The sequence below is a fragment of the Halobacteriovorax sp. RT-2-4 genome, assembly GCF_047085445.1.
Taxonomy (GTDB): Bacteria; Bdellovibrionota; Bacteriovoracia; order Bacteriovoracales; family Bacteriovoracaceae; genus Halobacteriovorax_A.
Genome location: NZ_JBKIXY010000001.1, coordinates 1277108 through 1334778, shown reverse-complemented (window position 1 = coordinate 1334778; position 57671 = coordinate 1277108). Strand labels below are relative to the sequence as shown.

Annotated in this window: 57 protein-coding genes (2 of these 57 running past the window's edge); 41 read left to right on the top strand and 16 right to left on the bottom strand. The window is 36.7% G+C overall.

The window, feature by feature from the left end:
* Nucleotides 1-594, top strand: the end of a protein-coding gene (locus ACMAYL_RS06335; RefSeq protein WP_103216371.1) for an HD domain-containing protein. Its footprint begins 837 nt before the window's first position; 594 of the gene's 1431 nt are visible here — the last part of the coding sequence; its start codon lies off the left edge, out of view; the stop codon is at nucleotides 592-594.
* On the opposite strand, the gene ACMAYL_RS06330 is transcribed toward ACMAYL_RS06335, so the two are convergent.
* The gene (locus ACMAYL_RS06330) at nucleotides 572-1396 is read right to left on the bottom strand and encodes a hypothetical protein (protein ID WP_412469893.1); all 825 of its coding nucleotides are present in this window, start codon (nucleotides 1394-1396) and stop codon (nucleotides 572-574) included. The two genes, ACMAYL_RS06335 and ACMAYL_RS06330, sit on opposite strands and share 23 nt — an antisense overlap.
* 152 nt (nucleotides 1397-1548) lie before the next feature.
* On the opposite strand from ACMAYL_RS06330, the gene ACMAYL_RS06325 reads away from it, so the two are divergent.
* From ACMAYL_RS06325 to ACMAYL_RS06300, 6 genes are all read left to right on the top strand, one after another.
* Complete coding sequence (locus ACMAYL_RS06325; protein WP_146037737.1) at nucleotides 1549-2322, top strand: cell division ATP-binding protein FtsE; 774 nt, start codon at nucleotides 1549-1551, stop codon at nucleotides 2320-2322.
* The gene (locus tag ACMAYL_RS06320) at nucleotides 2310-3107 is read left to right on the top strand and encodes a hypothetical protein (protein WP_103216374.1); all 798 of its coding nucleotides are present in this window, start codon (nucleotides 2310-2312) and stop codon (nucleotides 3105-3107) included. Before ACMAYL_RS06325 ends, ACMAYL_RS06320 begins: the two co-directional genes overlap by 13 nt.
* Nucleotides 3092-4144 (top strand): murein hydrolase activator EnvC family protein, encoded by a 1053-nt coding sequence (locus tag ACMAYL_RS06315; protein ID WP_392990925.1) that lies wholly within the window; start codon nucleotides 3092-3094, stop codon nucleotides 4142-4144. Before ACMAYL_RS06320 ends, ACMAYL_RS06315 begins: the two co-directional genes overlap by 16 nt.
* Nucleotides 4145-4158: 14 nt before the next feature.
* Nucleotides 4159-5505 carry a S41 family peptidase gene (locus ACMAYL_RS06310; protein WP_103216376.1) on the top strand — a complete coding sequence of 449 codons (1347 nt, stop codon included), beginning with the start codon at nucleotides 4159-4161 and terminating at the stop codon, nucleotides 5503-5505.
* Nucleotides 5506-5571: 66 nt separating this feature from the next.
* Nucleotides 5572-6870 carry an exodeoxyribonuclease VII large subunit gene (gene xseA / locus ACMAYL_RS06305; protein ID WP_392990927.1) on the top strand — a complete coding sequence of 433 codons (1299 nt, stop codon included), beginning with the start codon at nucleotides 5572-5574 and terminating at the stop codon, nucleotides 6868-6870.
* The gene (locus tag ACMAYL_RS06300; RefSeq protein WP_412470882.1) at nucleotides 6870-8306 is read left to right on the top strand and encodes a histidine kinase dimerization/phospho-acceptor domain-containing protein; all 1437 of its coding nucleotides are present in this window, start codon (nucleotides 6870-6872) and stop codon (nucleotides 8304-8306) included. Before xseA ends, ACMAYL_RS06300 begins: the two co-directional genes overlap by 1 nt.
* On the opposite strand, the gene ACMAYL_RS06295 is transcribed toward ACMAYL_RS06300, so the two are convergent.
* The 3 genes from ACMAYL_RS06295 to ACMAYL_RS06285 form a co-directional block, all read right to left on the bottom strand.
* Nucleotides 8307-9635 carry a PolC-type DNA polymerase III gene (locus tag ACMAYL_RS06295; protein ID WP_412470881.1) on the bottom strand — a complete coding sequence of 443 codons (1329 nt, stop codon included), beginning with the start codon at nucleotides 9633-9635 and terminating at the stop codon, nucleotides 8307-8309.
* A gap of 97 nt (nucleotides 9636-9732) precedes the next feature.
* Entirely contained in the window at nucleotides 9733-10557 is an 825-nt protein-coding gene (locus ACMAYL_RS06290; RefSeq protein WP_103216380.1) for a purine-nucleoside phosphorylase, read from the bottom strand.
* 8 nt (nucleotides 10558-10565) lie between these two features.
* Nucleotides 10566-11885, bottom strand: a complete 1320-nt coding sequence (locus ACMAYL_RS06285; RefSeq protein ID WP_412470880.1) for a thymidine phosphorylase — start codon at nucleotides 11883-11885, stop codon at nucleotides 10566-10568.
* A 161-nt stretch (nucleotides 11886-12046) separates the two neighbouring features.
* On the opposite strand from ACMAYL_RS06285, the gene ACMAYL_RS06280 reads away from it, so the two are divergent.
* The 13 genes from ACMAYL_RS06280 (at nucleotide 12047) to ACMAYL_RS06220 (ending at nucleotide 24504) form a co-directional block, all read left to right on the top strand.
* Nucleotides 12047-12442 carry a hypothetical protein gene (locus ACMAYL_RS06280; RefSeq protein WP_103216382.1) on the top strand — a complete coding sequence of 132 codons (396 nt, stop codon included), beginning with the start codon at nucleotides 12047-12049 and terminating at the stop codon, nucleotides 12440-12442.
* An 86-nt stretch (nucleotides 12443-12528) separates the two neighbouring features.
* Nucleotides 12529-13743, top strand: a complete 1215-nt coding sequence (locus tag ACMAYL_RS06275; RefSeq protein ID WP_103216383.1) for a NupC/NupG family nucleoside CNT transporter — start codon at nucleotides 12529-12531, stop codon at nucleotides 13741-13743.
* A 182-nt stretch (nucleotides 13744-13925) separates the two neighbouring features.
* Nucleotides 13926-15497: an Rne/Rng family ribonuclease gene (locus ACMAYL_RS06270; RefSeq protein ID WP_103216384.1), complete on the top strand. Its 1572-nt coding sequence runs from the start codon at nucleotides 13926-13928 to the stop codon at nucleotides 15495-15497.
* Nucleotides 15498-15546: 49 nt separating this feature from the next.
* On the top strand, nucleotides 15547-16158 hold the full coding sequence (locus ACMAYL_RS06265) for an LON peptidase substrate-binding domain-containing protein (protein WP_103216385.1): 612 nt from the start codon (nucleotides 15547-15549) through the stop codon (nucleotides 16156-16158).
* 323 nt (nucleotides 16159-16481) lie between these two features.
* Nucleotides 16482-17099, top strand: a complete 618-nt coding sequence (gene rpsR / locus ACMAYL_RS06260; protein WP_103216386.1) for a 30S ribosomal protein S18 — start codon at nucleotides 16482-16484, stop codon at nucleotides 17097-17099.
* Between the two features lie 41 nt (nucleotides 17100-17140).
* Nucleotides 17141-18151 (top strand): DUF2232 domain-containing protein, encoded by a 1011-nt coding sequence (locus tag ACMAYL_RS06255; RefSeq protein ID WP_103216387.1) that lies wholly within the window; start codon nucleotides 17141-17143, stop codon nucleotides 18149-18151.
* Nucleotide 18152: 1 nt separating this feature from the next.
* A complete protein-coding gene (rplI, locus tag ACMAYL_RS06250) occupies nucleotides 18153-18767 on the top strand; it encodes a 50S ribosomal protein L9 (RefSeq protein ID WP_103216388.1) in 615 nt (204 codons plus the stop codon).
* Between the two features lie 71 nt (nucleotides 18768-18838).
* On the top strand, nucleotides 18839-20200 hold the full coding sequence (gene dnaB / locus ACMAYL_RS06245) for a replicative DNA helicase (protein ID WP_233189671.1): 1362 nt from the start codon (nucleotides 18839-18841) through the stop codon (nucleotides 20198-20200).
* Nucleotides 20187-21335: a chorismate-binding protein gene (locus tag ACMAYL_RS06240; protein ID WP_412470879.1), complete on the top strand. Its 1149-nt coding sequence runs from the start codon at nucleotides 20187-20189 to the stop codon at nucleotides 21333-21335. The genes dnaB and ACMAYL_RS06240 overlap by 14 nt, the downstream gene beginning before the upstream one ends.
* A gap of 132 nt (nucleotides 21336-21467) precedes the next feature.
* Nucleotides 21468-21701 (top strand): hypothetical protein, encoded by a 234-nt coding sequence (locus ACMAYL_RS06235; RefSeq protein ID WP_021266251.1) that lies wholly within the window; start codon nucleotides 21468-21470, stop codon nucleotides 21699-21701.
* Between the two features lie 235 nt (nucleotides 21702-21936).
* The gene (locus ACMAYL_RS06230; RefSeq protein WP_103216391.1) at nucleotides 21937-22704 is read left to right on the top strand and encodes a motility protein A; all 768 of its coding nucleotides are present in this window, start codon (nucleotides 21937-21939) and stop codon (nucleotides 22702-22704) included.
* A 65-nt stretch (nucleotides 22705-22769) separates the two neighbouring features.
* The gene (locus ACMAYL_RS06225) at nucleotides 22770-23615 is read left to right on the top strand and encodes a flagellar motor protein MotB (protein ID WP_103216392.1); all 846 of its coding nucleotides are present in this window, start codon (nucleotides 22770-22772) and stop codon (nucleotides 23613-23615) included.
* Complete coding sequence (locus ACMAYL_RS06220; protein ID WP_103216393.1) at nucleotides 23590-24504, top strand: pseudouridine synthase; 915 nt, start codon at nucleotides 23590-23592, stop codon at nucleotides 24502-24504. The genes ACMAYL_RS06225 and ACMAYL_RS06220 overlap by 26 nt, the downstream gene beginning before the upstream one ends.
* Here ACMAYL_RS06220 and ACMAYL_RS06215 read toward each other — a convergent pair.
* A complete protein-coding gene (locus tag ACMAYL_RS06215) occupies nucleotides 24454-24951 on the bottom strand; it encodes a hypothetical protein (RefSeq protein ID WP_146037738.1) in 498 nt (165 codons plus the stop codon). The genes ACMAYL_RS06220 and ACMAYL_RS06215 overlap by 51 nt on opposite strands.
* 90 nt (nucleotides 24952-25041) lie before the next feature.
* On the opposite strand from ACMAYL_RS06215, the gene ACMAYL_RS06210 reads away from it, so the two are divergent.
* The 5 genes from ACMAYL_RS06210 to ACMAYL_RS06190 all read left to right on the top strand — a co-directional run bounded on the left by ACMAYL_RS06210 (nucleotide 25042) and on the right by ACMAYL_RS06190 (nucleotide 30324).
* Entirely contained in the window at nucleotides 25042-25827 is a 786-nt protein-coding gene (locus ACMAYL_RS06210) for a WYL domain-containing protein (protein WP_412470878.1), read from the top strand.
* A gap of 11 nt (nucleotides 25828-25838) precedes the next feature.
* Nucleotides 25839-26450 carry a septation protein IspZ gene (locus tag ACMAYL_RS06205; RefSeq protein ID WP_103216396.1) on the top strand — a complete coding sequence of 204 codons (612 nt, stop codon included), beginning with the start codon at nucleotides 25839-25841 and terminating at the stop codon, nucleotides 26448-26450.
* Entirely contained in the window at nucleotides 26443-27189 is a 747-nt protein-coding gene (locus tag ACMAYL_RS06200; RefSeq protein ID WP_412469883.1) for a protein kinase domain-containing protein, read from the top strand. Before ACMAYL_RS06205 ends, ACMAYL_RS06200 begins: the two co-directional genes overlap by 8 nt.
* The gene (locus ACMAYL_RS06195) at nucleotides 27179-27952 is read left to right on the top strand and encodes a PP2C family protein-serine/threonine phosphatase (protein WP_103216398.1); all 774 of its coding nucleotides are present in this window, start codon (nucleotides 27179-27181) and stop codon (nucleotides 27950-27952) included. The genes ACMAYL_RS06200 and ACMAYL_RS06195 overlap by 11 nt, the downstream gene beginning before the upstream one ends.
* 188 nt (nucleotides 27953-28140) lie before the next feature.
* Nucleotides 28141-30324 (top strand): P-loop NTPase fold protein, encoded by a 2184-nt coding sequence (locus tag ACMAYL_RS06190; protein WP_412470877.1) that lies wholly within the window; start codon nucleotides 28141-28143, stop codon nucleotides 30322-30324.
* Here ACMAYL_RS06190 and pheA read toward each other — a convergent pair.
* The 6 genes from pheA to ACMAYL_RS06160 all read right to left on the bottom strand — a co-directional run bounded on the left by pheA (nucleotide 30287) and on the right by ACMAYL_RS06160 (nucleotide 35323).
* Nucleotides 30287-31108 carry a prephenate dehydratase gene (gene pheA, locus ACMAYL_RS06185; RefSeq protein WP_412470876.1) on the bottom strand — a complete coding sequence of 274 codons (822 nt, stop codon included), beginning with the start codon at nucleotides 31106-31108 and terminating at the stop codon, nucleotides 30287-30289. The two genes, ACMAYL_RS06190 and pheA, sit on opposite strands and share 38 nt — an antisense overlap.
* Before the next feature lie 8 nt (nucleotides 31109-31116).
* Entirely contained in the window at nucleotides 31117-31848 is a 732-nt protein-coding gene (locus ACMAYL_RS06180) for a prephenate dehydrogenase/arogenate dehydrogenase family protein (RefSeq protein ID WP_392990944.1), read from the bottom strand.
* Nucleotides 31848-33005 (bottom strand): pyridoxal phosphate-dependent aminotransferase, encoded by a 1158-nt coding sequence (locus ACMAYL_RS06175; protein ID WP_412462944.1) that lies wholly within the window; start codon nucleotides 33003-33005, stop codon nucleotides 31848-31850. Before ACMAYL_RS06175 ends, ACMAYL_RS06180 begins: the two co-directional genes overlap by 1 nt.
* Before the next feature lie 19 nt (nucleotides 33006-33024).
* Nucleotides 33025-34116, bottom strand: coding sequence for a chorismate mutase (locus ACMAYL_RS06170; RefSeq protein ID WP_103216402.1), 1092 nt, complete (start codon nucleotides 34114-34116; stop codon nucleotides 33025-33027).
* A gap of 204 nt (nucleotides 34117-34320) precedes the next feature.
* Nucleotides 34321-34758 (bottom strand): 6-carboxytetrahydropterin synthase, encoded by a 438-nt coding sequence (locus ACMAYL_RS06165; RefSeq protein ID WP_103216403.1) that lies wholly within the window; start codon nucleotides 34756-34758, stop codon nucleotides 34321-34323.
* 76 nt (nucleotides 34759-34834) lie between these two features.
* On the bottom strand, nucleotides 34835-35323 hold the full coding sequence (locus ACMAYL_RS06160) for a hypothetical protein (RefSeq protein ID WP_412469881.1): 489 nt from the start codon (nucleotides 35321-35323) through the stop codon (nucleotides 34835-34837).
* Nucleotides 35324-35425: 102 nt separating this feature from the next.
* Between ACMAYL_RS06160 and ACMAYL_RS06155 the strand changes: the two genes are divergently transcribed.
* The 5 genes from ACMAYL_RS06155 (at nucleotide 35426) to ACMAYL_RS06135 (ending at nucleotide 40314) form a co-directional block, all read left to right on the top strand.
* Nucleotides 35426-37765 (top strand): DNA polymerase II, encoded by a 2340-nt coding sequence (locus ACMAYL_RS06155; protein ID WP_412470875.1) that lies wholly within the window; start codon nucleotides 35426-35428, stop codon nucleotides 37763-37765.
* Nucleotides 37762-38055 (top strand): hypothetical protein, encoded by a 294-nt coding sequence (locus tag ACMAYL_RS06150; RefSeq protein WP_103216406.1) that lies wholly within the window; start codon nucleotides 37762-37764, stop codon nucleotides 38053-38055. Before ACMAYL_RS06155 ends, ACMAYL_RS06150 begins: the two co-directional genes overlap by 4 nt.
* An 81-nt stretch (nucleotides 38056-38136) precedes the next feature.
* A complete protein-coding gene (locus ACMAYL_RS06145; RefSeq protein WP_021266446.1) occupies nucleotides 38137-38361 on the top strand; it encodes a YggT family protein in 225 nt (74 codons plus the stop codon).
* An 82-nt stretch (nucleotides 38362-38443) separates the two neighbouring features.
* Complete coding sequence (locus tag ACMAYL_RS06140; RefSeq protein WP_103216408.1) at nucleotides 38444-39280, top strand: hypothetical protein; 837 nt, start codon at nucleotides 38444-38446, stop codon at nucleotides 39278-39280.
* A 155-nt stretch (nucleotides 39281-39435) separates the two neighbouring features.
* On the top strand, nucleotides 39436-40314 hold the full coding sequence (locus ACMAYL_RS06135) for a septum formation initiator family protein (RefSeq protein ID WP_412470874.1): 879 nt from the start codon (nucleotides 39436-39438) through the stop codon (nucleotides 40312-40314).
* On the opposite strand, the gene ACMAYL_RS06130 is transcribed toward ACMAYL_RS06135, so the two are convergent.
* Nucleotides 40259-40783, bottom strand: a complete 525-nt coding sequence (locus tag ACMAYL_RS06130; protein WP_412462941.1) for a DUF192 domain-containing protein — start codon at nucleotides 40781-40783, stop codon at nucleotides 40259-40261. The genes ACMAYL_RS06135 and ACMAYL_RS06130 overlap by 56 nt on opposite strands.
* A gap of 30 nt (nucleotides 40784-40813) precedes the next feature.
* On the opposite strand from ACMAYL_RS06130, the gene aspS reads away from it, so the two are divergent.
* From aspS to ACMAYL_RS06110, 4 genes are all read left to right on the top strand, one after another.
* Complete coding sequence (gene aspS / locus ACMAYL_RS06125; protein WP_392990956.1) at nucleotides 40814-42604, top strand: aspartate--tRNA ligase; 1791 nt, start codon at nucleotides 40814-40816, stop codon at nucleotides 42602-42604.
* 50 nt (nucleotides 42605-42654) lie between these two features.
* Nucleotides 42655-44115, top strand: coding sequence for an SLC13 family permease (locus tag ACMAYL_RS06120; protein ID WP_412470873.1), 1461 nt, complete (start codon nucleotides 42655-42657; stop codon nucleotides 44113-44115).
* A gap of 77 nt (nucleotides 44116-44192) precedes the next feature.
* A complete protein-coding gene (locus ACMAYL_RS06115) occupies nucleotides 44193-45683 on the top strand; it encodes a hypothetical protein (RefSeq protein WP_392990960.1) in 1491 nt (496 codons plus the stop codon).
* Nucleotides 45684-45728: 45 nt separating this feature from the next.
* A complete protein-coding gene (locus tag ACMAYL_RS06110) occupies nucleotides 45729-46103 on the top strand; it encodes a hypothetical protein (RefSeq protein ID WP_103216413.1) in 375 nt (124 codons plus the stop codon).
* A gap of 189 nt (nucleotides 46104-46292) precedes the next feature.
* On the opposite strand, the gene ACMAYL_RS06105 is transcribed toward ACMAYL_RS06110, so the two are convergent.
* Entirely contained in the window at nucleotides 46293-46886 is a 594-nt protein-coding gene (locus tag ACMAYL_RS06105; RefSeq protein ID WP_103216414.1) for an RDD family protein, read from the bottom strand.
* Between the two features lie 72 nt (nucleotides 46887-46958).
* Nucleotides 46959-49652 (bottom strand): DNA mismatch repair protein MutS, encoded by a 2694-nt coding sequence (gene mutS / locus ACMAYL_RS06100; RefSeq protein WP_103216415.1) that lies wholly within the window; start codon nucleotides 49650-49652, stop codon nucleotides 46959-46961.
* Nucleotides 49653-49818: 166 nt separating this feature from the next.
* Between mutS and ACMAYL_RS06095 the strand changes: the two genes are divergently transcribed.
* From ACMAYL_RS06095 to ACMAYL_RS06075, 5 genes are all read left to right on the top strand, one after another.
* A complete protein-coding gene (locus ACMAYL_RS06095; protein WP_392990962.1) occupies nucleotides 49819-50754 on the top strand; it encodes an LptA/OstA family protein in 936 nt (311 codons plus the stop codon).
* A gap of 7 nt (nucleotides 50755-50761) precedes the next feature.
* A complete protein-coding gene (gene lptB / locus ACMAYL_RS06090) occupies nucleotides 50762-51496 on the top strand; it encodes an LPS export ABC transporter ATP-binding protein (RefSeq protein ID WP_103216417.1) in 735 nt (244 codons plus the stop codon).
* A 49-nt stretch (nucleotides 51497-51545) separates the two neighbouring features.
* Nucleotides 51546-52997 (top strand): RNA polymerase factor sigma-54, encoded by a 1452-nt coding sequence (gene rpoN, locus ACMAYL_RS06085; RefSeq protein ID WP_103216418.1) that lies wholly within the window; start codon nucleotides 51546-51548, stop codon nucleotides 52995-52997.
* Between the two features lie 69 nt (nucleotides 52998-53066).
* Complete coding sequence (gene hpf, locus ACMAYL_RS06080; RefSeq protein ID WP_103216419.1) at nucleotides 53067-53432, top strand: ribosome hibernation-promoting factor, HPF/YfiA family; 366 nt, start codon at nucleotides 53067-53069, stop codon at nucleotides 53430-53432.
* A gap of 114 nt (nucleotides 53433-53546) precedes the next feature.
* Nucleotides 53547-54347: a DUF2608 domain-containing protein gene (locus tag ACMAYL_RS06075; protein WP_158246755.1), complete on the top strand. Its 801-nt coding sequence runs from the start codon at nucleotides 53547-53549 to the stop codon at nucleotides 54345-54347.
* A gap of 33 nt (nucleotides 54348-54380) precedes the next feature.
* Here the strand turns inward: ACMAYL_RS06075 and ACMAYL_RS06070 are convergent, their stop codons facing one another.
* Nucleotides 54381-54935, bottom strand: coding sequence for a hypothetical protein (locus ACMAYL_RS06070; protein WP_412470872.1), 555 nt, complete (start codon nucleotides 54933-54935; stop codon nucleotides 54381-54383).
* 80 nt (nucleotides 54936-55015) lie between these two features.
* Entirely contained in the window at nucleotides 55016-55843 is an 828-nt protein-coding gene (locus ACMAYL_RS06065; protein WP_103216422.1) for a mechanosensitive ion channel domain-containing protein, read from the bottom strand.
* Between the two features lie 166 nt (nucleotides 55844-56009).
* Between ACMAYL_RS06065 and ACMAYL_RS06060 the strand changes: the two genes are divergently transcribed.
* Together ACMAYL_RS06060 and ACMAYL_RS06055 are read left to right on the top strand one after the other, a co-directional pair.
* Nucleotides 56010-57626, top strand: a complete 1617-nt coding sequence (locus ACMAYL_RS06060) for an ABC-F family ATP-binding cassette domain-containing protein (RefSeq protein WP_103216423.1) — start codon at nucleotides 56010-56012, stop codon at nucleotides 57624-57626.
* A protein-coding gene (locus ACMAYL_RS06055; RefSeq protein ID WP_412469873.1) for a cation:proton antiporter crosses the window boundary here: on the top strand, nucleotides 57626-57671 show its 5' portion. It continues 1097 nt past the right edge of the window; 46 of the gene's 1143 nt are visible here — the first part of the coding sequence; it begins with the start codon at nucleotides 57626-57628; its stop codon lies beyond the right edge, outside the window. The genes ACMAYL_RS06060 and ACMAYL_RS06055 overlap by 1 nt, the downstream gene beginning before the upstream one ends.

Genomic DNA, 57671 nt, shown 5'->3' with positions numbered 1-57671 from the left:
CACATGCTAGAAAAAGGTCATATTTATCGCTACAGTGATCTTCTCGATATTATCAGTAACGATCCTATGCGTTTTTACGGATTCAATGATTCATACTTTATGAATACAATTCATAAGCTTCTTGTAGATGGACAATTTGATAAGTATGCAGATATTAAAGATATGGCACGTATCCTTCTTCTAAGACATGGCGCTAAGAATATCGATACAAGTGACTTTTCACAAAGCTTGCTTGAACAAGATAATATTGGATTCAATGATAAACTCTTTAAGAAGACTGGTAATAAGGCCACTGATATCGTTAACTTCGTAAAAGAAAATGGAAGTGATGCTGATTGGGTTATTCCAGATATTCCTAAAAAGAAGATTATCTTTGTTAAGAGTCCAAGAGAGCTCGCAAAGAAGACAACATTAACAAACTTATTACTAGAGCGTGATCCAGTTAAAATAAGATTGGATGATGGCCAGGTTAAGCTACTTGCTGATGTTGAAAACTCAATAATCTCAAAGCTTTCAAATACTATGAGCTATACACCGAATTGCTTCTGCTCAGACGGTGCGTATAAATTACTTAAAGAACAAGGTGTGATTTAAGTTTTTTTGCCCTTTCGATTAGGGGTAAGTAGATACCTTCAAGACTTGCCCCATCGTATTCAATTTTTGATAGCTTCCCAGTTAGTAGCTCAAGATTCGAGTTCACAAAAAGTACTTCAGTATAGCCTTCAAAAGTTGGGTAATCCCTTACAAAGGCTTTTTCTTCAATAGAATTCTCTAAATTTAAAAGTAAGCAAATGATATTAGCACTTCCTTTTCTTTGTGGAATACGAGGAATGATAAAACTTAAATTCTCAATGAGATTATTTAGATATTCTTCTCTCTGTTCTTGCCCAAAAGTGACCATCGTCTTATTTGTGATTGAAAAGAAAGTTGCCTCAACACCCATAAAGCGATGAGATTCATTATCAATTGATAACAGAGAAATTGTTTCATCACGAGGCGAGAGAATGTATTGGCAAGTTAGCTTGTCGTAGGGTGGAACAAAGATAAACTCTTCGAATCGGCCAGATAAATTTGGGTTAAGAGCGATGACCTCAATAAAATTAGATTCAACTTCTGCACATAACATTCCAACAGTGATTGCACGTATTCGACTGTTTTGATCAAGATATTCATTGCAAAGTGTTTTATCTGTAAAGGCCAGGGTCACATTAATCCCGACCTCATCAATTCGCTTCGTTCTAAATCGCGGGCCAATATCAACAGCTGTGTCGATGACATAGATGATGTCATAAAATGAAAGATTTCGAATTTCATAATCTCCATCAACACTACTGTCTTGTAAGAGGGAAGACAGTAGATGGGCATCGACTTGCTTTCCATTAATTTTTTCAAGCACTTTGACCTCGCTTTAACTGATTTGCACCTGATTCTACGTATAAAATTTGTTTCCTTCAACAGGTGAAAGATAAAGATTTACTTATTTGACGCGCGTGGTCGGTCTTTTTATCTACCTTTGCTTAAAATTTGATTTTGTTATAAAATTATAGAGTGGCAAAGAGGATTTTTGCCCAATTCAAGTTAGGAAGATTTGAATATTTAAATGAAGGACTCATATCAATGATCTCAAGCAGTTACGCGAATCAAGCAAGTAATTTATTTGGAAACCAGAATTTAAATACGAATATGTATTTTACGCTGGAGAATGTCACTGTTGATTTCGACGGAATCAAGGCCATTTCCAATATCAATTTGCAAATTAGAAAAGGTGAAATTGTCTTTGTTACCGGGGCTTCTGGAGCAGGGAAAACAACACTTCTAAATGTTCTTGCAGGAAACGTTTCACCGACGAGCGGAACGATTAAAATTGATGATCGAGTTTTTACAACACAAGTTTTTCAAGATTTAAGACTGATTGAAAATATGAGTCTAATCGATAATTTACAATTTGCATTTGATCCAAGTGTGTATCGTTCTCGCAAAGAATTTGAGAGCGACTTAAACGAGCTAATTAAAATTCTAGGAATTAAAAATCGCGTAAAACTTAAGGCCAAGGATGCTAATGGGGGACTAAGACAAAAAGTTGCCATCATTCGCGCGCTACTTGCAAAGCCTGACGTATTTATTGCGGATGAGCCATCAAGTTCACTAGACTTTGATAATACAAAAAGACTTTTTGATTTATTAAATATCTATAATGCGAAAAGAGGGACAACTATTATTTGGGCCTCTCATAATCGCGAATTAGTACAACGTTTCACGGGACGAATTATCCACCTAGATAACTCTCGTCTAATCCACTCGGGGCATGCATGTTTTATTTAAAAGAATTAGCTCGTTTCACAAAAAATAATCTTTTTGGGCAAGCGCTTTTTTCTCTTTTAACAATCTCTCTTGTTATTTCTGTTTCTAACTATGACAGTTTTAAAAAGAAGATTTCAAATGCGCTTCCTGCAATTCAAAATGAGTATTACTTTAATGCTCTCGTTGATGGGGATTTAAACACATCAAGTATTTCTAGAAAGATTAAGGGACTACCTGGAGTAAAGGGTGTTGAAGCGATCAGTGCAACAAAGAGCATGGCCGTAACAAACCAACTTAAAGATGTTCTAGAACTTGGAAAAGATGAAATTACTTCAATTATCTCAATGAAGGGTTTAAAAATTATTTTAGATGAGAAAGTTTCGGAGAGTTCGACTAACCTTATTAGAGAATACTTAGTTCGTTTAACAGGTAAGGACAATGTTGTTCTAGGAAGTGTGAGAAAGAAAATTTCAAATTCACAATCTTGGAAAAATGTAATGAATGAACTAAAGAGAAGACCGCTTCAAGTTTTAATCACTGTTCTAGCTCTTTTTTGGGTTGTTGCTTTTATGACTATTAAGCGCAACTTAAAGCAGGTTTCTTACCTTATTGAAAAGTTTCAAAGAAAGAAGAATGTAGCTTTCAAAATGTACACAGTTAATATTATCGCATCAACTCTTATTGGTTGCGCTCTATCATTTGCCTTCTTCTCTCCGGATGAAGTTTTTACATTAATAGTAAGTGCAGCATTATTAACAACTTCTGCGTGGTACACGATCGGGAAACTTGAATGGCAAAAAGCTTAGTTCTTTTCACAGTTCTATTAATTACTTCAGCTTCAATGAGGGCCGAGGCGGCACCAAACTTGAATGCGATTAAAGGGCAGGTAACTGATTCTCGCAGCAAGATCGACAATTACAAAAAGTCGATTCAATCAATCGAAACTCAATTACAGACAAAGAATGAAGACTATCTTCAGGCCATGAAATCAAGACAAGATCTTGATTATCAAATTTTTGAATTAGAAAAAAATCTTAATCAATCTTTATTTGACCTGGAATCAGATAAAGTTCGTGTAAAAAAGACGATTCGTCATGTTGCCTTAAGTTACATGGAAAACTCGACGCACGAAGACCTTGTGAAAAGTCAGCTTCTTTTAAAGTCTCTAAAGAATGAAAAGAAAGAGATTCAATCAAAAATTGATTATTGTACAGACCTAAAAAAGAAGACATTTGAACTTAGAACTCGTTTGAGTGAAACAGTAAAAATAGAAAGAGAGCTTTATACTCTTTTACAAGAGCTTGAAACTCGTAAAAGCTCAACTGTTCAAGAATTCTTAACTGAAAAAGAAAATCACGAAAAGTTAAAATCAGAATATAGTAAGTTAAGAAAATCACAACAACTTGCTAAAAAGAAAGCTCAAGCAAAACTAAAAGTAAGTAAAAACAAAGCAAGTAGCTCTTCGACTAAGTTAGTTGCTAATTTTGCTGTTCCTGTTAAAAAATTTATTTCGACAGAAAATGGCAAGAAAGGAATTACTTATACTGTTAAGAGTGGACAAGAAATTTTTGCAACCAAAGCTGGAAAAGTTGAATATGTAGGTTCACTGGCCAACGTAGGTAATGTGATTATGGTGGATCATGGAAATGATATTCGTAGTATCTATCTTGGTGACTTCGCAGCAAGCGTAAAAAAGGGACAAGCTGTTGATCTTGGCTCATCTGTTGCAAAAACAAGATTCTCAATTAAGAAGGGGAATCTAAGTAAAGTTTATTTTGAAATTAGAAAGAAAAATACAGCACAAAATACAGCACAACTAATTAATAATAAAATTAATATTTAAAATTAGGAATAATAATGAAAAAGCTATTTGTTGCTCTTATGCTTACGGCATTTGTAGCACCTGCTCAGGCAAAGCAAACTGAGAGGTCGCGTTTTGAAAAGCTCGAACTCTTCAATAAAGTTATTCATATCATCGAAACAAATTATTACCGAAAGGTAGATATTGATAAGCTCATTGATGGAGCACTAAAGGGAATGTTTCAAACATTAGACCCTCACTCTGCATTTTTAGATGAAGAAGTATTCAAGAAGATGCAAGAAGACACAAGTGGCGAGTATGGTGGACTTGGAATAGAAGTTACGCAAAAAGATGGTGTTCTTGTCATTACAACTCCAATCGAGGATTCTCCTGCTGAAAAAGCGGGCCTTCTGCCAGGAGATAAAATTGTTGAAATTAATAATGAGTCAACAATTGGTATCACTCTTGATGAAGCCGTTGATCGTATGAAAGGTGAGCTTGGAACTGTTATTAACCTAGGAATCCTAAGAGCTGGTGAAAAAGATATTCGTAACTTCAAGGTAAAGCGCCAAAAGATCAAGACTAAGCCAGTTAAGTCATTTGCAGTAAATAACTATGCTGTTATTCGTTTAAGCCAATTTCAAAAAGATGCAGCTGAATATGTAGTAAAGGCGCTTAAAAAAGAAAAAAAGAAACTTGGAAAGAATTTTAGAGGAGTTGTTCTAGATCTTCGCTCGAACCCAGGTGGACTTTTAAATGAAGCAGTAAATCTTGCTTCAATCTTTTTAAATGATGGAGTAGTTGTTTCGACTGAAGGTCGTGATCCAAAGAATAAAGAAATTCGTTATGTTAAAAAGAGTGGCCATAAAGAACTAGAGATACCTGTTGCTGTATTAATTAACGGCTCAAGTGCTTCTGCTTCTGAAATTGTGGCAGGTGCTCTCCAAGATCACAAGCGTGCTCTAATTGTTGGGACAAATTCTTTTGGAAAAGGAAGTGTACAAACCGTTTCTCAAGTTTCAGAAGAGCAGGGGATTAAACTTACAATTGCCCAGTATATGACTCCTAAGGGAAGAAAAATTCAGGCCCTTGGTATTAAGCCTGATGTTCAAGTTTCACAAGTCGAAGGTGAATTTGTTGAAGAGCATATGTATGATGATGGTGGAGTAAGAGAAGTCGATCTTAGAAATCACTTAACGGCCACTGTTGAAACTGAAGAAGAAAAGGAAGCTCGTCTTAAGCGTGAAAAAGCAGCACGTCTAAAAAGAATTGAAAGAGCAAAAGAAATCAATCAAAAGAAAGATGAATCATCGGTAGCTAGAAAGTATTCGGCCGACAAAGACTACCAAGTTCTTCAGGCAATTAAATTTTTAAACGCAGTCAATAAATTTCAAAATATCTAGTTGAAATCACAGTGGGATGACGCTCTTTGTCTTCCCACTTTGTGCCTTTTTTAACATCATTAAGGGATGAATAATAAAGTCCCATCAGTCTCACAACTCGTAAATCACATTAAGAAAAATCTCGAGTCTAATTATCAAAATATTAGTGTAACAGGAGAGGTTTCAAACCTTAGCTCCTCTGGTGCAGGACATTGGTATTTCTCTCTTGGTGATGGTAGTGCCCTCATGCAAATGGCGCTCTTTAAGATGGATGCCATGAGAAATCCAGTCATTAAAAATATTCGTGCAGGAGATAAAGTTATTGTCTCTGGTTCTGTTTCTGTTTATCCGAGTCGTGGAACTTTTCAGTTAATTGTTAAGCGTATTGTGCCGGCGGGTAAGGGTGATCTTCAGGAACAATTTGAATTATTAAAAAAGAAACTTCAAGCAGAAGGTCTTTTTGATATGAGTTCAAAGCAGCCGATACCGACGATGCCAAAACGCATCGGTGTAATTACGGCAAAGGGAGCCGCGGCCCTGCAAGACTTTTTAAATGTATCTCAAAGAAGATCTGAGTATCATCAGGTTCTTCTTTCACCGGCCCTGGTTCAAGGAGTAAATGCTCCTGCCTCAATTCGTAAGGCCCTTGAAAAACTCATTGCTTATCATTTAAAGGCAAAAGAAGAGGGGCGTACTAAAGATATGTTAGATGTCATCGTTCTCACTCGTGGTGGTGGGTCGATGGAAGACCTCTGGGCGTTTAATGACGAAGCACTTGCTTGGGATATTTATAATTGCCCAATCCCAACGATTAGTGCCGTTGGTCACCAAGTGGACTTTACCATCTCTGATTATGTGGCCGATCTTAGGATGGAGACGCCTTCAGCTGCTGCAGAAGTTCTGACACAAAAATTTATGGCCTTAGATTCTGATATGAATCGCATTCGTAAGGATTTAAAAGGTGCCATGAATATGGAGCTTCGTCGTCGCTATGATGTTCTTTCTGAAACGTCACCGAAGAGTTTCCTCATTGCTCTTAAATCGAAAATTTCAGATTATAAGCATGAGCTTGAGAAGCTAAATCTTATTAAGAGAAAAGAACAGATCCTATCTCTTTATGAATATACTTTTGAGCTTGATCGCCTTAGTCGTCAGCTCGTAAAAGCAATCCAAAATAAAATTGTGAATTATAAAAATAAGAATATGGAATTTGAAAAAATTCTCGGTGCCTTAAATCCTAAAAATGTTCTAACTCGTGGATATGCCTATACTCAAATTGGCGATAAAGTTATCAGTAGTGCCAAAGACATGGCAAAGCTTGAAAATGTCGATGTGGATATTCACTACGCTGACGGTAAGGTGACTCTTCATAAAGGAGTTAACTAGTGAGTGCATCTCTTGGCTTTCAAGATAGTGAAGTTAATTCGCCTAAACAAAATTTTTACTACCACTCAAATATAGAGATTGATGAAGAGCTGGAGCGCAATCTAAACTATTCTGGATTTAGCTCTAGTGATTATGAATTTGATTTTTCAATTGAATCTAGTATCCCTCTAATTGTTAAGTTAGAAGACCACATTATTGAGATTGAAACCATCGAGAATCTTAAAGAGCTTCTTCATTTCAAAAGAGAGCTTGCAAGAGTCTTTAAATTAAACTCTAGTATGGCCAGTGCCAATTTAGATGAAATGGAAATCGCAGGTCTTTATCTTGAAAAGGTATATCAAGATAATGATGAGAATTTTATAGCTGAACTTTTTAAGATTTCTGAAGTCAAAAATGAATTTAATATTAAGGTAATCGATAAGATCGATTCACATCTTTACCCTGTTAAAGAAGACTATTGCTTTGAAGATAGTACTTCTTATTATCTACTTACTGTTAAAGGGGATAGGGAAGAAGCTTTTTTGGCCGCACAAGCGATCGCCAATGTTATTCAATTAATTAATGTTAACCAAGAAGAGCTTTCAAGTGAGCAGTTAGGTGTTACAGACCTAATTAACAAATTGTCATATCCTGTTGTTATTTTGAGTGATGATGGTATCGTTCACTATCATAATGATCACTTTCTAAAGCTTGGTATCACACCAAATAATCTTATTAAGAATATTGATTCAGGATGGTTAGATATTGGTGATCAAAAGTATAAAATTCTTTCAAGTACAACTTCTAATTTAAAAACAATTTGTCTTGTTAAACAGGAATTCAATTATACAAAGTCTCACTCTGAACTTGGTATTATTACAAGCTCGATTGCCCACGAACTCAATAACCCGCTAGCGGGAATTCTTGCTGCCATTAATATGTTAGAACTTGAAGAGTGGGAAGAAGACGATTTAACAATCCTAAATGAAATGAAGGCATCAGCAAATCGTTGTAAAAATTTGATCAATACCTTCCTCGGTTTCGCCAAGGTTAACGATCAGCTAAGTCGCCAAAGTACTTTCTCTAGCATTCTTCAACAGGCGATCTCGCTACTAAGCAATCGAAAAATAGAATCGGGAATATCGATTCATACAAATATTTCAAATGATCTCAAAGAATATGCCATCAGTGGTGCGAGTCTTCCAATCATTCTCTACTTAATCCTAAGTGAGATGATGACGCTTAAAAATCACGAACTCTTAATTGATGCTAGCTCTAACTCAATCGATTGTAACTTCTATCGTAGTGAACACGATATCATTCTTACGGTTAAGAATCTCAATATCGAAGGACAAAAGAGTAAGATCTTAAACCGCTTAATCATCCACTTACTTGCACTTGAAAATTCACGGGTTGAAATTCATGGGCAGGATATTGTGATTTATAATTTGGTCTGATTAAATAAACGCTTCCGGATAATTATACTTATTCGGATTCACTTCAATGAACTTATCAAGTTGAGTAAAGAAGAAGTCCTTATTCTTAAGGGCAAATGAATCCTTAAAGATCATAAGCTCGCGTTCTTGGCGCAGGTTCTTTGCCATATAAAGATTAACAAGTTCCTGCAGCATTTCAGGGAAGTGAATTTCTTTAAGCTTCTGCGCTTTCTTGCGATTAGACTTTGAGTTGATATATTGAATTAGCTTCTTGTCGTGACCAGGGTAGCGAAAGATTAAACCTTGTCTAATCCCTAGGGCGCCAAGAGGGTAGATTGTATATTGTTCCGGCACAAGGTGATTCATAAGAACGAAGTCAGCTTGCTTGATTTTTTGAAGCTCTTCTTTGTACTCGGCCTTTAGTTCTTCTTTCGTACCGTCTCCAATCAAATTTTGACGAAGCATTGTGATGGCCTCTTCTTGATCGGCTTCATCCATTTTATTAAATGAATGATTAAAGCGAATAAGGGCCTCTAGAATTGGTCCACTAAGTTTAATGGAAATAGTTTGCCATTCGAGATCTTTAATACGCTCACTAATGAATTGAATCTCATTATCTTTGTTCGTACATGGGAAAGAGAAGAGGATCACTCCGTTTTGTCCTTTTACTGTAATAACAAAAGGAGCAAAAATCTTTTTCATCTTTGCTACGATCTCTTCGTGCTCACTTGTATCTTTTTTAAAGTTACAAAGATCAAGCTCGTAGCGATTCTTAGGGTAGTAAAGATGATTGATCTTCTTAATGTCTTTTTCAATAAAGATATTGAGATAGTTTAAGAAGAGTTGCGCCGTCGCGATAGCATCATCAAGGGCACGGTGTGCCTTTTGGTGAGAAATATTAAAAATACGCGACATATAGTTTAGATTCGAGTTCATGAGAGTTGGAATAAGATACTTCGTCATAAGGTTTGTACACAAACCCTTATTCTCAAGTTGCTTTCTTCCAAGCCTTTCTAAAACTGAATTTAAAAATGGAATATCAAATGAAGAGTTGTGAGCGATAAGAACTCGGTCACCAATAAACTCTAGAACTTCATCAATAACGGCATCAATTATTGGTGCGCCCTCAACTTCATCTTGTGTGATGGAAGTTAGCTTTTGAATGAAGTCTGGGATTTTTCTTTCTGGATTGATAAGAAAGCTTTTTTGAGCTCCTACTTCCAGGTTATCGATTTGGACAAGTCCAATTTCAATGATTTTATCTTTTTTCTGGTTTCCACCAGTCGTTTCTAAATCGAAGACGCAGAAGCTCATGTCTGCTAGCATTTTCTTTGAAGAATGTGTTTCCATCAATAATCCATGAAAGCCGAGTATTCACTCGTGGTTAGGTATTGAATAGATTATAGCAAAGTTCTCCCCACCGAGGTAGGGAGAAATTATGATTTTTTTATTTGATATTTGAGATAACTTCTTCAAGAAGCTCTAGAAATTTCTTCATTACACGAGCGGCCTCGTGCTTAATATCATCGTGATTTAGTTTAGTATTCTCAATCCCTGCTGCCATATTTGTCACACAAGAGATACCAAGAACATCAAGTCCCATGTGGTTAGCAGCAATACACTCTTGTACTGTCGACATTCCAACAAGGTCTCCACCAAAATTACGATACATACGAATTTCCGCAGGTGTTTCATAAGTTGGTCCCATTACACCAACATAAACACCCTCTTTAAGATCATATGAAATATTCTTTGCCGAAGCATGTGCAATTTCTTTAAGAGCAGGTGACCATGCATAAGTCATATCTGGAAAACGAGTTCCTAGCTCTTCAATATTTTCTCCCACAAGACAGTTTTCACCAGTTAAGTTTAAGTGATCTGTAATTAGAACAAGTGAACCAGAGCTGTAATCTAAATTAATTCCACCAGCAGCATTTGTGATGATTAGATTCTTAATACCAAGTGTTTTTAAAACGCGAACAGGAAAAACAACTTCATCAAGAGAGTGGCCTTCATAGCGGTGAATACGTCCTTGCATAACAGCTACAACTTTTCCACCTAGCTCACCCATAACAAGTTGACCTTTGTGGCCCTTAACTTTTGTCTTTTTAAAACCTGGGATTTCTTCGTAGCTGATTTCAACTTTGTTTTCTAAAAGGTTAGCAAATTCACCAAGTCCTGAACCTAGGATAACTCCAATATCAGGTGCCTTGTCATATTTGCTTTGGATATAACTTTTTGTCTCTTCTAGTCTTTTAAAAATTGCGTGCATACGTACCTCTAGATTTCCTTCACTTCAAAGATTAACTTACTTGCTTTAGGCTTAGCAGTTGTAACTTTAATATCTTTCTTTAAGTCTGCAAGGATAGTTTCAACTTGTTTCTTCTGATCTTTGTTATGGTAGATCTCAACAAGTGCTTCACCTTTAGAAACCTTGTCACCAACTTTCTTATTAAGAATAAAACCAACTCCAAAGTCGATCTTATCAGTTGCTTTTGCACGTCCACCACCAAGGCTTACACAGTGTAGGCCCATGTTCTTGCAAGCAATCGCAGAAACGTAACCATTCTTAGTTGCGCTAAATACAGTCTTCTCTTTTGCTAGAGGTAGGCGAGAGTAGTCGTCACAAACTTTTTCGTCTCCACCTTGAACCTTAATAAGGTTTTTGAAAACTTTAAGTGCTTTTCCATTATCAATTACTGCTTGCGCTTTCTTTTCACCTTCTTTAAGTGAATCAGCTTTTCCTGCAATATAGATCATTGCACCTGCAAGCTTAACACTGATATCAGTTAAGTCTTTTGGACCGTTACCTTTTAGTGTCTCAATTGATTCGATGATCTCTAGAGAGTTACCAATATACTGACCTAGTGGTTGATTCATATCTGTAATCATTGTGATCATACGCTTATCAAAGCGCTTTGCTGTATCACGAAGACTTTTTGCAAGTGCTTTTGCATCCTTGATATTATCCATGAATGCACCGTCACCAACTTTAATATCCATCACGATACCATTAGCACCTTCTGCTAATTTCTTACTCATGATTGATGCTGTAATTAATGGGATTGATTCAACTGTTCCCGTTACATCTCTTAGACCGTAGATGATTTTGTCAGCAGGAGCGATATCCTTTGTTTGACCAATAAGAACGATCTTCTCTTTATTAAGTTGCTTTTTGAATTGTTCAAGAGTTAGTTCAGTTTTGAATCCTTTAATCGATTCAACTTTATCAACTGTTCCACCTGTATGGCCTAAACCACGTCCGGCCATCATTGGAACCTTAACTCCGCATGCCGTAGCGATTGGGCCAAGAATGAACGATGCCTTGTCTCCAACACCACCAGTTGAGTGTTTGTCGATCACGTTCACTCCTGAGAACTTTAGCGTCTTTCCAGAGTAAAGCATGGCATCTGTAAGAGCGGCAGTTTCTTTTACGCTCATACCATTTAAGTAAATGGCCATTAGTAGTGCAGACATTTGATAGTCAGCAACATCACCATTTGTAATCCCATTTATGAACCACTTAATTTCTTCATCTGTTAATTTTTTACCATCTCTTTTTTTTGAGATGATCTGATATGCGCTAAAATTTTCCGACATAGTATTCCTTTTAAAAATTTAATTCCCTAATAATTCCTGTGCATTTATTGCATCAAATTACTTATGCGTATAGAATAGTAAAAGGGTCATTATAGACACGGCCATTAGAGGTGGCAATGATGAAACTTAATGCGTAGCGCAGGGATTTTAAGGTTTTAGAAATGTTCAAAAAAATTATCATTATATGTTTAGCTCTTACATTTTCATTCTCTTCATTTGCACAAACAAATTTTAAGGAAGAAGGATTACGTGACTTAACAACTGTTGCTGGTCTTGGCCTTGGTGGAGCTATTCTTGGTCTGTCGACATTATCTTTTGTTGAGGAGCCTAAGGATCACCTTAAAAATATTCTCGTTGGTGCTGCTGTAGGGATTGTTGTTGGTGTTGGTGTTGTGGCCTACAATCAAGCTGCAAAGTCGCAGGCGACAATTCGTCAAACGGGCTACCGTGACTTTGATACGACTAGTCGTCTTAATTGGCATGCGTCAAATACGGCACAAGATATCAAAGAGTTTAATGCTGTAAATCCAAAAGTTGGTTGGTCGTTTAACTTCTAATTATTCTTTTTTATTGTCCATTTATGCTCAAACCTATACTCTAAGGCTAATTTTAGAATTAATTTAATTTAGTTATAGGGTATTCCATGGAAAGAGTTATTTCGGCATTTGGTTTGATCGTTATGGTTGGTGTTGCTTTTGCATTATCAAATAACCGTAAGAAAATTAATTGGCGTCTCGTTCTTTCTGGCTTAGCTCTTCAGATCTTCTTTGGTCTCATCATTCTAAAAACTGATGTAGGGCAAAACTTCTTTGAAGGTGCACGTGGTTTTTTCACTGCAATTCTAAATTATACTAACGAAGGTTCAGGCTTTATCTTTGGTCCACTTTCAAATGTTCCAAAATTCGGCTTTATTTTCTTTGTCATGGTTCTTCCGACAATTATTTTTATGTCTTCATTAATGAGTGTATTTTATCACTTAGGTATCATGCAGGTTGTTATTAAGGCTTTTGCTAAAGTCATGTCAGTTGTGATGGGGACATCGGGAGCTGAGTCTCTAGCGGCCGCTGCCAATATCTTTGCTGGGCAAACTGAGGCACCACTTGTGGTAAAGCCACTGGTTTCAAAAATGACACAATCGGAACTTATGGCGCTAATGACTGGTGGAATGGCCACTGTTGCAGGTGGGGTTCTTGCTTCATATGTTGGTTTTGGAATTGATGCTGCACACTTACTTTCGGCATCAGTTATGTCGGCTCCAGCGGCACTTGTTTGTGCCAAGCTTATGGTGCCAGAGACACAAGAGTCTCTAACTCAAGGTGACTTAAAATTAGATTTAAAAGATAACAGTGTAAATTTAATCGATGCTGCGGCCAATGGTGCAAGTGAAGGTGTAAAGCTTGCCATTAATGTTGGTGCAATGTTGATTGCAATCATTGCTCTTGTAGCAATGTTCAACGGTGCTCTTGGCCTAATCACAGGTTGGTTTGGTTTTGAAGGAATTACTCTTGAGCTAATCATGGGTAAATTATTTGCTCCATTTGCTTGGTTATTAGGTGTTGAGTGGAAGGATGCGGAAATCGTGGGAATGCTTCTTGGTAAGAAGTTAGTACTAAATGAGTTCGTGGCCTACTTAGACCTTAAGGCGAATATGGGTAACCTATCGGAGCGCTCAATTACTATTGCAACGTATGCCCTTTGTGGTTTTGCCAATTTCTCATCAATTGGGATTCAAATTGGTGGAATCGGTGGGATCGCTGAAAACCGTAAGCAAGACCTTGCAAAGCTAGGTGTGAAGTCTCTAATTGCAGGGACACTTGCATGTTTCATGACGGCCTGTATCGCTGGTATCTTCATTTAATTCTAATTTATTTTAATGATTGATTAGTTGAGTAGGGTAACGCGGAATATTATATCTTCTAGCGCAAAACCTTGCCCAGACGTACAATTATTAGTAGGTTAAAGTCTTTGGCTTGAGCTATGCTCGCCGACTTGCCTCGTGTTTTTATTGCATATTTCGATTTGAGTTTAAAAGGAATATATATGTCTAAAGATTTAATTATTAACAAAACAGTTAACGAGTGGCGTGCTGTTTTGATGGAGAATGGTGAAATTCTCGACTTCCTAATGGAGAGAACTAAGCCAACGACAACGCCGCATCCACGCCTTGGGAATATCTACCGAGGAAAAGTATTAAGAGTTTTACCAGGAATGCAGTCTGCATTCGTTGACATCGGCTATTCAAAAGCAGCTTTCCTCTACGTTGATGATGCTTATCTTCCGACTCTTGATGAGCAAAGAGAGATGGCAAAGAAGGCCGAGGAAATTAAGAAAGAGAAGAAAGAAAATGGTCTTGTGATTCCTGATGAGTTAGCAACTCTTTCAGAGTCGATGGATATGAAAATGCGTCCAGAGTCTGCAACGATTGAATCATTCTTAAAAGAAGGGGATGAGATCATTGTTCAAGTTGCAAAAGAGCCTATTTCAACTAAAGGTCCACGTGTTACTCGTCATGTAACAATCCCTGGGCGCTATGTTGTTTATATGCCTTTTATTGAGCACACTGGTGTTTCTCGCCGTATTGAAAATGAGGAAGAGCGTGATCGTCTAAAAGAGATGCTTGAGACAATTCGTCCAGAAGGTAAGGGTGTTATTGCTCGTACTGTTGCGGAAGGAAGCTCATATAAAACTCTTAAGTCTGACTACGATATGCTGACAAAAATTTGGAAAGAGGTGCAAAAGAAATCTGAAAAAGAAAAAGCACCTGCGCTTTGTTATGAAGACTTAACTTTTATTCAACGAGTTTTAAGAGATATTACAGATGAAGATGTTGATAATATTATTATCGACGATAAAGACGGTGTGAAAGAAGTTGAAAAATTTGCAACAAAGTATCTTCCACAAATTAAGGGGAAGGCAAAATTCTTTGATGAAACAAATCCGATCTTTGAAAAATTTGGTGTTGATATTGAAATTGAAAGGGGACTAAGCAATAAGGTTTACCTTCGTTCAGGTGGTTCACTAAATATCGACCAAACAGAGGCCCTTGTTTCAATCGATGTTAACACGGGTAAATTTGTCGGACGAAAAACATTAGAAGAAACAATTCTTCGCACTAATCTTGAAGCAGTTAAAGAGATCGCTTATCAGCTAAGACTTAGAAACTGTGGTGGGATTATTATTATCGACTTTATCGATATGGAAAAAGTTGAAAACCGCGAAGCTGTTTATAACTCACTAGTAGACGCTCTTAAGAAAGATCGTTCAAAAACAAAAGTCCTTCCTATTTCCGAACTAGGGCTTGTTGAGATGACTCGAAAGAGAACTCGTGACACTCTTACACGTATCATGTGTGAGCCTTGTCCATACTGTGAAGGAAATGGAATTGTAAAAACAGTAAATACGATTTGCTATGAGATTGTTCGTGAACTTGGAAAGAAAATTCGCAACAATCCAGAGTCAAAGAAGATATCAATTTATGCTCACCCAGAAGTGACGGCATCTCTTTGTGGCGAAGAGCTTGATATTATCGAAACGATGGAAGAGGTATTCAGCGTTAATCTTCAGATTCGCTCGGAGAACTCTTATCACGTTGAACAATACGAAATATTCTAGCTGCATGGGTGCCTAAGGCACCCTTACTTGCTTTTAAGGTTTTACTGATATGAGAGCACTTCTATTCCCATTACATAAAGTTTCATATCAGGCGATCTTAAAAAAGCCCCTCAATATTTTTGAACCACGCTACATACATATGATTCATGAAGCAGAGAAAACTAATACACCTGTCGCTTTGGCCTATGCGACTTTGCAAGATGCTGATGAAGAAGCTGATACCATTGGAATTGACCATGAAAAGTATCATGCGGTAAAGAGAGTTGTGGGGCTTGGCCGCGTACAAATTCTTCAAAAATCAAAAGATGGAACAATGCTTGTTGTTCTTGAGCCTCTTTTTAAAGGTCTCATCATGGACGTCTATAATGAAGAGCTTCCATTTAATACAATTGAAGTCGACCCGATTACAGAGTTTTTAACAGTGATGCCTGAGCACATGATTTCACTGCAAAGGCTTGGTCTCGTTTTTCGTCATTGGGCAAAATCATTTTTTAAAAATCAAGTTGAGTACGATGCCCTCATGGAAGCAACAAAAGATCCTGTTGTTTTAATCGGGGCCATTACTGAATTTGTGGTTACTTCGCCAGATCTAAAGCAGGGAATTCTTGAAATCGATGATATCAACGCTAAGATCGACGTCCTTCTTGAATGGCTCGACTAAAGTAGTACGCGCCACCTTTTCGAGAATTCAGTAGTTTAGGTTGTTCTCTTTTGAATAAATTGAAAAAAATTCGCATATTTAGGCTATTTTACGCTCATTCGAGGGATATTATTACCGTCGCTATCATCTAAGTGTCTGAAACTACATACCTCTGCCCCTCCTTGTATTGTCCAACGTATTGTAATCACGTAAAGGTGGCGCGTACCCGAAGTCGCTTTACACAAAGCGCTGTTGCTGATAGATTAGCACCACATTTGACCGTTAATTTACTCGCTTCCCTGTGGTAGGGAGGCCAATAATAACTATTGTCCAGGAGATAAAGTATGATTTATGAGTTAGCATTAGTAGCTCACGCGGGCGCAACTGAAGAGCAACAAACTAGCCTTAAAAACCTAGTAGCAGAAGTTGTAAAAAATTACGAAGGTGAAGTCCTTTTAACTGATGATTGGGGAATGAGAACATTTGCTCAAACTGCCAAGAACGGTGCTAAAACAGGTAACTACATCTATTTCATCGTTTCAGGTAACAAAGACCTAAACACAGAACTTCAAAGACGTTTCAAAATCAACGAAGACGTTCACAAGTATCTAATCATTAAACTAGCAGACAACAACGCAGACGCAGAAGCTGTTGTTAAAGCTTACAAAACTCCATTCTCAAAAGCTCACCCAGGTTCACAAACTGATGAACTAGAAAAAGGTGCAGAAAAAGATAAGAGAAGATTTGCTAAGAGAAAGAACTGTTGGTTCAAAGCAAACAGCATCACTGCAGACTGGAAAGATCCAAAAACTTACAACTGGCTTATCAACGAGTTTGGTAAAATTCAACCAGCAAGAGTTACAGGTGTTTCTACTAAGCACCACAGATGGGCACAATCTGCAATTAAGAGAGCAAGAAATATTGGTCTAGTATCTCACGTTAGAGGTGACTTCGCTCACTAAGAGCGTTGAGAACTTAGTCTTAAGGGAATTAGAAAAAGATAATGAACGATAAGAAACCAAACACATTTACACTTATCTCAAAAGATAACTTCACAATTGGGAAGTTACTTTTCTTATGTGTAGTGAGTTTGATCTTAAGTGTTGCTTATCCACTAGGTGTATTTTCACCACTTCCAGTGGCATTCGCTTTCTTAATCTATGGAAACTTAAAGACGCTTGTGACTTTCGGTGTAATGATCGTTCTTTGCTTTATTGCTGCACAATCGAACGACTCTTTTTTAATCCTTGCTAACTCGGCGTACGTTTTATTCTACGCTGTTATCATTGGTTACTTGAGTGCCGCTACGATTTTACGCAATGAAGATCCTGTAAAAGGATTATTAAAGAGAGGATTTATACTTCTACTTGTGATCTTCGGACTTTTGGGAACAATTGAAGTGATTTTTCCTTCAACAATCTCGACGACGATTACAACTTCAGTAAATGAAGGTTTGTCACAATTAAAGAATTCACCAGATTATAAAGAATTAATTGCTCGCGGTGGTGAAGTCGCAGCAACTTACCAAAGTGTTTTTGAAAACCCAGAAGATATCATTAAGAGAATCTATCAATGGGGCTTCTCTGTTATTTTTGTAAGTACGTTCTTTATTTTATGGTTAACAGTTTTCATGCTTTTAAGAAATGCAAAGTTATGGAAAATGCTTCATGGCTACAAATTTGGTCTAAAGCACTTTGTGCGCTTTCAAGTGCCAGAGTACTTTGCCCTTATCGTAGTTATTGGGCTAGCTCTCTTCTTAGGTGGAGAGTATATTGGTGGTGAGATTGTTGAGGTGATTGGCCTTAATATCTTACTTTGCTTAGGAATATTCTATTTCTTTCAAGGAATGGGTGTTTACTTAGACTTCTTAAAATATATTAAGGTGACTGGGTTTGTTCGCTCAATTCTTGCGATTATGACTATTTTCTTTGCTCATCGTTTTATTGCGATTGTTGGCCTATTAGACTATTGGGTCAACTTTAGAAGATTTTTTAAAAATAATAAGGAGATATAAAATGAAAGTTATTCTTAAAGAAACTGTAAAGTCTCTTGGTAACGTTGGTGAGATCGTTAACGTTTCAGCTGGTTATGCAAGAAACTTCCTAATTCCAAATGGTGCTGCAGTTCTAGCTGATGAATCAAACACAGCTCAGGTTAAGCACTTTGAGAAACTACTTGCTAAGCAAGTTGAAGCTGATAAAGCATCTGCAACAAAAGTTGCTGGTGCAATCAATGGACTAAACATTGAACTTATCAAAAGAGTTGGTACTAACGGTAAACTATTTGGTTCTGTTACTACTCACGAACTTTCTCTTGAACTAGGTAAACTAGGTCACGATGTAGAAAGAAGACACCTTCTTCTAGAAAACCCAATCCGTGCGATTGGTAGCTACGAAGTTAAAGCTAAAGTTTTCGCAGGTGTAGATGCTACTTTTACAGTAACTGTAAAAATGGATCCAGCTCAAGAAGAAGAAAACAAGAAAAAAGCTGAAGAACTTGCTGCAATGAAAGCTGCTCAAGAACTTCTTGCTAAAGAAGCTGCTGAAGCTGCTGCTTCTGGTGACAACTCAGGTGAGATGTCTGAAGAAGAAAAGCTTAAGATGGAAGCTAATAGAATCCTAAGAAGCTAATTTTTTTCTTATATTAAAGAGGGGGGCTTTAAGCCTCCCTTCTTTTTTCTAATCATATTATGGGGCAGAATATGGTTGAGCAAAACAACTCGAACAACGCAAGAACACTTCCAAACGATACTCTTTCTGAGAAATCTCTACTTTCATGCTTAATTTTAGATAGTATGTCATTTGATGAAATCTCTGATTTAAAATTAGAGGGAAAGGATTTTTATAATCCGAAATATGGAATTGTATTCGATGCCATTAAAGATATGGTTCACTCGAATAACCCTGTTGATTACGTAACAATTTGTTCATATCTTTCAGACCACAATCGCCTTGATGAAATTGGTGGTCAGAACTTCATTCTTGATATTACAGAAGATCAGGTATCAAGTGCAAACCTTCGTCACTATGCAAAGACTGTAAAAGACAAGGCGTCTCTTAGAGACCTCGTTCGCCAAGCTAGAAAGGTAGCGGACAAAGGTGCAACTTTCTCTGGAAATGCACAAGACTTCATTCAGGAAGTAGAATCAATCTTCTTTGGTCTTACAAACGAGGCCAAGCAAGGAAGTATGATTAAGCTTAATGAGTGTCTAAAAGAAAACATTAAAGAAATTGAAGATACATCGCGCGTTGCCGGTGAGATTCATGGTGTACCGACTGGTTATGGTGCCCTTGATAAGTTATTACTTGGTATGCAACCTGGTCAGTTAATTATTCTAGCTGCCCGTCCTGCCATGGGGAAGACTGCTCTTGCTCTAAACGTTGCACAGAATGCTTGTGAGTTCTCAAAACTTCCAGTTGCTCTTTTCTCTCTGGAGATGATGGCCAAGGAACTTTCAATGAGACTTCTAACTCAACGTGCGAAGATCGATTCAAAAAGAATTCGTACAAAAGAGTTCCTTGAAACAGATTTAAGAAAAATTGGGCAGGGGATTCAGCAACTTGCTGATATGCCAATTTATATTAATGATAATGCTGGGACAAACCTTCTCGATATTCAGTCTGCTTGTCGTAAGATCAAAGCATCTGAAGGTCTGGGACTTGTGGTTATCGACTACCTTCAGCTAATGAGTTCACACAATAAGATGCTTCCTCGTGAACAGCAGATTGCGGAAATTTCAAGGGGCCTAAAGAATATGGCCAAAGAACTTGAGTGTCCGGTAATCGCACTTTCACAGCTTAACCGTGGGGTTGAATCTCGTCCTAACAAACGTCCAATGACTTCGGATCTTCGTGAATCTGGATCAATTGAGCAGGATGCGGATATTATTATGTTCGTATATCGTGATGAATATTATAACCCTGATACAAAAGATCAGGGGATTGCAGAAGTTATCGTTGGTAAAAACCGTGGTGGTGAAGTTGGAACTGCAAAGCTAACATTCGTTGGTGCGCATACAAGTTTCGAAAATATCGCCTATGCACAAGACGATGGCAGAAACTAGTCAATCGACTTACGCTCTCTTTAAACATGAAGAAGGCTTCTTAAAACTTGAGAGGCCTTCAAAATACCTTCATATAACAAATAAGAAAATTTACGATCGACTCCGTCAAACTGAACAGGACTTCTCTGTTGCTGCTTTAAAAGACTTATTAGGACACTGCTGGCATGTGCAATCTCTGCATTATGAATTAGGCCATTACTTTTTGTCTGATGCCCCTTACTTTGAAGAAGAGCTAAGCCTTGCAACACTTATAAACTTTGAAGAGAAAAGCATTATAAGGCCTACAGAAGCCCATAAGAAAACGACAGCTACTGTAGAGAAAATTATTACTAAAGATGAGTATGAAAATCTATTTCATAAGACATATGAAAATTTATTGGCCGGAAATTGTTACCAGCTAAATCTAACTTCTCTTATCGAGTTAAAAATTTCAAATACAGATGATCTGATTAATACATTTTTAAGTATAGAGCTTTATCCCAAGCTCGGTGAATTTGCACATATCCTAAGTCTTCCATTTGAAGAGCGTCTCGTTATTAGTAATTCTCCAGAATGCTTATACGAGTATGACCAGGAAAGAAAAAAACTCACAACAAGACCAATCAAGGGAACTGTGGCCGATCATCTTGGCAAAGACTTCTTAATTAACGACGTCAAAAATACAAGTGAACTCAATATAATTACAGACCTCTTAAGACATGATCTGTCTGCCATTGGAAAAAACTTTTCAAAAGTTGAATCAATGCGCGAATTTTTTTATGTGCCAGGACTTATTCATCAGTACTCTAAAATAAGTGTAGAGCTAGAAGAGTGCAACAACCTCTCTTTAGTTACCTCCCTGTTTCCAGGAGGAAGTATCACTGGTGCACCGAAGAAAAGAGTCGTTGAATTGATAAAAAATATCGAAAACAAAGACCGAGGAATTTACACAGGTTCTACCATTTTAAATTTTGACAATATTTATAAATCATCTATAAATATCCGTTCTTTAGATATTGCATCATCTTCTAACCTCGCTCTATACGGGGCAGGAGGAGGAATCACTCTACTAAGTGACGCTGAGAGCGAATTCTTCGAACTAAAAGCCAAAGCTAATAGCTTTCTTAAGGTTTTCTTTAAGGATGTAAAAATCTAATAAATTCTTACATCTGTTTTGTTAGTTTTGACATTCAAATATCACGCTAGATATGATTTTTTTGTGACAAAGTGAAGCAAAGGATTGCTCCAACATGGATCGTTGAAAATTTGTCGCAGGAGAGGGAAGTCAATGGATATGACAAACAACACAACACAGACAACACAGAACAAAGATACTCACAACAAGGACGTTATGGTGCAATTAAATGATTTAGTTGAAATCTCAGGTGTACCAACTGATTTCATTAAGAAAGAGTTAATGCTTGATGATACTGTTTCAATGGATGAATTGAGATCAAAAATGCTTAAGTTTCTCGACACAACATTTCAAGAGAATGGTGTCGATACTTCTAAAGTAAAATAGTCAGTTAATCTTTTGGAAACATAGGACTTGTTTCTCAATAATCTCCTTAATGCCCTTCTTATTAAGCTTAGGTTTAGTGAGAGGGGCATTTTTTTATTCTCCTTACTGAACATCTTCAATCGGTAGAAATTTCCACAACTATGCAATTTAAAGTGCTTACTAAAATTTTATTAAGGTAAGACTTCTCATTTCCGATACTTAGAATGAAATAGGAAAATTTTCATAGGAATGTTGTATGGATATAGCATCAGTCATTGGATTAGTATTAGCAGTAGGTGGAATCATGGGTTCCATTATGTCAGGTGGGGCGATCTCAATTTTCATTGATGTCCCTTCAGTACTTGTTGTTGGTCTAGGTCTAATCGGAGTAACTCTTTATCGTTGGCCAATGGAGGTTGTAAAAGGTCTTGTTGCAATTGCAATGAAATCGATCTTCTTCACGCCAGTTGATCCTAAAGACAAAATTAACAAAATTAAAGAACTAGCAGAGCTTGCCAGACGTGAGTCAGTTTTTGCTTTAGAGAAAGCTGAAATTGATGATCCGTTTATGAAGAAGGCGATGACTCTTGCAGCGGATAACAGACCTCCTGAAGTTATTGCTTCGATTCTCCAAATGGATATTGATTCAATGGAGTCTCGTCACAAGACTGGGGCAGATGTTTTTGATGGTGTTGCGGCAGATGGCCCTGCTATGGGAATGATCGGGACCCTAATCGGTCTGGTACAGATGCTTCAGAACCTTTCAGATCCGTCGGCGATTGGTCCGGCCATGGCCGTTGCCCTTCTGACAACGTTCTATGGTGCGATTATTGCCAACGTTTTTGCAGGACCTGTTAAAAATAAAATTTCATACCGATCACAAATGGAACTTATGTCCATGAGTATTGTAGTAGCGGGAACACTTGGAATTGTTGCAGGTGAAAACCCTCGTATGATTATTGAAAAACTTAATTCATTCCTTCCGCCAAGTGAAAGATCTGCTTCGGATGAAGGTGAAGAATAGGCTTAAAACCAATAAAAAAACCAGTATTTGAGGAATAAATACTAAAGGTAATCAAGGAGTAAGAAATGGCAGATGATAGTGCTGCAGTAGTAGATGATGGTGGTAAAGCAAAGTGTCCTGAGTGTGTTCCTGGCCTTCCGGGGTGGATGGCTACATTCTCTGACCTTGTAACACTTCTACTAACATTCTTCGTACTACTTCTTTCTTTTGCAAAGACTGAGACTGCTAAGTATGAAGCGGCCCTTGGTTCAATTCGCAATGCCTTTGGTGGTAACGTTCTTCAGCAGGGTGAAGTTATTCAAAAGGGGAAGTCTCCTGATAACTTTCCAACAATGATGGAATCACAAACTCCAATCAAACCATTTCCAATTGAATTTCTTACAATGGAAGGGTTACTTGATAAACACGAAATTAATCGTGGCTCTGAAGAAGTTTTAAAAAATATGCGCCACGACCTTAAGGAATTTAACTTAAGCGAAAATGTGACAGTATATGAACAATCTGAAGGGATCGTTGTTCGTATAAAAGATAAAATCTATTTTAAACGCGGCTCTGTTGAAATTGAATCAACAAAGATTGCGGTATCTTCTTATCAGCGAATGATTGATCTTCTTAAAAAGCGAAATTGGAAAGTCTTTGTTATGGGTTATGCTGCTCGCGGTGAAGTTTCTAATGATGGTAAGAGTGATGCTCTTGAGTTATCATCGGCCCGTGCCACTGCGGCCACAAAATCTCTCATTAGAAGAGGGATCAATCCAGAAAGAATTTCAACGGTATTTTATGGTGATACTCGTTTAACCGATCTTCCTGGTCGATCTCAAATGGAGATTGATAATGAAAATCGTAAAGTTGAATTTATGATAAGAAAACGTGATCTAGAAGATAATGGCCACAAAGTTGAAGCACAATAATAATTTCTGTAATCTCACTGAAAAAGATACATTAAAGGAGTTCCTTAAAGGGGAGCTCCATTTTTCCAATAAAGCAATCAAGACCTCTTATATATCAAAGGTTGCGCTACAGTCGCATCTTGCTCCTAAGAGTGAGCTATATCTGCCAAGAGACCTTTTAAATCGCTATCACGTCAATCCTATCTACACAGGAGTTGCTATTGAAGTGATTTATGAGGATGATATTTTTATCGTTTTAAATAAGCCACAGGGGATCCACGGACACCCTATGGAGTATAGTGAAACAAATACTGTTCTTAATTTCATGCGTGATCACTTTAATCTTCCAAGCCTTGGAAATCCTCGCTCGGATTATGAGAAGGGCCTTTTATATCGCCTTGATAAGTTAACGAGTGGTGTGCTTATCTATATTAAAGATGAGCTCATCCATGAGAATCTTCGTAATTCTTTTTCTCAAATTGCAAAAGAGAAGACTTACTTGGCCGTCGTAAGTGGCAAGCTTGAAGAGAGTTTACATCTAACAGATCGTCTCGTTTCAAGTGGAATTAAAGGTGAGAAGATGATTGTGAATGATGTTGGAGTGGAAGCGACTTTAAAGGTAGATTCTCTCTACTATCACGAAAGAAAGAATCTTACGTTAGTTAGGGTTACACTCAACGAAGGACATCGCCATCAGATACGTGTTCAACTTTCTAATGCTGGCCTTCCAATTATCGGGGATCCGCTTTATAACGAAGAATATAATAAAGAACAAGATAAGCGTCTTTATTTACACGCATTTCAGTATTGCTTAGACGTTAATGGACACACGACTTGTTTTAAAGCAGAGAAGGCAGACTTATTCTGCGACCTCTTGGACTTGGATAGTCTGATGGATGTGGCGAGCTAGGTTATTCTTATTCTTAAGAGTCTTTAACTTCACGACATATTTCCCTTCTGAAAGAGAAGAGAGAATCATTTTTGGGTGAACAAGTTTCACAACGACCATCATCGTACGCTCAAGACTTTCATCCATAGCATAGCGTGAAATTGAAATATAAGAATTGGCCAACGCCTTATACATTTCTTGGCGAAGGATTTCTTTGTCAGTGCCTTCTGGAACGATCTTTTCATCAACAGGAATTGTCACTTCGAGATTATTTTTATTACATTCAATCTTCCAAGAAGGGTGCATATACTTATCAAGACGCACTTTTACTGAACGACATGAAGTTGCAAGCATACTATCCGCTCTTTTTTGAAAGGCACCGTTTTCTCTTAACTGAAAGATAAAGATAATAAATATTAATATTCCGAATCCTAGTACTGGATTTCTAAGTAGTGATTTCAATACCATAGCAATATTATCGCACTAAATTTTATAAAAATCACTAAAGGAAATGATGGCCATATCCGATAAATATAGTAGGTTATTTAAGGAGCTGTAATGACGTCATTTTCGTCTATGGAAGATCAAAATTTTTGGAATATTTTGTTTAATTTAGAAGAAATTAGAAAGCCAATCAGTTTGGTTACTTTCCTAAGAAAAAATCACATTAATCGAGATGAATTCTATATGTTCTATGAGAAGTCTCACTTTTATGGGTTGTCGATTGATCTGCGCCCTAAGGATGATGAATTCTTATTAATGCCACTTTCTTGGCGAAGAGATTATGGAGATGTACTACTGGAAAATACTTCACATCGTGAATTGATCAAAGATATCCAGGCCGCTTGTAAAGAAGGAAGAGTGTGTGAGTTTACTTTCTTAGATCAATCAAAAAAGAAAGTTAGACCTTGGCGAGTCGTTCTTTCTCAAAATCTATATAAAGTCATTAGTGAAGATGTTGTGACTAAGAAATTAATCACTATTGATATGAACGAAGTCGATGATATTGAATTTCAAGAATTCGACTACTCTTCCATGTATTCACGATTTGAAATTGAAGAATATATCAATGCCTTAAGACATATTGATGGAAGTGACCAGCGCTTAGTCCTAAAGTTAAATTATGGCTTTGAGTTACCTCCAATTAGTAATTTAATCTTTCTTGGTCATCCATACTCAACAACAAATCAGTATGGAGAAATCATTTGGGCGGCCTCAGTTGAAAAGTCACTATACTTATTTGACTGGCTATATTCAATGCGCGATCAAATTGAAATTCTTGAACCAAGTTGTATTAAAGAAGATTTTGAGGAGTTTTGCCAGAAAAGAAGAAATGCTGCATAATCCGATATGAGATGAAAAAGAATAACTTATTTCTAATATCGTTTCTCCCAGCGCTTCTTTATTGGTATCTGGAAGAAACACAGACAGTGGAGATTGCCATTATTGGTGGTCTTTCACTGGCGATTATAGAAATCATATTTGAAAAGATCTTCTTTAAACATATTCACTCTATTTCTAAATTAAATTTCATTATCATTCTAGTTCTTGGACCAATCTCTTTAATTGGACACGATGGTGTGTGGTTTAAGCTTCAGCCATTTTTTACAGGCCTCTTTCTAAGTGGCTTTCTGATCTTTAATCTTAGGCAAGGAAAAAGCTTAATGCTTACCATGATGGAAGATATGGAAAAGAAAGCAAATATTCCCGAAGAGATCATGACAAAGATCGAGTACCACTTGGCTTACTTCTTACTCTTTAATGGAATCTTTATGGGCTACCTTGCTATTTATGAATCAACTTCACGTTGGGCCTTCTTTAAATCCATCGGTTTCTATATCGTTTTTGCCGTCTTTCTTGTTTTAGAAATTATTATAATAAGACGTGAGGTTAAGAAGATTATGCTTGAGCAAATGCACTCTCAAGCCGATATGCTACATACACACCGTGGAGGACCATTTGACTAAAACAGGCGATATAGTTGAGATTGAAGAGTTTGATATTGCTCCTGGGCGCACCCTTGCCGGGCGTTATGTTGTCATTGAGAAACTTGGTTCTGGTTACGAAGGTGAAGTTTACCGCGTAAGAGAAAAACACACCAATATTGAAAGGGCCGTAAAAATTTACTTCCCGCAAAGAAATAAGAAATTCAAGGTAAGCACTAGATATTCATTGAAGCTTGAAAAGCTTAAACATAGTCCAATTGTTATGGACTGCCTATCGCATGAATTAATTACTCTTAAAGGTCAAAAAGTTGCCTGCCTAACATCTGAGTTTATTGAAGGGGAGATGCTTGGAGAGTTTATTCAAAAACAAAAGAATAAGCGTCTGGAAATCTTTTCTGCCATCCACTTACTTTATTCAATTGTTGTCGGTGTTGAGTCAATCCACTTAGAAGGTGAGTATCATGGTGACCTTCATACTGAAAATATTATTATTCGTCGCTTTGGATTAGAGTTTGATTTAAAGATTATCGATCTTCACCACTGGGGCGATTCAAAAAAAGATAATCGCGATGAAGATATTATAAAAATCATCAGAATTTTCTATGATATCCTAGGAGGACAGAAGCATTATAAAAAGCTATCACCATCGATTAAGTACATTATTTGTGGACTTAAACGTGGGATGATCTTAAATCGTTTTAAGAATATTAGTATGCTTCGCTATCACCTAGAAACCATGGATTGGTCAGATGCCGTTTAAGAAAATTGTTTCCGATATACAAGAATTTGAACATGAAATTTTCGATTTTGGTGATTATCGAATTGGTTACTTCATAGCTAAACATAAACTAAAAGAAACTAATGACAATAACGAAGATGCACTCTTTATTAGTGGTGAAGAGAAATCTTTTGTTGTTGGAGTTTCTGACGGTGCTGGAGGACATCCACGTGGCCGAGATGCGGCCGTTGCTATCGTTGAAGCTGTGGCCCAGTATAAAGATGGAAGTAATTGTATTGAACTTATTGAAACGGCCAATCAACACGTCTCTGACCTTAAGGCCGGAGCAAGATCAACTCTTGCCTTTGCCCAGATAAAAGATGATATGGTTCGCTTCTACCACGTTGGGGATTCGGAAATTCTTTATTGGAATGCCCACGGCAATGAAATCTATACTTCTACTCCGCACTCTGGAGTTGGCCATATGGTTAAGGCCGGCGTTCTAGGTCAGGAAGAATCCCTTGCTCACCCTGAAAGAAATTACGTTAATAACCTCATGGGTGATGACGTTATTAAGATTGAATCAACTTCTGGGGCCAATATCAAAAAAGGTCACACCATTCTCATTGGAAGTGATGGTTTATTCGACAATATCCCTCATGACTCCCTTACTGAACTTATTGGACAGGGGATTTTTGATAAGTCATTTGAAAACCTCGCTGAGTTTTGTAAAATTCAAAACGAAGATGCTTGGCTTAAATACGATGACATCTCTTTTATCGCGATTCGAAAGGTTAAGGCTTAGTTTATTAAGATTAACTTTTGTAATAGCTTATAAGTATCCTAAAATATGAATTTATTAACTATCTAATTGTTTACTTTAATTTAAAGTGTAATGATTCCGATAAATAGTTAAAATTTGAACATGGGGTAAAGATTATAAAGTCAATTATTAAGTCGGATAAAATAGTTAACTCTGAGAAAGACGATTTGTTGAATAGAAAAGATTTTGTTGAAAATCTAGAGTTTACAATTTCGAATTGGAATCATGAAGAATCACTAGTTCTAGGTCTAAATGGTAGATGGGGAGAGGGGAAATCTACAGTTATTGACTTTTTGGAGTCTCGTCTCATTAATAAATTTGAAATACTTAGATATACCCCATGGATGTGGCATACAAATAATGTAGAAAACTCTGTGTTTACTTCGTTTCTTGGTGAGTTCTCTAAAATGCTAAAGAGATTAGATGTTAAAAACCTTGGATTAATAGAAGATATATACGCTTATAGAGAATCATTAGAATTAAGGAATAATAAGGATGTAGTTGTGATGGATACTGTTTCACAAATCGCAATTGCTACTGCTGGGTTATCTTCTTTAGGTGCACTTCTCTATGAAAATCATTCATTGATATTTTGTATATTATCTTCAGTTTTTTTAATTAGCTTATCGATATTGATATTTAAATTATTTTCATTTTTATATAGTATTGATGACTCTGAAAAACAGAAAACAATACATTGTCAATTTCATGATATAGATGAAAAACTAAAAAAATTAGACAAAAAGATTGTCGTTATTATTGATGATATAGATAGATTAACTGAAAATGAAATTCAGGTTCTGTTTAGAATGTTAAAATCTTCTATTCACTTTAGTAATGTAATATACTTATTGATATATCAAAAAGATGAAGTCGAGAAAGCTTTAGATAGCATATCTGGAGGAAAAGGAAAAAAATTTCTAAAAAAAATAGTCCAACTAAATTTTGATTTACCTAAAGTAGGTCGAAATAGAATCAGAGAGATATTATTTGATGAAATAGAATTAATATTTAAACGATATCGTTTAAATCATTTGATTCTAGATGAAAGATTTATATATTTAAAACAGTTAGATTATTCGAGTGAAATAAAAAATTTACGTGATGTGAATAGACTATTGTCAGATTTAAGTTTTGCATTTGATTTATTGTTTAAATCTTTAGCTGATGATATTAACTTCATAGACTACCTTGCATTAAATATTATCAAAACAATTAATCATGATTTATATTCAAAGATTTATTTGGAGAAATACTTATACACTATAGATATTACCTTATATGATGATATCCATCATTATAAAGAATTTGAAGATATTTTAAAAAGCCACATAAAAAACAAATATTCAAGAGAGCTAACTCAACGTCTAATGTTATTTTTGTTTCCAGTTTTTAATAATGAAAAGTACTCTTATACAGAAATTCAAAATAGATCTAGAAATGCTAATCTCTACAATTTTATTTTTGTAAGTTCTAACTTTGACCGATATTTTACATTCGGATTAAACCCAAATGAAATCTCTAAAAGGGAAATTATTGATATTATAAAATTAAACAAAAATAATCATCATGATAGAGTTTGTGAAGAATTAGAGTACTTAGTCAGTTCAAAGAAAATTAATGAATTATTAATTGAGATTACTAATTATTTAAAGAATGTTGAATCAAATAGTCTGATATCTTTATTGATTTGTATAAATAAAGTTACAAGTGAGCTTGATATTAATTGTAACGGCATTAATTTATTGGAAATTGAAATGCTTGCCTATGATTTATTTGAAAGAATATTCAGTTCCAATGAGTATATAAATATTCATCGAAAATATTATTTTGAAAAATTTATTAAAGAAGCAAAACTATCATATAATATAATGAAATTATCATTTAATGAGTTTGATAGAGTTATGAATAGTAATGATAATGTTGGTATAAAATTATATAGTGAGTCAGAAGGAATTAAAGACCTTCAGCTGTTGTTGAATAATAAAATAAAACATAAAATTCAGACAAATGATTTTAACTTCTACGGAAGTAATCTAAGTAAGTTTCTTAGGTTTTGGGATATTTTAGAATTGAATCCTAGTATGCGAACTTGGCTTGTAACTAAACTTGAAGAAAGAGAGTTTTTTATAAAATTATTAATTTCTGTTTCAGGTATAACTGTAACTAGCAACGAAACTTATATTTTTTATAATATGGATAATCTTAGGTACTATTTTAATGACTTAACTAGTTTAAATAACAAGATTGATTTAATGCTTCTAGTAGAGAAGGATGATGATGTGAAAAAATATTTCAATGCATTCAAAAAATATTTTAAAATTTACCAGCAGGATAACTTCCAAGAATCTTAATATCATTAGCATCGCGCTTTAACTCTTTAAGGCATTCTTGAACCTTGTCATTGTGAAGGGCACCCATGAAATCCACGTAGAAGATATATTTAAACGGCTCGTGTGGAATAGGGCGGGATTCTAGTTTTGTTAAGTTGATACTGTAGTCAGCGAAAACTTGTAGGCAACCAAGAAGTGCTCCTGGGTGGTGCTTTGTTGTGAAAGCGATACTTGTTTTTTCTTTCCCAATTCCTGTTGGAATATTCTTTTCTTTGACGAAAATTAGAAAGCGCGTGTAGTTTGCCGCTTCATCTTGAATCTTTTCTTGAATGATATTAAGGCCGTAGTAGTCAGCGCATAGACGAGATCCAACACAGGCTTCATTCAAAGACTTCGACTCTGAGATAATTTTGGCAGAACCTGCAGTATCGAATTCAGCAACAGGTTTTAGGCCTTGATCTTTAAAAAAGCCATGGCATTGGGCCAAGGCAATCGGGTGAGAGTAGACGGCCTTAATGTCCGCTACATCAACACCCTGATTGGCCATAAGGCAATGGTTAATTTCTAGGTAGAGTTCGCCAATGGCAAAGAAGTCATGTTTAAAAATTAAATCCATATTAATATCGACGTTTCCGACGATGCTATTTTCGATAGGTAAGATGGCACAAGCGACTTCCTCATTTTCAAGGGCGCTACATACGTCTTCACTTAGGGCAATGCCCACGGCCTTAACGTCTTTACCAAAATATTTATAGAGTGCTTCTTCTGAGTAAGAACCTTTGGTGCCTTGAAATGCTACCTTCATGCCTTTATTCAATTCTCAAGCCTTTTAACTACTTTATTAAATGATTCAATAAAGTCCTCACGGGTTTGTTTGGCATATTGATTATGCTCATTCATATCCGCGAATAATTCCCATGAATCATTTTCGACAGTCTTGAGAATTTTTAAAAGTCTTCGGTAACCTTTAGTATCGATAGGAAGTTTTTTCGCATCCATATCCATTAGCGTTCTCCCAATCATGTGAGTGAGTAGAAGAGAGTGTGAAATTTGTTTATCGTGTTCTGCGGCAGTTGTTTCAATAACTTTAATCCCATGAAAACGCATAAAGGCACAGATCTTTTGATAATACTTATCTTCAATGCGAACAGGGCAAACCGCTATCTTTGTTCCAAATAATGTTTCACCTGCTGAATCCGGTCCAAACATTGGGTGAGTTGCAAGGATACTTACTGATTCAGGTAAGTATTTCTTCATCACTTCAACAGGCATTTCTTTGACAGAACAAACATCAGCAACGAGAGCATCCTTTGATAACATTGGTGCTATTTCTTTAATGACTGCTTCAAATTTATTCATTGGAACAAAAGGGATGACGATTGGATTACTTGCAACTTCTTTAAGAGACTTGAAGTGACAACCCATGGCCTCTACTTCAGTTTTTACACTTTCGTTGATGTCATAAACCTCAACTGTAAAATCTTCTTCTAGGTATTTTGAAATTAACTTTCCAAGTCGTCCGAAACCAATTATTCCAACTTTCATTAACAAAGAACCTTTTTTATATTTTCATAAGCTTGTTCAATACGTTCAACAGAATCTGTAAAAGCTAGGCGAATATAATCATCTTGACCAAAAAACTTTCCTGGAACAAGAGCGACACCAGCTTCTTCAATTAGCTTTTGAACCATCTCAATAGAATCCTTTACGATACCTTTTTCAATAAATGGTTTTATATCTAAGAATAGATAAAATGCTCCTTGAGGCTTAGAGACTTTAAAGAGTTGAGAAAATAATTCATAGGCACGAGTTTTGCGCTCATGCATGGTCTTAAGCATATCGCCAATAATTTCATCACTATGCTCAATGGCATTGATTGCACCATATTGAGTAAAAGGTGGAATATTTCCACAAAGATGACCTTGAAAACTATCAACTTTCTTAATGAATTCTTCCTTGGCAATCATGTAACCGACACGAAAGCCTGTCATACAAAATGATTTTGAAAAGCTTTGAATTGAAATTGAACGATCTGCGATTTCTTTACCAAGCATAAGAGGTGAGACGAATTCACAGTCATAAGTCAGAGACTCGTAGGCTTCATCACTTACGATAATTAAATCATGAGCAATAGCAAGCTCTCCAAGTTCTGTTAATTCTTTTCTTGTATACACAGCACCTGATGGATTATTTGGTGTATTGATATAGATTGCTTTTGTCTTAGGTGTAATAGCGTTCTTAATTGCATCAAGATCAAGGTGAAAATCTTCTTGTGAATTAACAAAAACAGACTTTCCTCCAGCTAGCTTGATACTTTCAGGAATAGTTACCCAATATGGGATAGGGACGATAACTTCATCACCTTCATCTAGAATTGATTGAAAAGAGTTGAAAATAATTTGCTTTGAGCCATTACCTACGAGAATATTTTGAGGGCCAATCTGAGTATTGCAACGTTTGTTAAAGTAACTTGCAATAGCTTGCCTTAACTCTGGCTCACCACTTACTGAAGAATACTTAGTTTTCCCTTTCTTGAGGGCCTCATAGATTGCTTCAAGAATACTTTCTTTTGGTAGAAAATCAGGCTCACCGATATTTAAACCGATGATATCCTTTCCTTGATTTCTAAGGTTTGTAATTTGTGCCGATATCTGGATACTTCCAGACGGAGCAATTCCTTCCACTCTTTCAGATACTTTCATAATTTAATTATATCACTTTTTAAGATTCTTTCTTAAAATCATTCATCATTCGAGTTTGCTCTCTAACTGATTCAGTGTGAATTGCGTGGTATAGCTCTTCAACAAATCTGCGATCAAGAGATAGCTTTTCACCCTTAGCAATACGATCATTCATTAGCGTATCCATTCTTCCTACTTGAAGTGGAGTTACGTTATTTGCACTCTTAAGTGCACCAATCTGCTTAACGATATTCATACGCATATGCATAAACTCTAGGATATCATTATCAATTTGATCGATTTTATTTCTAAGTTTATTAAGTTCGTCTTCAAAGCCATCATTGTGTCCAATAGCATCTCTTACTTGTAGGTGAGTGATGATATCGTGAAGCATTTTTGGAGTTACCTGTTGAGCGGCATCACTTAATGCTTTTTCTGGAGTGATATGAGTTTCAACCATCACACCATCCATATTCATATCCATGGCCTTCTGACATACTTCTCCAATTAGGTTGCGATTCCCTGCAATGTGTGAAGGGTCACAGATAATTGGAAGCTCAGGCATAAGTCTTTTTAATTCAATTGGAATTGCCCAGTAAGGCTTATTTCTATATTTCGTTTTTTCTGCACTTGAAAAACCTCTGTGAATCGCAGCAAGTTTATCAAGACCTACATTTGAGAACCTTTCGATAGCACCCATCCAAAGAGCAAGGTCTAAGTTGATTGGGTTCTTCACCATAACAGGAATATCGACACCTTTAAGAGCTTCTGCAATTTCTTGAACAGCAAAAGGTGAAACAGTAGTACGTGCCCCAATCCAAAGAATATCAACGTTATGTTTTAGTGCTAATTCAACGTGAGAAGCATTGGCAACTTCAGTTGTAATTGGAATATTAAAATCTTTTCTAACTTGTTCCATCCAAGGAAGACCAACAAGACCTACACCTTCAAATGTATTAGGGCGAGTTCTTGGCTTCCAAATTCCTGCACGAAAGGCGTCCACTTTGCCATTCTCCACGAGCTCTTTTGCAATTTGATATACTTGCTCTTCACTTTCCGCAGAACACGGGCCTGCGATAACAAGCGGTTTTTCATCAATTTTTATCCAAGAGTTTAGTGGCGCTATTTTCATGTGACATCCTTTAGGCTTTCTTTTCGGTCAAGTATTAAGATAAATTTATATTACTCAATACAATACTATTCAAGTCTTTAACTCATCGAAATTGACTTAAATTTTCTTAATTTATTCAGTGTTTATTTGTTCTAAATGGAATTATTTGCTTAGGGATAGTTATGGGCCCAATATACTCGAAATATAATGAACCCACGACAAGAATTATGGAATATAAATAGCTGAGTTTTTCTCGTTTTCTTTCACTTCTAGACGTGAAATCCAAACGCGACCGTCTGTCTTCTTTTTAATTAGTTCAGACATTTTCTCATAAACAAATTCGGCCGTTCCTTCCATTCCTGCATTTGGAAGCACTCGAAGTTGAACAACACCAGCTTCATCAAGTTTTTTAAATTCTTCCATAAATGGATCGTCTTGTGATGCAAGGAAAGTGTGATCAAACATATCATCAAGCCAAGCTTTAACGTCTTTAAGATCACCAAAGTCCATTACCCACATTTCCTTAGTCAGCTGTGAACATTCAAATTCAAAGTGGAATGAGCGTGAGTATCCGTGAACGAATCGACAATGTGAATCTGCTTTCCATTGACGGTGTGTACATGGGAAGCCATAGAAGTGTTTTGTTGATTTAAAAGTGGCCATAATTATCTCCGTTTAAGTATCTACACACTAGCATAGATCGGGTAATCATGGCCACATGATCTAGCCCCAGATGGGACTATAACTTGATAGTTTTGATATCTTCATTAAGTTCTTTCGTAGCTTTTTTGGTAAAGATGAGGGTAGGGGAATACTTGAAAGCTACGCCCAGAACAAGAAGAGTTTGGATAATGAAGATATTGCGATTAATATCTTGTCCTCCTTCTGCTGCCACGAGATTTCCTTGTGAAGGGAACCATCTTAGGGCAATAAAGTAAATCGCAACTGGTAAGAGCATATTCACTAGGCCATTGTAGACCCTCTCTTTCGAATTCTTAGGGGGATTTAAGAATTCATTTAAAAGAGCGAATCCTAGGGATAGAAGTGATAGTGCTGTAAATACCACGCTCATTACAGGGTTTTGGAAAACTTGAATGGATAAGAGTGCCAAGACACCAAAGAACATATAGCTTAGTAAGCGATACTTCTTGCCCTTGTCATCTTTCTCCGAAAAGAAATCCACTAAAAAAACTAAATTGAATACTGTGAATACGATTGTTATTGTCATGCCCTGCATATCGGGGCTTTTACCAATGTCTAAACTTAAGAAAATGCTAAAAAAGGCTAAATCCTCTTTAACAAATTGCTTTAAATAAGCTACGCTCTGTCTATGACGAATATCACGAGTACACAAGGTTTTATCATTCACGATCAGGTCGTTGATCAGGCAAATCATATGGATTTAATCTTCTGGATTAAGACATCAGAGGATGTGATCAAAGTAATTATTTCAAATGAAAGACCTCTCTTTTTTATTGAAAGTGATGCTAATTTAAATCTTAGCTTTCAAGGAGAAAGAAAGAAGTTAAACCTTAAGGCCTTTAATGGCAGAACTTTAGATGGTATCTATTTTAATCGTCATAAAGATCTTATGGATACGAGAGAGCACTTTCATAAAAATGGGATTCGTACCTATGAAAGTGACGTTAGGCCAAATGAGCGCTTCCTTATGGAGAGATTCATAAATGGAGAAGTACTTATTCAAGGTCAAGTTCAAATGATTGGCAATATGCGTGTCTTCCACAATCCTCAAATGAAGGCTTTGGGAATTCATGAGTCCGCCCAAAAACCAACGCCTAATTTTAATATCATGTCCTTAGATATTGAAACGAGTATGGGCAATGATCTGTATTCGATTGCGATACATCAAATAGGTGATCGCGATATTAAGAAAGTTTATATGGTTGATGAAAGCGGCCAATATACTAATGATGAGTTAACAACTTTTTATCGAAGTGAAAAAGAGTTAATGATTGCATTCATTAATGATTTTCCTGATTATGACCCTGACTTCATTGTCGGATGGCATGTTATCGGTTTTGACTTAAAATTTTTAGAGCGCAAGTGCCAACAATTTGGCATTAAATTTAATCTTGGCCGTGATGGCTCGCAAGTACGTCTTAGAGAAAGAAAGGGAGCCGGTTGGTTTTCAACAATAGCTGGTCGTCAGGTTATTGATGGCCCTCCAACTTTAAGAGCAGCATTTTATCAATTTGAAAATTTTAAACTTGATACTGTTGCAACTGAAGTTCTTGGTGCAAATAAAGATATTACCGAAACAGGAATGGATAAAGTTGAAGAAATTACAAGACGTTTCTTAGAAGAAAAGCATGCTCTTGCAAAGTATAATATTCTCGACTGTACTCTTGTTTTAGATATTTATAAAAAGTTAGAAATTATTGAACATCTCTATCGTCGCGTACAATTAAGTGGAATGTTAATTGATCGTTTATCAAGTTCAACACGTGCTTTTGATCATATTTATTTACCACGCCTACACCGTAAAGGTTTTATTGCGGGAAATACCTTAGATATTGATAAGGAAAGTGCATCTCTGGGTGGACTTGTTATTGAAGGAACGAAAGGCCTTCATGAAAATGTTGTGGTCTTAGATTTTAAATCTCTCTACCCAACAATTATTAAAACTTTTAAGATTGATCCACTTTCGCGCTTAAAAGGGGATGTGAATTCAACAATACTTAAAAATGGAGTTGCTTTCTCTAAGACAGAGCATATTCTTCCAGAACAAATTGACTTTCTTTTAAAACAGCGTGAAATAGCAAAAACAAGGCAGGATAAGAACTTATCTCAAGCCGTTAAAATTCTCATGAATTCTTTCTATGGTGTAATGGGCTCTGGTGGTTGCCGATTTTATCACGCGGATCTAGCGACATCGATAACATCAACAGGTCAGTGGCTTCTTAATGAATCCATGAATTATGCACGCTCTCTTGGCTACGAAGTTGTCTATGGTGATACTGATTCTGTTTTCATAAAATTAAAGTTCTTAGAATCATCTCAAAAGGATAAGGCCGGTACAGATCTAGCTCGTAAAATAACAACTCACTTAACGGAGTTAATCGAAAGAGATTACGACCTCGAGTCTCATCTTGAAATGGAATATGAGAAATGCTTTAAGAAGTTGTTTATCCCTGAATCTCGAAGTTCTGAAATGGGTGCAAAGAAGCGCTATGCCGGAATTTTTGAAAATGGTGAATTATATTTTTCTGGAATGGAGTTTGTTCGTTCTGATTGGACGAAGGCCGCTAAAAGCTTTCAGTATGAAATCTATAAGAGGTTTTTTAATTCAGAGTCTTTAAATGAATATATTAAGAATTACGTTAATGATTTAAAGAATGGTTTTTTTGATAGGCAATTGATTTATTCAAAACGATTATCAAAAGATATCAGCGAATACACAAAAACAAATCCTCCTCATGTAAAGGCCGCTAGGTTATTGCAGGAGAGAGAACCTGATAAGAACATCAGAAAAATCGATTACTTAATGACGCTTCATGGCCCTGTTCCTCTTGTTTTTGCGCCTAAGGACATCGATTATCAGCATTATATTGATAAACAGTTATCACCAGTTGCAACTGATGTGCTAAAATTTATGGGTATCTCCTTTGACGATATTGTCATGGGTTCACAAATGAGTTTATTTGAATGAGCGATCAAGAATATACAGCACCAAAAAGAAGCTATAAGAAGAACTGGGCCTTCATGGGTTCTGTTTTTTTTATCATGGCAATCTTTTACATTCTTTTCAAACGCGATTTCTACTTATATGTTTGTGAACAAGAAAATAATGCTCCGGCCTGTTTCTTATTATCTGATATTTATCAGGAAGATGGGGAGTATGCTAAGGCACAAAAGTATCTTGAGCTATCTTGTCAGAATAAATATGAAATCGCCTGCAACAAGCTTGGAAGGGGCATTCCGGCCAGTATCGTGAAATAGGTAAGCTTTTATTTGCTAACCATCCCTTGAACTTTTTAGGCTTCTTATATATCCTATTTAGCAGTTCAAAGGGGTTGTATTTTGATTCGAACACTAATTGATATTTATATTTTTATTCTCATTATTGATGTGATTATTTCTTATATCCCTCAATATAAATCACATCCAATTTGTGTAAGAATAAAGCAGCTCTCTGATTACACATGTGGCCCTGTTCGTCGTATGTTGCCAGAAATGGATATTCCATTTGATATCTCTCCGATGATTGTGATTTTATTTTTAAAGATTTTCGTCGCAGTTTTTTAGTTTCTTTGTAATTTCAAATTCTTGCCAATACGTATCAAAAGTTATTAAATTATAATTATATGTATTGCCTATGGAGGGGTTAGTGCACAACGAGTTTGATTTTCTTACACAAGAGACTTTTAATCTTAATACACAAGAACAATTTTTAGCTGATGAAGATTTTCGCAATGAATTTCTTTTTGGCTCACAAAGTTTAGAGTCTGAATCAGAATCATGTGTTGAATATCCTCAAACCTCTGGTTTCGTATACAATATCGTTAAAAGTAGCTCGACTTTTAGTATTCGTGGTGTAATTACAGATAATATTAGTGAAACATTCGAATTAGCTAGCTCTGGCGATGTATCGACACTTAAGTCACTACGAATTGAAAAGAGTGAAGTGGCCGAATCTCTTTACTACGAAATTCCTAACTTAGATCTTGCTCAAGTTATTTATGATCAAATTTTTAATAAGCGCTTCCCTTTAGAGGAAGATTTAATTTGCAATATCTCTGACCCGGGCTTTAGCTGGTGGTATCAAAGAAGTGACGATGCCATTCGCATTAACTTTAAAAGCCATAAGCTTGAGGGGAGCGGACAAAGACTGAAACTAGGTCCAATTGGCGATGTGTGTATCGCAAGTATTCTTTTCACACGTCTGGAAAAGGCCCTAGAAGAGAAAATGAATCTTTTAGAGTTTAGTATTTCTGAAAAGCATTTCATTCTAAAGCCGAAAGATCGCTTTCACCGAATATTTGAAGAATTATCTTTAGTTTTTGAAGAAGGAGAGCTTGATAGTGATGCTCAGATTCTAAGAGGACTTGATGAGACTTTGAAATTATATCTAATTGAGTTGGCAACTATCAGAAAGTTTTGGCTTCAAATCGAGTCTTTAAACACAAATTTTGATTATTCGACTTCTCAAAATCTTCTTTCGTAAACGAATAAAAAAACTTCGAATCGCCTTTGTGCGCTTTGTCACGATAAGTTTTCCGTGAGAAAACTACTTGTGTGAAATTTTGAAACGCATTAAAATATTGATATTGGGAAAAAAAGTATTCATGAGGAATACTTCGCAAAAAACAGGATGTAAGTTTGCAGTTTTCACTAGGAAGAAATCGTGGACCTTCTGCGTCAGGGTCTGCATCGACGACTAATAGTAGTTCAGAGCAAAATTCAAGAAGTGCAGCAATGCAAAAAGCGATTGAAAGAAATCGTGCAAAGATGGCCTCGAGACAAGATCAAAGAGGGATTCCTGCAGGTGCACCGAGTCGTGCTTCTGCCCCAATGGGAACGCCGCCTCCAATGCCTAGGGCATCTGCAACAAGTGCTCGTCCAAGACCAATGTCTGCTCCATCTCGTGATGAAGGAGCATCAAGTGAATCCGGATCGTCTGTATTGGCGAAACTTAGAGCACAACGAGCTCAACGTGAAGCAAGTGCAGCACCAAAACCATCAGTTTCAGCTTCACCAAGTGCAGCTCCAACAAGAAAACCAATTACTCAAGCAGATAATATTGAAATGTCTTCACCTCTTAGAAAGAAGACAACAGCTCCTGCAGCTGTTAATTATGCTGACCAAACACCAGTAAAGGCAATTGCTAAGGCCAAGACTGCGGTAAGCGCTAAGAGAAAAGTAAAATCTAAATCTAAAAAGAAAGGTGAGCTTACGCACTGGGGTGTGAAGTTATGTTGGGGATTTTGCTTATTCCTTCTAGGCCGCTTAGTTTTTTCTCAGGGTGGGGTAATTGAATACTTTGATAAGAAATCGACGCTTGATCAGGCTTACCATGAAGTGACTCTATTAAAAGCAGAGAATGATGGCCTAATGAAAGAGCTTGATTTAATCAGAAATAATCACCGCTATAAAAAGAAACTTGTCCGTGATCACTTAGGTTATATCGCTCGTGATGAGTATCTTATTTTATTCCCAGAGACTTCTGAAACTTCTGATCGAGGGCTTTCTTCCATTTAAGTTGGGAGCCCTTAGTAATTCCGTACTTCTTTGCCATACCGGCATGCAATTCTAAAACAAATTGACCTTGATAAACCTTAGTTGTTGGAATCTTTTGCGGTTCATTGCGACTTGGATAATGAGGTAGTGTTTCAATAGCAATAACTTTAAAGTTCTTATCTAAAAAAATAATATCGAGATCAAAGTAAGTATCAGGCATCCAAAACTTTAGTGGCATCTCTTGTTGATAGACAAAAACGAGGCCTTCACTTTTCTTCATCTTGTTGGCCTTTAGTCCACTTAGGCCTTGTTGCTTTTCCTCTTCTGATACTGCCCAAGAGACTTTAATCTCATTATTCTTTGGCGTAATCATGATCTTCTCGGCCCACTTCGGATTAATAAATTGGGCATGTGAATGTGTGCCTAGCGTTAATAGTAGAAATACAAAAAATGTACTGAGAATATGTGAAGAATTTGTTATAAATTTCATACCAAAAAACTATATATCAAGAGGATTAGCATGTCACAGATTAAGGGTTTGATGAGAACTCACAATTTAGGAGAATTAAGGGCCGAGCACATCGGTAATGTAGTAACACTATGCGGTTGGGTAAATAAGAACCGTGACCTAGGTGGTCTAACTTTTATCGATTTACGAGATAAATTTGGTGTAACTCAACTTAACTTCACAAACTTCAAGGGCGACGCTGATCTTCTTAAAAAATGTCATCTTGAATCAGTTATCAAGGTTATTGGGACTGTTGCAGGACGTCCTGAAGAAGCGCTAAATAAGAATATGGCCACAGGAGAAGTTGAAGTTCACGTAACTGAACTAGAAGTTCTATCAGAGTGTGATATTAATAATATTCCATTTCTTCCATATGGTGCAACTGAAGCGACAGAAGATAACAAGCTTAAGTACCGCTACCTAGATTTAAGAACAAAGAAGCTTCAAGATATTCTAAAGCTTCGTTCTAAAATTACTCTAGACGTAAGAAATACAATGAGTGCAAACGACTTCATCGAAGTTGAAACACCAATTCTTTATAAGTCGACACCAGAAGGTGCTCGTGACTACGTTGTTCCATCTCGTGTTCACCCTGGTCACGTTTACGCACTTCCACAGTCGCCACAGACACTTAAACAACTTCTTATGATTGGTGGAACTGATAAGTACTTCCAAATCTGTAAGTGCTTCCGTGACGAGGACTTAAGAGCTGACCGTCAGCCAGAGTTTACTCAAATCGATATTGAGGTTTCATTTGCTACTGAAGAGTATATGAAAAATATCGCAACTGATCTTATGAGAAATATCTTTGAATTAGGCGCTGATTTTGAAATTCCAGTTATGCATTACAACGATGCAATGAGAGACTACGGTTCAGATAAGCCAGACGTACGTTTTGGATTAAAGCAACATATTGTTTCAGACATTTTTAAAGATACTGAATTTGGTGTTTTCAAATCAGCAATTGAAAGTGGTGGAATGGTTAAGACGATGTTCGTACCAGCTTCAATGGGAACATTTTCTCGTAAGATTCTTGATGGATTCGTTGATGTTGTAAAACCTCACGGTGGAAAAGGTGTTGCATTCTTTAAAGTTGAAGATGGTGCCGTTTCTGGTGGTATCTCTAAATTCATTACTGAAGAGGTTCTTGCAAGTTTATCAAGTCTTTCTGATTTAGATGGAGATGCAAAAAATGGAACATGGCTATTCTTTGCAGATCAAGAGGGAATTGTACACGATAGTGCAGATGCTCTTCGTCGCCACCTAGGGCGCGAGCTTGGTCTAATCAAAGACGGTTACGCATTCCTATGGGTAAATGACTTCCCATGTTTTGAAACTGATGAATCAAGATTCTATGCAAAACACCACCCATTCACTTCTCCTAAGATTAGTGAAATGGATAAATTTATGAACGAAGAGATCAATGTTAGCAATAAAACTCTTCGCGACCTTCCTGCTCAAGCATACGACCTCGTTTGTAACGGGTACGAGCTTGGTGGTGGATCAATTAGAATTCACAACGGTGCAGTTCAGGAAAGAATGTTTGAAGTTCTTGGTATGAGTGAAGAAGAAGTTGCTAATCAATTTGGGTTCTTTGTAAATGCACTTAAGTACGGAACACCTCCACATGGCGGTATTGCTCTAGGTCTAGACCGTATCACAATGGTTAAGGCCGGAACTGATAATATTCGTGATGTAATCGCGTTCCCTAAGACAACGACAGCAAGTGATATGATGTCGAATGCACCATCTGTTCCTTCAAAAGAGCAGACTGATGAACTACACTTTGGTTTCTTAAAATAATTGTAGAAGGCCCTCTTATTAGGAGGGCCTCTTTTTTGGAATATTGATCTATGTTTAAAAGCTTGTACCGTGAATTCTTACATGAGTGGAAACATAGCTCGACAATGTCGGTGGTTTTTCAATTTCTTGGAATCGTCGCTTTCTTCTTAGTCTATACTTCAGATTTACAGCTCGAAACTAATGCAAAAACATTCTTAGCAATATTTTCTTATGTTGTTATTCAATGGCTTCTTTCAAGTACTCCTTTATTTATTTCAGGAATGATGGGAGTTGCTCTGACTGTTCTATTTGGTGTGGTTTCTTTTGAAGAAGCCTTCAGTAGTTTTAGCTCTCAGATTATCTTTCTGTTTATGGGAGGATTTCTTTTAGCGCGTGCGATGGAGAAGCTTGGACTTGATCGAAAATTATCGGTGACAATTCTAAATACTCGCTTCATTGATGGTGACTTCAATCGTACTCTGGCCGTCGTTATTGGTGTCACTTGTCTATTTTCGATGTGGGTTTCAAATTCCGCTACAACTGCAATGATGCTGCCAATCGGTTTTGGCTTACTTAAGTCTTTTAAAGTGAAAGAAGAAAAGACAAAGCAGTATTTTTTATTAATTGTTGCCTATGCAGCATCCGTTGGTGGAATGGCCACTCCAATTGGTTCTCCTCCAAACCTTATTACAATGGGACTACTTGAGCAGCATACAAATCTAGTTTTAACTTTTTGGGATTGGTGCAAGTTTGGCTTTCCCCTGACAATCTTCTTTTCAATAATTTTATTCTTTTATGCAAAGAGAAAAATTACTGAAGATATTAAGAAAGTTGATAAGAATGATCTCATGATGAGCTTAGGTAAGAATAATAAAATTACAAATAACGAAATACGCTTAATGCTCATTTTTACGATTACAATTTTCTTATGGTTTGCTCCAAGTTTATGCTCACTCATATTAGGTAAGGGGCATATCGTTTCAATATATGTACAAAAATATTTAACAGCGGGGATGGTTGCTATCATTGCTGCTTGTACTCTCTTTATGACACCAATTTATAGTCGTACAAAATTATTAGATCAAGATGATATTAAGACGATTGATTGGGGAACACTGTTACTCTTTGGCTCTGGTCTTTCTCTAGGATCGACACTTTTTAAAACAGGAATTGCCGATTTTGTGGCAAATAACTTGATTAGTATTTTTAGTAACTGGAGCTTTGCTGCTCTTCTTGTTCTTGTTGTTGGAATTTCAATATTACTCACTGAGCTTGTAAGCAATACTGCTGCGGCCAATGTTTTAGTTCCAATTCTGATTGCAGCAGCAACTCAAGCAAATTATTCAAGTATTACTGCGGCTTTTGTCGTGGCCTTTAGTTGTAATATGGCCTTTATGTTACCAGTTGCCACACCACCAAATGCAATTGTCTATGGAACAGGTCTCGTCCCTATGAATCGTATGATTAGCTTTGGCGTTATTCTCAATATTGTGGCATTTATTAGTTTGTCCCTAATTGTGATAATGTCTTAGCTTGGATGATTTTTCCTAATTTTATTTAGTTCATTAATTATTTAAGCGTACAAATTACTCACTCCGAATAGTCGAGTATGAAAGCACTTAAAATCGCCACGATATCAATTTGTTCTCTTTTAACCTTTGCCTTTGATGATAAGTTCGAAGACTTTGCCGAGATGGATGCATGTGTTGAATGTGTCATGGTTCAAGAACAGAATCAAAATATGAACTCTTCTGGGGGTGGCTATCCTGGTATGGGAATGGGCATGGGGGGCAGCTTTACGAATTACGGTGTTAATCTGAAAATGCCAGATAAAAAAGCGATTGCATCTGCATTTGCAAAAAATCAATTACAGTATCATATATCCCATTCAGCTAATGATACAGTGGACTTAGAAAGTTATTTCGCAAGTGTTGATCCAAAGAATGAGTTAAGTCGTAGTGAGCGTGAAAAATTGGTAACTGAGATTATAAGTAATTCCACAGCTCCATACTATGAATATAATGTAGAAACAAATACTGGTTTCTATAAAGTAAATCCCGCTATCGAACGTCTTATTCGTTCGGCCCAAGCTTCTGGCTATATTGTCGATAATGAGTCTTATAAAGATCTTGAGTTAGCAAAGGCCTATATTACTTTCGAAGGTGATGTGGATGGACTAATTAGTTATCTTAAAGAAAATTACAAAGGGGCCAAACTTGCAAAGGCAGCAAATCAATATCCTCGTTATATAGGTATGGATGCCAATGGAAACCTTTCAGACGACTATTATAAATTATTAAAGCTTTCTCTCGAATCTGGGGGACTTGATGATACAAAGGTTATGGAGTTAATTAGACAAGAGATTCTTTCAAGATCACTTGGAGGGAAACCATCTCCGATTTCTGATTTAATATCAAAGCATATTGATGTGGCAGAGTCTTATCGAAATGGGTTAGGAGATAATCTGGCATGTGAATTTGCTAAAGGGATTTATCTCAATACTAATCATATGAAAGAAACGATAAGTTCTACATATCCAGCAATGGCCACTTCTAGTAATTTATTTGGCTCTTATGAGCAGCAGGCCATCATGGAAGATCTCAAAAGCTCTGCCATTTTTAATAATATGAATAATCTTCTTCATTACCAGGCCCTAGGTGGAAGTATTGATACGGTTTGTGCTGATGGTATGTACCCAAGGGATTACCTCGAAGTTGCTCATAGAGAAGGGCTTCTTGATAATTTTGCGAAAGAAGAGCTCATCATCCTTGGACTTGTTCAGGATGATTGCTACAAAGATGTTTCTCGTCTTGAGTTAGCGAAGTTATGTGATGCTGCTTCAATTGCATATATTCTTGAAAGACAGACCAGGCGAAATCTTCAAATGTCTGAGCGTACAGAAAACTCAAATGTAAAACACAATTATATTGAGGGGAGAAATGGTTGTAGCATTTCTGTTCTAGATAATATTGTGAGAAAAGGTGGAAAGACAGTTGATCGAGAAGTTGAAGTTCTCTTAAATAGTGATGAAGTAATTTTAAGAACCAAGAGCATGGAGAAGCTAAAGGCCAGTATTAATAGCCTTTACGGAGACCAGTAAGTTCTTTGTTGCACGAAATCATAGGGGCAGATAAAATAGAATATTATGGCCCTTAGTTTAGAAAAAACTTTTGTTAAAACGACAAAGAATAAGATTAAAAATCGTATTGAAAATTCTGATGAATCTTTACTTGAGATTATACTCGATCATAAAGAGGAGCGTTCTCGTCGTACGCAAAAAGGTGAGCATAAGGCCTGTGTGAAAAGACCGTGGGATTCAAGTGATAGTTCTCAGCGTGATCTCTTTAATGGAAGTAGTGAAGGCTATAACAAGTCTAAGGTTGCTAATAAGACAGTTATGAAGCCATATCAAAAAGAGTGTGAGGGGAGTCGTCCGAGTAAGTCAGTGAGCTGTGACGAAAAACTAAAGTCACGTGTCGTGGGCCGTGCCAGCGAGATCTTCGCCAATCTCGAACTTTAGGGGCGCGGGTACCAATCGAGAATTCAATTATATAGAAGAGAGAATCATATCTAATTCTCACTTTTCCATGAAATTTTTAATGAATTAGCCTCGAAGCATCGCTTTATGGAGTGTTCGTTATTGTATTTTTGTGAATTTAAGAAGTAATTCTTAGTTAAGTATCCGAATTCTCGATTGGTACCCGCGCCCCTAACCGAATAGGCTGATTTGTTCAACTTCTTCAACTGGCTCGGTATCTGCTTGGATCTCTGCTAGTGCATAAGCGAATTCTTCTGTACTGATCACATGAGTTTGAGAGATGAAGTCCTGCACACCTTTTTGATCATGTCTTAAGAAGTTGATCACAAGTGGTAAAAAGAAAAGTAGGTTAGCGAAAACATAGCCGATTGAGCGTCCAAAGCAATCAAGGGCACTTAATGGCTCAGTTACATCGTGTGACTTCACAACCTTTAACTTGAAAAATGCTTTCCCTAAAGTCTGTCCATTTCCTAAGTAGTAAGAAAAGAAGAAGTAGCTAAAGAACATAATAGCTAATGACAATTGTGTTGTCTGACTCTGAAATGCCATTGATGAAACCTTTGGCGAAGTCGAAATATTTGAAATGAAATTATTTACAAATGAAAGCCAAATAAAAGTTAGTGCCTTATTGGCAAAAACCACAAGATAAATATCTAGGATAAAAGCGTAGAATCTCTTTCTAAGACGATCTTGTCTTATCTTCTTAGCGGCTTTGCTTTTTTTGTAGTAATCGTAAATTTCAGATAGCTTATTATTCGTGCTCATACAGTGTTTATCGGTATGAACGCAGGAGAGTAAAAAAAAGGACGCTTAAGAAAGCGCCCTTGGCAAATATTTCTAGTTTAAAGTAATTTGATCAACTAATTCATTAAGCTTATTAAGGGCCTGAATAGGAGTTAAGTTGTTGATATCGACTTTTGATAAGTGATCCTCAACTTGTTTCAAGTACTCAGGTATTTCTGCTGGTGTTTGTACACTGAAGAAATCTAATTGTTCGCTATGATCACTATCAAGTAAGGCTTGAGATACGCTTGATTCCTTTTCCATGCTCTTAAGAATTGATTGTGAACGCTTAAGTACAGTTGGAGGAAGGCCTGCAAGTTTGGCAACGTAGATACCAAATGATTGTGAAGCGGCTTGTTCAACGAGACGGTATAGAAATTTAACATTTCCTCTATGGTTTTGCGTTTCTACTGTAAGGTTTTTTGCCTCTGGGTAGCGATCCGCAAGATCAATTAGCTCATGGTAGTGAGTTGCAAATAGACAAAGTGCTTTTGTGTTCTCAATGAAGTGTTCAACTAGGGCCCAAGCGATTGAAAGGCCATCATAAGTTGAAGTACCACGTCCCACTTCATCAAGAATGATAAGTGACTTATCTGTTGCGTGTCTTAGGATCTCAGCTGTTTCGGCCATTTCCACCATAAAAGTCGATTGTCCTTTTAGGATGTCATCACTTGCACCAAGACGACTGAATAGGAAGTCGCAAATACTAACTTTGGCATTGTCTGCAGGAACGAATGATCCAATTTGTGTTAGAAGTTGGATAATAGCAATCTCACGCATAACTGTTGTTTTACCGGCCATGTTGGGACCAGTAATAAGACCGAAGTATGTTTCATCATTAAGTTTAAGGTCGTGCGGAATGAATTGATCTTTGATGGCAGCTTTAATTAGTGGGTGCCATGCTCCGCGAATATCCATGTCACGAGACTTTTCAGAAATAGTTGGTCTTGAGAATTCTTCGTTTCGTGCAATCCAAGAAAGTGATTGAAGAGTATCTGTTGCAGATAGGATATTTGCTAGCATTTGAATTGCATGGCTTAAATCCGTGATCTGCTTAATTAGTCCTTTAAAGATTTCTCTTTCAAGTTTTTCTAGCTTTTCGCGTGCAACAACAACTTCTTTTTCAAATTGAGTTAGCTCTTCAGTTGCGTACCTCTCAGAGTTAACAAGAGTTTGTCTGCGAATAAAATTTGCAGGAACTTTATCTGAATGAGTTTTAGAAACTTCAATGAAGTAGCCAGCAACATTATTTGATTTAATACGTAGCTTTTGAATTCCTGTTTCTTCGCGGTAGCGATTTTCTAGTTCGACTAGAGCTTGGGCCGTATTTTGAGAAATCTTTGCAAGGTGGTCACGTGTCTCATTTGCGCCTTCTCTGATTAAGTTACCCTTATCGAGATTCGCACCTATTTCATCGTTAATTGTCTTTTTAATATCATCACGAAGCTTGAATAAATTCGTTTTATCTTCCGTCTTCATTTCTTTAAAGACATTAGTTGGAAGCTCACTTAGCGAATTTGTTAATTCTTCGTACACATCCACTGCACTTGAAATATTTAAAAGGTCCCCAGCATTTGCACGGTTTGTCGCAGCCTTCGCTAGGATTCTTTCAAGATCGCGAACGTTATTTAAAGCCTCGCGAGTATCTTGTAAAAGATCATCATGTTTTAAAAAGAACTCAATTGTATCAAGACGATTTGTGATTTCTTTTCGATCTGTTAGTGGGTTTGTGAAAACAGTTTTTAGTTTTCTTGAACCCATTGATGTTTTTGTCTTATCCATAAAGCCAAGAAGTGAGTCTTTATAAGTTTCACGTGACTTTGGAAGTATCTCTAATCCTGTAAGAGTAGGAATTGTAACCTTCATGCTACCCGTGCGATCAGATAGACTGAAAGCGTGGAGGTGAGTGAACTCTTCATGATTTTGAGTCGAACAAATATAATATGAAAGCGCTCCAATTGGGCCTAGAACACTTTGGTTTTCATTTAAAAGTTGATCACGTTTATAAGTTGGAATTAACTTTTCAAGATAAACACTTGAGTACTTTTCATTAAAATATTCTTTTGAAAGGTGAGTGACAAGAGTTCCATTGTGCTCATTAAGAGTAGCGACACTCTCATACTTATCCCACTGTCCTAAGTATGTAATGAACTCTTTAGGATGAAGGACGCGAATTTTTTCAATAAAGTCTTCAAAGCTATCAAGAATAAAACCTTTGAAGAATCCAGTTGTAAAATCAATGGCAACAATTTCAAAGCGGCCATTTACTTCATTACAGGCAAGAATGAATTGGTCTTCTTTTGAATCTGTTTTATCGAGATCGTAAGGCATCCCTGGAGAGACAACTTGAGTAACAGCTCTTTTAACAATCCCTTTTGCTTCTTTTGGGTTTTCGACTTGTTCACAAATTGCGACTTTAAGACCCTCGCTTGAGAAGCGATCGATATAAGTTGCAGCTGCATGGTGTGGAATTCCTGCCATAGGAATTTTGTGTTCACCAAGTTTTCCTCTGTGAGTGAGTGCAATATTTAGAATTTTAGATGCATTGATTGCATCTTCAAAGAAGACTTCGTAAAAGTCACCCATGCGAAACATTAGCATATGGTCACGATAGTTCACTTTGATTTCGTGATATTGGGCCATCATTGGTGTAAGCTTTACGCCTTCGGCAACGATTTTTTCAATCTCTAAAGTCATGTTATTGATTCCCTTAAGTGTTGTGTATTCTTGAGCGATTAAGTCTACCAAATACACCACCAATGGAAAAGACTTCAATACTTACAATTGGCATGACGCACTTATTTGTCGTAAAATAGAAGGACGTAAATAGCTGATTATTTACATAAACTGAAGGAAGTTGTTTTTGCTAAGCGTTGGACAACGTTTGTCAATCTGGTTATTTCTTATTGGCATCATGACATCAACATTATTTGGACTCTTTAGCCGTTACGAAGACGAGGACTTAGAACAGTCGATGACGGATCTTTTGAACCAAGATATTTATTCGTATTTTAAAAATGTTAAGTACTTTAAAAAGACAGATAAAGATGCTCGCTATCACCTTGAAGCGGCAGAGGTTTCTCAAAATTTAACAACAGATGTTCTTATTCTAACAGAGCCTAATGGGGTTCTTATTAACGATCATCAAGCAGAGCCAATGTATTACGATGCTTACACTGGTGTCTTGAACGCGAAGGAAAAATATCTTTCTCTTAGAGGAAAGGTCGTTCTTAGAAATCGCAATATGAGTATTAAGTCAGAGAGTATGAATTATTCAGATAATTCTCAGGTTGTGAATTTCCGTGGCAAGACAGAATCGATTTCAAAAGATTTTGATTCGGCTTATGAAGTCGCGGTAAATGCAGATGAGCTAAGTTATAATCTTGTGACAGAAGTTGGAACTTATGACGGAAATGTTGAGGGAAGGGTGCAAAGAGTGAGGGCCTATGAGGACTCGGTTAAGTTTTTTGCAGACTCAATTATTGTTGATAAGAGCAATCGCAATGCCAACATGAGTGGAAATGTAAAATTTCAGAAATCTCAACTACTTGCAAGTGCCCGAAATGGCGAAATCTATCTAGATAACTACAATAAAAAACTCAAGTATTATGCACTATATGACGATGTGGTCATTGAGGAAACTGTTTCTCCTAAGGGACAAGTTCCTTTTAAAAGAAAGGCTTTTAGTGAGCGACTTGAGGGATATATGGCAGAGGATAAAATTGTTCTGCTTGGTCTCCCACGGGTTTATCAAAAGAAAGACGTTTTAAAAGGAAATACAATTGTTCTTAGGCGTGACATCGAGACCATAGAAGTTGATGATGCTAATACGAACTTTAAAATAAGGTAATAGCAGCATGGTTGAAGAAATCGCACAATTATCAGCTCATGGTTTAAAGAAAGTCTACGGCGGCAGAGAAGTCGTAAAAGGCGTTTCAATCGATGTTAAGCAAGGAGAAGTCGTAGGACTACTCGGCCCAAACGGTGCTGGTAAGACAACATCGTTTTATATGATGGTAGGGCTAGTTAAGGCAGATGAAGGAACAATAGATTTATCTGGCGAAGACTTAACAGAGCAACCAATTCATATTAGGGCATTAAAGGGAGTTGGTTATCTTCCACAAGAAGCCAGCATCTTTAGAGATTTAACAGTTGAGGCCAATATCTTCTCGGTACTAGAAAATCGAGAACTACCAAGGGCCAAGAAGAAGACACTTCTTGATAACTTGATAGCAGACTTTGGACTTGGACATATTAGAAAATCTCTTGGTTCAGCTCTTTCCGGTGGTGAAAGAAGAAGAGTTGAGATTGCACGAACTCTGGCACTTGAGCCTAAGTTTGTTCTTCTCGACGAGCCTTTTGCTGGAGTTGACCCGTTAGCAGTTAATGACATTCAAAGTGTTATTAACAGTCTAAAGAGAAGGAATATCGGTGTACTAATCACCGACCACAACGTGAGAGAAACATTAGGAGTAGTTGATCGCGCGTTTATTATGAGTAGTGGAGAATTACTTGTAAGTGGGACACCGGATGAAATTGTAAACAATGAAAGAGCAAGGAAGTTCTATCTTGGTGAAGAATTTAGAATGTAGCTAGACCAAGCAAATAAGCTGGTCTGGTTACTAAGAATAAGGAACCAATATGGCCACAAAACTTTCGCAGAATCTCAGTCAAACTCAGCAGCTCGTGATGACGCCGCAGCTTCAGCAGGCGATTAAATTACTGACATTAAGCCATTTAGAAATGACAGATGTCATCGCTAAGGAGATGGTAGAAAATCCAATGCTGGAAGAGTTTTCACCTGGTGAAAGTGATTACAAACTTGATAAATTAGAGAGTCAAACTAAAGAAGCTAAGGCCGACGATTTTAAAGAAGAGGCCATGATGAGTAGTGGCGATGATATGGATTGGCAAAAGTATGTCGATAGTTATAACTCGACGACATACGAGCCAAATATGGCCGCACCTTCTCTTAGTCCAGACGATATGCCTAATTATGAAAATATGGTTTCAAAGGGAGAGTCCCTTGCTGAACACCTTGAATGGCAGCTTCGTATGGAAGCTTTAAACGATGTCGAAATTGATTTTGCCATTGAGGTTATTGGAAATATCAATGATGATGGCTATCTGTCATGTCCATTTGATGAGCTTATTGAAAAAACAAAATTAGAGCGTGAGCACTGTCTAGATATTTTAGAAATTGTTCAGCGTCTTGATCCAGTTGGCTGTGGTGCTCAAGACCTTGTTGACTGTCTGCTAGCTCAAGCAAGAATTGCAGAAGAGCGTTCACCGCTTTTAGAGAAGCTAATTCGTTTTCATTTAACAAATCTAAAAAATAGAGATTATAAGAAAATCACTGCAGACACTGGAGTATCAGAAGAACAGATTATTGAAACAGCAAAACTGCTTCATAATTTTCACCCTAAACCAGGACGTCTTGTAGGTGGTGGAGATACTCATTACGTAACACCAGATGTATTTGTTGTTGAAGTAGGGGGAGAGTTCGTTGTTCAGGTTAATGACGATGGTGTACCAAGATTAAGAATTTCTAAAATGTATCAGGATATGCTTAATCAAGCAGAATCCCTGAAAAATAAAGAAGCTAAAGAATTCGTAGAAGAAAAACTTAAGTCGGCTTTATGGCTAATAAAGTCTATAAATAAGAGACAGCGTACAATTGATCAAGTGGCAAAATCAATTGTGAAAAAGCAGCAGCAATTTTTTAAGAAGGGGCCAAAACATTTAAAGCCTATGGTTCTAAAAGATGTTGCTAATGAGCTGGGAGTTCACGAGTCAACAGTGTCTCGTGCTACTTCAAATAAGTATATGCATACACCAATTGGCCTATTTGAATTGAAGTATTTTTTCAATGCGGGAATCGGTGGAGACAAAGGTGGAATCGACGTTGCAGGTGAAGTTCTAAAATTAAAAATTAAGGAACTTATCGACAATGAAAATGAGAAGAAACCTTTATCGGATCAAAAGATTGCCGACCTTTTGAGCCAAGAAGATGTGAAGGTTGCGAGACGTACAGTCGCTAAGTATAGAGAAATGCTTGGGATTTTGTCGTCGTCAAAAAGAAAAGTAAAATAGCTCGATATTTTGGAGAAACTGCCGATAGGTTTAGCCAAGATACTATACACATAGAGGAGAACGTATTTTATGAAAGTAACAGTAAGTTTTAGACACCTAGATCATACGCCAGCACTTGATGAGAGAATCCAAGAAAAGTCAGAAAAAATCGCAAAGTACCTTGATGGAAATCTACATCTAAAATGGAGTTGTGAGGTTAGGGATGGTCGCGAACACTATGCCGAAGTCGAAGTAATTGGACCGAAGTTCGATTACCATGCGAAAGCTCACTCTGATAGCCTATATAAGACCATTGATCTTGTTGTTGCTAAGATTGAAAAACAGGTACAAAGAAAGAAAGAAAAAATGCTTAATAAGAAAAAGATGGCTCACAAAGACATGGAAATCCTCGAACCAAACGATGCGTGGATGGACTATGATGATATGGCGTCTTAATCAGTCAATATAAACATACTTTCTGTATATTTTGCATATAAAGCCTTCCGTTATGGAAGGCTTTTATTTTGCCTCCTTTACTGGTATGCTTGCTGGTCAAGAAAAGGAGACATGATGAAATATATAATTTCTATTTTAATCGCTTTTAGCGCCCTATCTTATCAGGAGATAGCTTCTCACTCTGACTTTTATAAGAAGATTGTTGAGTATACTAAGAAGAATAAATTAAAAACAAGTGATGTTCTTGTTGTCTATGATATCGATAACACTCTTTTAAGATTCAAAACAAGCTTCGGTAGTGATCAGTGGTATAACTGGCAGAAGGAACAAATTAACAATGGTTGTCCGGTTCATTGTATTGCCAAGTCAGTTAATGAAATGCTTGAGTACTCTTATAAAGCAACATTTATTTCTGATATGATTCTAGTTGAAAAAGAAATTCCAAGACTGATCGAAAAACTACAAGAGACAGGTTACGGAGTAACTTCTATCACTTCTAGAGGTCCTGTTAATTATCCTGCAACAGTTCGAGAAATGAATAAGAATGGAATTAATCTTAATAAAGTAAATGCCCCAAGACTTCCATTTATGACAAAGTTACAAGGAAGAGAAGTACGTTATGCTGATGGTATCTTTATGACTTCAGGACTTAATAAGGGCCAAATGCTTACTCACTTAATTAATCGTCCAGGGATTAACAAGAAGTATAAAGCAGTCTTCTTCTTAGATGATCGTCTAAAGCATATGAAGAGTATGGATAAAGAGTATAAGAATAATAAAGCGAATAAGCTTGCTGTCTTTGCCTATCGTCTAACGACAACTGATGCTATCGTAAAAGAGTTTAACGAATCAGATAAGAAGCTTGAAATACGAATTGGTGAAGAATTTAAAAAATTAAATAAAGATTTAAATTAAAAAATAAAAAAGCCTTCGTAAGAAGGCTTTTTTTTAATATGAAGTTGTTGTGCAAACTGTATTCATTCCATGAGTTGTACATGTCGTTCTACCTGTACGATTCGTTCTAAAGCTACCATCCCAGCTATCTTGCTCATGTTGTCTAACCCTTAAGTAAGCCGATAGTGAATCTCTTTCTTGCTTAGAAAGATAGATGCTATCTCCATTTTCAATGGCATGAGATAGTTCTTTAAAATCAACTCCAGCATCTTCTCTAATTGTTAGCATACGTTGACTAAGTTTTACTGGATAGCGCTTAGCTTCCCAATTTTCTTTGATATGAGTTTTTGATGCTTTCCTATATCTTTTACCATCGGATGCTTTAATCGAGAAAAGTCTGAATTTGAAAATAACACCATTCTCATTCTTCATTGTATTGTTAGATTGGTGCCAGTATCTAAGTCCATCACTTCCGATGATAAGCCCTTGGTCTTCATCAAAATATGAACCAGCTTGATCAAATGGGGCCAGCTCTGTAGGAGCTCCATTGGCCTGAATACACGTAATTGAGATTAGTGTGAATAAGAATATTCTTAAGATATTTTTCATAATTTCTCCCTACTGAAATTGTAGGGGTTAAATATCTTATATTGAAAGTCGCTGTCTAGAGACAGTTTGGCACCAGTCTCTTACTTATAAAATTCTCGCAAGAAATCTTTAAGAATCTTCTGTTCTACAGAGCCTTTCGTTCTTGCTGGGGCCGTTATTCTAACATTGAGTTCGATCTCATCTTTACTAGTAAAATTGATTTGAACACGTGGTTTTAGAATAGGTGTTTCTAAGTGAGACTTTGTGAATAGTTTGTTTAAAACAACTTGGGCTTGCTCAAAATATTCAGAACAATAGAATTCTGATTTCTCAAGAAGAATTCTTTCCGCTTTTTCCCAATCACAATCTGGAGAGAGAACAACTTTAAAAGTATGAAGAACAAAACTCTTTAAAAATGATTCATTCGTTACTCGATTTGTTAAGAATATTGAGTTTGGAATAATAACAGAGCGTCCTGTATAGTTGTGAGATGTTTTATTTGGTCCAACTTCTAATAGAGTTGTCGTGAATAGATCTCGGTCGATAACACTTCCGCGCTTGCCATCAATCTCAATAGTATCCCCAATAATAAATCCACCAGAAAACGTCTTATAGATACCACCCATAATATTAAGAGAGAGCTCTTTTGTGATGAGGACTATGGCAACCATTAGGGCGGCAAGTGAGAAGGCCAGGTTTTTCAACTCAGTTGAATAAATATAAAGAGTAATAAAGACGAAGATAATCGTTAACGAAATATTTGTGTTAACAACATAGCGTCTTTTCGTTTCAATATTTATGCTACTAGTCTTTTTCAAAATGAAAGAAAAGATATGGTTAGTTAAATAGAAAAGAATCAGTACTAATGTGACATAAACTGATTTTTTAATTTCACCTTGTGTATCAACGAATATATTTTCTAAAGTCATAGGCAAATTATAAGGCTAAATAGCTGATTTCCAAACGATTAAATGCGTTAAAAGTGTCGAATCTTAAAGACATATTTAGAAGTGCCATGCTAGACTGAACTTATTCGTATATTCAGATTAAATAGCAGCTAAATAAATATTAAAAGTTGAGTGGGATTTACAGCATATGTTAAATGTTTCCAATATTTCAAAAATCCAAAGTAGTGAAACCTTATATAGCGGTGGAAGCTTTCAAATAAATCCTGGCGAAAAGGTTGGGCTAGTTGGTCCAAACGGAGCTGGGAAAACAACTTTATTTCGTATGATTATTGGTGAGGAGAAACCTGATGAAGGTCAAATCTCTTTTCCTGATAAATTGCGTTGGGCCTATTTCTCTCAAAAAGTAGGGGAGATGGCAGGACAGACGGCAAAAGAAGTCGTTATGTCTGGAGACGTAAAAGTTGCTGAGCTAGCGCAACAGCTTAAAGAATTTGAAGACAAGTTAGCTGATTGTGCCAATATGAGTGACGATGAGATGAATGATGTCCTGATGAAAATGGGAGACGTTCAGTCAGAGTTTGAAAAGCGTGGTGGCTATGATCTTGAAACACGTGCTGAGGAAGTTCTAACAGGACTAGGGATTATGCCTGTTGATCATAATAAGATGATTGAAGACTTCTCTGGTGGATGGAAGATGCGTATTGCTCTTGCTCGTGTTCTTGTAATTAATCCTGAACTTATCCTAATGGATGAGCCTACCAACTACCTCGATATGGAATCGATTCTTTGGCTTGAAGACTGGCTAAAGAATTTTAAGGGCGGAATCTTTATGACGACCCACGATCGTGATTTCATGAATAATGTTTGTAATAAGATTGTGGAAATTGCTCATAAGAGAATTACGACTTATACAGGTAATTACGACTTCTACGAGAAAGAAAGAGACCTTCGTCGTGAACAATTAATTGCTCAAGCTTCTCGTCAAGCTGATATGCTAGCAAAAGAAGAAGAGTTCATTGCAAAATTTAAGGCACGTGCTTCACATGCTGCTCAAGTTCAATCTCGAGTGAAGAAGCTTGAAAAAATTGATCGTATTGAAGTTCCTGCTGAGGAAGAAACAATTAACTTTCAATTCCCAACGCCTCCAAGAGGTGGGGATGATGTTGTTATCATTAAAGATCTTTCAAAATCATGGCCACTGTCTGACGGAAGTGCGCATGAAGTCTTTCATGGACTATCAACAACAGTTAAAAGAACAAATAAAATCGCCGTAGTTGGTGTAAATGGTGCGGGTAAGTCAACGCTTTTAAAGTGTATTACTGCTCATACTGAACCAACTGCTGGAACAGTAGCGATTGGCCCTAGTATCAAGATCGGATACTTCTCTCAATACTCACTGGAAGTTCTAAATCCAGAATCAAGTGTTTTTGATGAAGTTAGAAAAGATCTACCAATGGCAAGTGATGGGTATGTTAGAAACCTACTTGCGGCCTTCTTATTTAGAGGCCAAGACGTTGATAAGAAAGTTAAGTACCTTTCAGGGGGAGAGAAGTCTCGTCTTGTTATGGCCGTACTACTTTCGCAAAATAATAATTTCTTAGTTCTAGATGAGCCGACAAACCACCTTGATATTAAATCAAGAGAGGTTCTACTGGATGCACTTAAACGTTATGAGGGAACAGTAATGTTTGTATCCCACGATAGACACTTTCTTAGTGAATTAGCTGAAAATGTTTACGAAGTGGATAAGGGGGAAGTTCGCATCTTCCCGGGATCATACGTTGAATACATGGAGAGACAATAATGGTTAACTTGCAGAATACGGAAGTACAGTACTTATTACTGTTTA

Bases quoted from the DNA above. Each gene is read 5' to 3' on its own strand.
- ACMAYL_RS06110 (WP_103216413.1), top strand. From the start codon at position 45,729: ATGGCCCTTAGTTTAGAAAAAACTTTTGTTAAAACGACAAAGAATAAG.
- ACMAYL_RS06215 (WP_146037738.1), bottom strand. From the start codon at position 24,951: ATGGTATTGAAATCACTACTTAGAAATCCAGTACTAGGATTCGGAATA.
- ACMAYL_RS06205 (WP_103216396.1), top strand. From the start codon at position 25,839: ATGAAAAAGAATAACTTATTTCTAATATCGTTTCTCCCAGCGCTTCTT.
- ACMAYL_RS06310 (WP_103216376.1), top strand. From the start codon at position 4,159: ATGAAAAAGCTATTTGTTGCTCTTATGCTTACGGCATTTGTAGCACCT.
- ACMAYL_RS06070 (WP_412470872.1), bottom strand. From the start codon at position 54,935: ATGAAAAATATCTTAAGAATATTCTTATTCACACTAATCTCAATTACG.
- ACMAYL_RS06265 (WP_103216385.1), top strand. From the start codon at position 15,547: ATGAGAGCACTTCTATTCCCATTACATAAAGTTTCATATCAGGCGATC.
- ACMAYL_RS06240 (WP_412470879.1), top strand. From the start codon at position 20,187: ATGGCAGAAACTAGTCAATCGACTTACGCTCTCTTTAAACATGAAGAA.
- ACMAYL_RS06280 (WP_103216382.1), top strand. From the start codon at position 12,047: ATGTTCAAAAAAATTATCATTATATGTTTAGCTCTTACATTTTCATTC.
- ACMAYL_RS06155 (WP_412470875.1), top strand. From the start codon at position 35,426: ATGACGAATATCACGAGTACACAAGGTTTTATCATTCACGATCAGGTC.
- ACMAYL_RS06170 (WP_103216402.1), bottom strand. From the start codon at position 34,116: ATGAAAATAGCGCCACTAAACTCTTGGATAAAAATTGATGAAAAACCG.
- ACMAYL_RS06120 (WP_412470873.1), top strand. From the start codon at position 42,655: ATGTTTAAAAGCTTGTACCGTGAATTCTTACATGAGTGGAAACATAGC.
- pheA (WP_412470876.1), bottom strand. From the start codon at position 31,108: ATGAAGGTAGCATTTCAAGGCACCAAAGGTTCTTACTCAGAAGAAGCA.
- ACMAYL_RS06195 (WP_103216398.1), top strand. From the start codon at position 27,179: ATGCCGTTTAAGAAAATTGTTTCCGATATACAAGAATTTGAACATGAA.
- ACMAYL_RS06060 (WP_103216423.1), top strand. From the start codon at position 56,010: ATGTTAAATGTTTCCAATATTTCAAAAATCCAAAGTAGTGAAACCTTA.
- hpf (WP_103216419.1), top strand. From the start codon at position 53,067: ATGAAAGTAACAGTAAGTTTTAGACACCTAGATCATACGCCAGCACTT.
- ACMAYL_RS06285 (WP_412470880.1), bottom strand. From the start codon at position 11,885: ATGTCGGAAAATTTTAGCGCATATCAGATCATCTCAAAAAAAAGAGAT.
- ACMAYL_RS06210 (WP_412470878.1), top strand. From the start codon at position 25,042: ATGACGTCATTTTCGTCTATGGAAGATCAAAATTTTTGGAATATTTTG.
- ACMAYL_RS06235 (WP_021266251.1), top strand. From the start codon at position 21,468: ATGGATATGACAAACAACACAACACAGACAACACAGAACAAAGATACT.
- lptB (WP_103216417.1), top strand. From the start codon at position 50,762: ATGGTTGAAGAAATCGCACAATTATCAGCTCATGGTTTAAAGAAAGTC.
- ACMAYL_RS06220 (WP_103216393.1), top strand. From the start codon at position 23,590: ATGGCCACAAAGTTGAAGCACAATAATAATTTCTGTAATCTCACTGAA.
- ACMAYL_RS06290 (WP_103216380.1), bottom strand. From the start codon at position 10,557: ATGCACGCAATTTTTAAAAGACTAGAAGAGACAAAAAGTTATATCCAA.
- ACMAYL_RS06115 (WP_392990960.1), top strand. From the start codon at position 44,193: ATGAAAGCACTTAAAATCGCCACGATATCAATTTGTTCTCTTTTAACC.
- ACMAYL_RS06165 (WP_103216403.1), bottom strand. From the start codon at position 34,758: ATGGCCACTTTTAAATCAACAAAACACTTCTATGGCTTCCCATGTACA.
- ACMAYL_RS06295 (WP_412470881.1), bottom strand. From the start codon at position 9,635: ATGGAAACACATTCTTCAAAGAAAATGCTAGCAGACATGAGCTTCTGC.
- ACMAYL_RS06150 (WP_103216406.1), top strand. From the start codon at position 37,762: ATGAGCGATCAAGAATATACAGCACCAAAAAGAAGCTATAAGAAGAAC.
- ACMAYL_RS06065 (WP_103216422.1), bottom strand. From the start codon at position 55,843: ATGACTTTAGAAAATATATTCGTTGATACACAAGGTGAAATTAAAAAA.
- aspS (WP_392990956.1), top strand. From the start codon at position 40,814: ATGTCACAGATTAAGGGTTTGATGAGAACTCACAATTTAGGAGAATTA.
- ACMAYL_RS06225 (WP_103216392.1), top strand. From the start codon at position 22,770: ATGGCAGATGATAGTGCTGCAGTAGTAGATGATGGTGGTAAAGCAAAG.
- rpsR (WP_103216386.1), top strand. From the start codon at position 16,482: ATGATTTATGAGTTAGCATTAGTAGCTCACGCGGGCGCAACTGAAGAG.
- xseA (WP_392990927.1), top strand. From the start codon at position 5,572: ATGAATAATAAAGTCCCATCAGTCTCACAACTCGTAAATCACATTAAG.
- ACMAYL_RS06175 (WP_412462944.1), bottom strand. From the start codon at position 33,005: ATGAAAGTATCTGAAAGAGTGGAAGGAATTGCTCCGTCTGGAAGTATC.
- ACMAYL_RS06320 (WP_103216374.1), top strand. From the start codon at position 2,310: ATGTTTTATTTAAAAGAATTAGCTCGTTTCACAAAAAATAATCTTTTT.
- rplI (WP_103216388.1), top strand. From the start codon at position 18,153: ATGAAAGTTATTCTTAAAGAAACTGTAAAGTCTCTTGGTAACGTTGGT.
- ACMAYL_RS06160 (WP_412469881.1), bottom strand. From the start codon at position 35,323: ATGACAATAACAATCGTATTCACAGTATTCAATTTAGTTTTTTTAGTG.
- ACMAYL_RS06275 (WP_103216383.1), top strand. From the start codon at position 12,529: ATGGAAAGAGTTATTTCGGCATTTGGTTTGATCGTTATGGTTGGTGTT.
- ACMAYL_RS06315 (WP_392990925.1), top strand. From the start codon at position 3,092: ATGGCAAAAAGCTTAGTTCTTTTCACAGTTCTATTAATTACTTCAGCT.
- ACMAYL_RS06130 (WP_412462941.1), bottom strand. From the start codon at position 40,783: ATGAAATTTATAACAAATTCTTCACATATTCTCAGTACATTTTTTGTA.
- ACMAYL_RS06230 (WP_103216391.1), top strand. From the start codon at position 21,937: ATGGATATAGCATCAGTCATTGGATTAGTATTAGCAGTAGGTGGAATC.
- ACMAYL_RS06270 (WP_103216384.1), top strand. From the start codon at position 13,926: ATGTCTAAAGATTTAATTATTAACAAAACAGTTAACGAGTGGCGTGCT.
- rpoN (WP_103216418.1), top strand. From the start codon at position 51,546: ATGGCCACAAAACTTTCGCAGAATCTCAGTCAAACTCAGCAGCTCGTG.
- ACMAYL_RS06095 (WP_392990962.1), top strand. From the start codon at position 49,819: ATGACATCAACATTATTTGGACTCTTTAGCCGTTACGAAGACGAGGAC.
- ACMAYL_RS06180 (WP_392990944.1), bottom strand. From the start codon at position 31,848: ATGAAAGTTGGAATAATTGGTTTCGGACGACTTGGAAAGTTAATTTCA.
- dnaB (WP_233189671.1), top strand. From the start codon at position 18,839: ATGGTTGAGCAAAACAACTCGAACAACGCAAGAACACTTCCAAACGAT.
- ACMAYL_RS06255 (WP_103216387.1), top strand. From the start codon at position 17,141: ATGAACGATAAGAAACCAAACACATTTACACTTATCTCAAAAGATAAC.
- ACMAYL_RS06075 (WP_158246755.1), top strand. From the start codon at position 53,547: ATGAAATATATAATTTCTATTTTAATCGCTTTTAGCGCCCTATCTTAT.
- ACMAYL_RS06105 (WP_103216414.1), bottom strand. From the start codon at position 46,886: ATGAGCACGAATAATAAGCTATCTGAAATTTACGATTACTACAAAAAA.